The sequence below is a fragment of the Clostridium luticellarii genome, assembly GCF_002995845.1.
GTDB lineage: Bacteria > Bacillota > Clostridia > Clostridiales > Clostridiaceae > Clostridium_B > Clostridium_B luticellarii.
Genome location: NZ_PVXP01000002.1, coordinates 1 through 57124 on the forward strand (window position 1 = coordinate 1; position 57124 = coordinate 57124).

The following is a 57124-nucleotide window of genomic DNA, read 5'->3' on the forward strand; positions in this document are numbered from 1 at the left end:
AGCAGGGCAACCTGTTAAGCTGACTGATACTAATAGGTCGAGGGCTTGACCAAGAATAAAGTCGGGAACGACATATAGAGACATACAGATAAAAATATTTACTGTGCAATTTTGAGAGGACATTGTTCTCTCAACAAGGTAATATGATAAATAAATTGATAGTAACGAGTACAGCAGGGAAAAGGCCGAAGGAGGAGCGGAATTTACTTATGTAATTGAGCACCGCAGTGAGGCATTTGACGCAGCTGGACGAAGTTAATAGCAATTTATGATAATAATAATGAAACTCGCTCAGCTAAAGCTGAGGAGTACTGATTAGTTACCAAAATCAAAGATTTTGACAAATCAGCATCTGGTGGTAATAACGTGAAGGCAACACCCCTTACCATTTCGAACAGGAAGGTTAAGCTTCACAGTGCCCAGGGTACTGCAGGGGAAGCCCTGTGGGAGAGAAGGTCGCTGCCGGGTAAATATATGGATCTTTAGCTCAGTTGGTTAGAGCAACCGGCTCATAACCGGTTGGTCCGGGGTTCGAGTCCCTGAAGGTCCACCATACGGGGGTATAGCTCAGCTGGGAGAGCATCTGCCTTGCACGCAGAGGGTCAAGAGTTCGAATCTCTTTATCTCCACCACATGGGTAACAGTTTGTTACTCGTTTTTTATGAAAATTTATATTTTAATATATATAATTGTTCCGTGGTAGCTCAATGGTTGAGCATTCGGCTGTTAACCGAAGGGTTGGAGGTTCGAGCCCTCTCCACGGAGCCATTTTAATAATATCCTTGTCTTTGTTATGGAAACCAAAAATTATATTTATTTTTGGTTTATTTTTTTATGCATTTAGCATTGTATATTATATCAAGTATAGTCAAATTATTTTGAAAATTTATTTAACTTTAGAAGGGATTTTAAATTACAAGTAGAATATATAAATTAAGTGCAAAGTAAAGGGAGGAATTGCTTATGAAAAAATATTCACCAAAACGTTTGAGGAATGTAGGAATTATTGGTCATAGTGGATCGGGAAAGACTACATTAACAGAAGCAATACTTTACTATACAAAAGCTACGGATAGATTTGGAAAGATTGAAGATGGAAATACTGTAAGCGATTATGATACTGAAGAAAAAAAAAGAAAAATCTCTTTATCCACATCATTAGCTTTCTGTGAATACAATGATGTGAAAATAAATTTAGTTGATATGCCAGGATATTTTGATTTTATAGGAGAAACTATGGAAGGCTTGAGAGCTGTTGATACAGCAATGATTGTTGTATCCGGTGTATCTGGAATTCAAGTGGGAACTGAAAAATCCTGGGATTATGTAAATAGAGGTAAACTTCCGAGAGCTTTTTATGTGAACAAACTGGATAGAGAAAATGCTGATTTTGTAAAAACATTGAATGAATTGAAACAAAAATTTGGGATGACTGTAGTGCCTGTTCAATATCCTATAGGTAATGAAAGTAGTTTTAGAGGCATTGTAAACGTTATTTCGGGAAAGACCAGGATTTTTGATAAAAAAACTAAAAGTATGAAAGAGATAGATATACCTGAAGATATGTTGGAAAAAGTAAATGAATGTAAAAATATGATTATGGAAGCTGTAGCCGAAACCAGTGAAGAACTTTTGGATAAATACTTCGATAAAGGTACTTTAAGTGATGAAGATATATATACAGGATTAATAGATGGATGTGCAAAAGGGGAAGTTGTGCCTGTGATGTGTGGATCTGCTCTAACTGGAATAGGTATACAGACATTAATTGAGGATATAATTGAATGTTTTCCTTCATGTGAAAATTTAAATCCTGTTAATGCCAGTGATATGGAAGGTAATTCTGAGCTTACTGTAAAAATAGATGAGAAAGAATCTTTTTCAGCTTTTGTTTTTAAAACTATAGCGGACCCCTTTGTTGGAAAATTATCTTTATTTAGAGTTATGACAGGGAAATTGACACCTGACATGACAGTGTATAATGTGAAAAAAGCTAAAAATGAAAAGGTAGGAGCCATGTATTTTCTAAGAGGCAAACAGCAAATTCCTGCTTCTGAAATAACAGCTGGAGATTTGGGGGCTGTGTCAAAGTTGCAATTTACAAATACAGGAGATACTTTAAGTTATCCTCAGTCTCCTATAGTATTTGAAGATATTAAATTTCCGCAGCCTGTAATTTCAATGGCAGTTTTACCTAAATCCAAAAATGATGAAGATAAAATATTAAATGGATTGAATAAGATGGCAGAAGAAGATCTTACCTTTAAGGTATCCAGAGACACAGAAAATGCAGAGGCAATAATATCCGGGCTGGGTGAGACCCATATTGATGTAATATCGTGTAGGTTAAAATCTAAATTTGGCTTAGAAGTTATTTTACAACAGCCCAAGGTACCTTATAGGGAAACCATAAAAAAGACTTCGGATGTTCAAGGAAAACATAAAAAACAATCAGGAGGACATGGACAATATGGAGATGTTAAAATTAAGTTTGAACCGAGAATTGATGGAGAAGATGATCTGGAATTTGTAGATAAAGTAGTGGGAGGAGTAGTTCCAAGGCAATATATACCTGCGGTGGAAAAGGGTTTAAGGGAATGTATTAACCACGGAGTTTTAGCTGGTTATCCTGTGATAAGACTAAAAGCTACTCTTCATGATGGTTCTTATCATCCCGTAGATTCTTCAGAGATGGCATTTAAGGTAGCGGCTTCGCTGGCATATAAAAAAGGACTTATGGAAGCTGAGCCAATATTATTGGAACCAATTGAATATGTAGAGATATCAGTACCTGAATATTATATGGGGGATATAATTGGAGATATAAATAAAAAACGCGGAAGAGTACTTGGCACAGAGAATTCTGGAGGAAATCAGATAATAATAGCTGAAATACCTCAGGCTGAGATGTTTAAATATGCTACAGATTTGAGATCTATGACTCAGGCCAGAGGAAGTTTTACAATGAAGTTTGAGAAATATGAAGAGGTGCCAAATTCCGAAGTAAATAAGATAATGGAAAATAAGAATAAGGTAAAAATTAAAAGTTAATAGAATATAAGAAACTGTCTCAGATAAATTTTGGGACAGTTTCTTACATTTATGCATATTTTAGCTGATTAAAATAAATAATAATTTTATTAGCGTAAAGAAGAAAGGAGAGTATTGATGTAGTCATTCTTAAATACATCATACGAGATACTTATGTCTGAATACAAGATGAACATAAAAGGCAGGATCATTCTGGAAGATTATAGCAGCATATATGATTATATGTCAATAATAGGTAAAAATGATAATTTGACTATAGAAATAGATGGAGATGGGGATAATAGAGAAATAATATGCAGTATGTTGAAAAATAAGAAATTTACTATTAGTTCAAATGAAACTTATAGTGGAAATATATACTATATTAAAGCGTTTAAAAATATAAATTAAAAAAATATTATTTATGTGATATAATAAAGAATCATAAGAGGTTATATTGTGAATGGATGTTCAGATGTTAACAAGGAGAGAATTTTATGATTAGATTGTATATAACAAGACATGGAGAAACGTTGTGGAATACTGAAATGAGAATGCAGGGAAGGAAAGATTCACCTCTTACTGAAAGAGGAATCCAGCAGGCTAATCTTTTAAAAAAGAGATTGGAGAACATAGATTTTAGTGTAATGTATTGCAGTCCATTGGGAAGAGCAGTGAAGACAGCCAAAATATTGGGAGATTCTCGAAATATACCTATAATAAAAGATGACAGGCTTATGGAAATAGATTTAGGAAAATGGGAAGGATTTAATCAAAAGGAAATTGCAGAAAAAAATGCAGAGCAGCTCCATAATTTTTGGACTAACCCCAGGGTATATAAACCGGATCATGGTGAGAAGTTTGAGCAAGTTAGAGCAAGGATAATACCTTTAATTAAAGAGATTATAAATAAGTATGAAGATAAAAATGTTTTATTTGTAACACATACTGTAGCTTTAAAAACCATAATGTCATATTTTGAAAAGAGATCTCTGGAGGAATTTTGGAATGCACCTCATATTCATCAGGCAAGCTTAAGTGAAGTGGAAATACAAAATGGACAAGCTAATATATTATTATATGGCGATTCCTCTCATTTGGGTGAGGTAGAAAAAATAAGGACTATATAATGTAATTAAAATTGAAGAATGTTTTAGAAAAATGGATAAAATATTAGATATATTGTATATACTATTACAGAATACACAATATACTCTAATATAGGGGTTGATTAAAATGAAAATTAATAATATCATTAAGAAAAGGTCAAAGAAAGTCAAAGTCAAGAAGGTGATAAAGTGGCAAGACTGTCGGATATAATAGAAGAATTCATAAAAGATATGTTTAATAACAGCGATGAAACCCAGCTTCAAATCGGAAGAAATGATTTGGCTAACCATTTCAGCTGTGCTCCTTCTCAGATAAATTATGTGCTGACTACCAGATTTACTATGGATAAAGGTTATTATATAGAAAGTAAAAGAGGAGGCGGTGGCTGCATAATTATAAGGAAAATAGAATTTAACTGTAATAAAAGTCTGCTTAAAACTATAATTGATAAGATAGGTGATAGCATAACCTATAACTCTGCAGTGCAACTTATAGAGGGGCTTTTTGATGAACAAGTAATAACAGAGAGAGAAAATATGATATTGAAGACTATAGTAAATGATAGGACATTGAATGTTTCACTTGAAAATAAAAATAAGTTGAGAGCTGATATATTAAAAGCTGTTATGGTGCTTATATTTAATACACCTAAATTTGTTATTAATAGATAAATATGTGATATAATAATTACTACAATGAAGCTTATGTCAAACGCGTAACAACATATATATGATATGGGAGTGATACTATGCTGTGTGATATATGTAAAAAAAATGAAGCCACAGTTCATATAACAAAAATAATAAATGGTTCTAAACAGGAAATTAATTTATGCGAAAAATGTGCCATGGAGAGGGGAGAACTCAATTTTGTACCCCAGATAGATTTTGTAGCACCATTTAGTTTTCAGAATATACTGAGCGGGATTATGGATTACATGATAAATGCCAATAACGAACAATATAAAAGTTTTGATGTATCCTGTAAGAATTGTGGAACTTCTTATAATGAATTTAAGAAAACCGGTTTTTTAGGGTGTAGTGAATGCTATAAGAATTTCAATAATATTTTGGGGCCGATAATTAAAAGAGTTCAGGTAAACTTGGATCATACCGGTAAAATACCAAAACGGGCTGGCAAGGACATGATTCAAAAGAAGAAACTTTTAAAATTAAAAGCGGATCTTCAGAAAACAGTGTCTCTGGAACAATATGAGAAAGCAGCAACAATAAGAGATATGATAAAACAGATTGAGGCACAAATGAAACAAAATAAAGATGATAAAAAGGAGGGTTAGTTTTGGACAATTGGATGACTACTTGTAATAATGATGAGGATTTGGTTATAAGTAGTAGGATGAGACTGGCGAGGAATCTGGCTAAAGTTCCTTTCCCTCATAAATTAAATGTAGAAAAGGGTAGAGAGATAATTAAACGCGTAGAAAATGCATTTTATACTTCTGCAGACAATGAAAAAGAATTTAAAACCAATTATTTATGGGAGAAAGATAATAATGAAAGGCAGCTCTATTTGGAAAAACACCTTATAAGCAAGAATTTAATAGACAACAGTGATAAAACCGCCTTTATTTTAAATAATAAAGAGACTGTAAGTATTATGATAAATGAGGAAGACCACATAAGAATTCAGTGTATTACAGCAGGATTGAATTTAGAAGAAGCCTATGATTTGAGTAATAAAATTGATGATTTCCTGGAAGAAAAACTGGAATATGCTTTTGATGAAAAGTGGGGGTATTTAACAGCATGTCCTACCAACATAGGAACAGGATTGAGAGCATCTGTTATGGTACATCTTCCAGCACTTTCCCTGAACAATCAAATAAATGGGTTGTTAAATGCATTAGCTCAAGTTGGGATGACTATTAGAGGATTATATGGTGAGGGCTCTAAACCCGTGGGCAATATATATCAGATTTCCAATCAGGTGACCTTAGGACGCAGTGAAAAGGAAATAGTTAGCAACTTAAAGGCTATAGCTATTCAAGTGATAAATGAAGAAAAAATTTCAAGAGAAAATCTTGTGAAAAAGTATAAAAATGAATTAGAGGATAGAATCTATAGAGCACTTGGTATATTGAGATCGGCTGTACTTTTAAGTTCAAATGAATGTCTAAGACTTTTATCAGATGTAAGATTGGGTGTGGAGATGGGAATAATTAAAGATGTAGATAAAGTTACATTAAACAACCTTTTGGTGAATATACAGCCAGCTGCTATACAGAGGGAAGGTAGTAGAAATTTATCAAGTAGTGAAAGAGATTTTAATAGAGCAAAACTTGTTAGAGAAAAATTAGCTGTAAATAAAGTTTAAATAAAGAGGAAGGTGAATAATTATGATGTTTGGAAGATTTACAGAAAGAGCGCAAAAAGTTTTGATTTATGCACAAGAAGAGGCCCAGGCACTTCAACATGGCTATGTGGGAACGGAACATGTACTTTTAGGTATATTAAAAGAGGATGGAATAGCTAAAAATCTTCTCAATAATATGAATATTACTATTGAAGCAGTGCGAAGTTTTATAGAAGAGTATGAAGGCAGAGGAGAGATAGACTTATACAATAAGGAAATTCCACTCACTCCCAGGACAAAAAGGCTTTTAGAATTGAGTTTATTTGAAGCCAGAAATTTGAATCATAACTATATTAGCCCGGAGCATATTTTACTGGCACTTATTAGGGAATCAGAGGGAGTGGCTTTTACTATTCTAAATAATTTAGGAGCTGATTTTAATAAACTTAGAAAAGAACTTGTAGATGCACTTTCAGGAGAACAGTCTTCAAATTCAAATGGGACTAAAAAAGAAAATGGAGAGCCAACTCCTACATTGGATCAGTTTGGCCGTGATTTAACGGATATGGCAAAGGAAGGAAAATTGGATCCGGTGATAGGAAGAGATAAAGAAACCCAGAGAGTTCTCGAAATATTGAGCAGAAGAACTAAAAATAATCCTTGCCTCATAGGTGATCCTGGAGTTGGAAAAACTGCTATAGCAGAAGGCCTAGCGGAAAAAATAGTTTCTGCTAATATTCCTGAACTTCTAAAGGGAAAAAGAGTAGTTACCCTGGATCTTTCTTCAATGATAGCAGGTTCAAAATACAGAGGAGAATTTGAAGAAAGACTTAAGAAGGTTATGGAGGAAATAAGAAAGTCAGGTAATGTAATATTATTTATAGATGAAGTTCATACTATAATAGGGGCAGGAGCAGCTGAGGGCGCCATAGATGCATCAAATATATTAAAGCCGGCTCTGGCCAGAGGAGAAATACAATGCATTGGAGCTACAACTATAGATGAGTATAGAAAGTATATTGAAAAAGATGCGGCATTGGAAAGAAGATTCCAACCTATAGTAGTAGGTGAGCCTACCAAAGAGGAAGCTGTTTTGATATTAAAGGGCTTAAGAGATAAATACGAAGCTCATCATAGGGTGAAAATAGTTGATGAAGCTATTGAGGCAGCAGTAAACCTGTCAGATAGGTATATTACAGATAGATATTTACCGGATAAGGCCATTGATTTAATTGATGAAGCTGCTGCTAAGGTGAGAATACAGAATTTGGTTGCCCCACCTGATTTGAAAAATTTGGAGGAGGAACTGGAAAAGACGACCAAAGAGAAGGAAGACTCTATCAGAGTTCAAGATTTCGAAAAAGCAGCTAAATTGAGAGATGAGGAAAAGGAATTAAAAGATAGATTAGCAGGACTTAAGACCAATTGGAAAACTAAAAAGGAAGTATCCACGCTCATAGTTGGGGAACCACAAATTGCGTCAGTTGTATCTCAGTGGACTAATATTCCTGTAGAAAAGCTTACTGAAAAAGAATCGGAGAGACTTTTGAACCTGGAGAAAATTCTTCATAAAAGAGTAATAGGTCAGGATGAAGCAGTTAAATCCATAGCAAGAGCGGTGAGAAGGGCTAGAGTTGGACTTAAAGATCCTAAAAGACCTATAGGATCATTTATATTCCTCGGGCCTACGGGCGTTGGAAAAACTGAACTTTCAAAGGCATTGGCGGAGGCTATGTTTGGTGATGAAAATAATATGATAAGAATTGATATGTCTGAATATATGGAAAAACACACTGTATCCAGGCTTATAGGATCTCCTCCGGGATATGTAGGTTATGATGAAGGCGGACAGTTAACTGAAAAAGTAAGACGAAATCCATATTCGGTGGTGTTGTTTGATGAAATAGAAAAAGCACATCCTGAAGTATTCAATATATTGCTGCAGATACTTGAAGACGGAAGATTGACAGACGGCAAAGGAAAAACCATAAACTTTAAAAATACCATAATAATAATGACGTCTAATGTGGGAGCATCTACTATAAGAAGACAGAAATCCTTGGGATTTGCATTTGAAGATAAAAATGCAAAAGAGAGTGGATATGAAAAAATGAAGGATAATATAATGAAAGAACTTAAGGATTCTTTTAGACCTGAATTTTTAAACAGAATTGATGATATAATAGTATTTCATCAATTGGAAGAAAAGGATCTAGTACAAATAGTAAAACTCATGCTGAGGGACGTCTCTACAAGACTTATGGATAAAAATATAAAAATTAGTTTTAATGATGATGCTCAAGAGCTGCTGGCCAAAGAAGGATTTGATATAACTTATGGAGCAAGACCACTTAGGAGAGCTATAACTAAAACTGTAGAGGATAAACTTTCTGAAGAAATGTTAAAAGGGAATGTTAAAGCAGGAGATAAAGTAGAAGTAGCAGCTAATGGTGAAGAATTGTCCTTTAATAAAGTGAATTAAAGTACTTTCTAGGATAAAATTAAACTTTATGCTCTATGAGCATAAAGTTTAATTTTTATTGAAATTCAAATATTTTTCACAAAACTGCATAATAATATTGTATAATTATATCTTATATGGAAGGAGATAATTTCAGTGGCAAAGAAAAAGACTGTTTTTACATGCCAGAAATGTGGATATGAATCTCCAAAATGGATGGGTAAATGTCCCAGCTGTAATAGTTGGAACAGTATGGTAGAGGAAATCAAGAATCCACCGGTGATATCTTCTAGCCGTACATCATTTAGCAGCAGCAGTATGCCCAAAAGCATAAATAATATAAAATCAGGTGAATATGAGAGGTTAGATACTGGTATAATGGAATTGAACAGAGTTGTTGGCGGAGGAATCGTGAGAGGATCCATTACACTTATATCAGGTGCCCCCGGGATAGGGAAATCCACCTTGCTTTTGCAGACTGCCAGTAATATTGCTGAAAAGTATGGGAAGGTACTATATGTTTCTGGAGAAGAATCTGAAGAGCAGATAAAAATGCGGGGAGATAGGCTTGAAACCTCAGCTGATAATCTTTTTATAGTTTCCGAAACTAATTTGGATAGAATAGAGGAACATATAGAAAAAAATAAACCTGTATTTGTGGTAATAGATTCCATACAAACCTTATTTAAAGAATCCATTAGTTCAGCTCCGGGAAGTGTATCTCAAGTAAGAGAAACTTCCAACGATATTATGCGTATAGGAAAGGAAAATAATATATCCTTTTTTATAGTAGCTCATATTACCAAGCAGGGGGAGCTGGCAGGTCCGAGAGTTCTGGAACATATGGTAGATACTGTTCTGTCTTTTGAAGGAGAAAGAACAGAGGAGTTTAGAATACTCAGAACTGTTAAAAATCGTTTTGGAACCACCAGCGAGATTGGTGTTTTTGAAATGATAGAAAATGGATTGAGAGAAATATTGAATCCCTCCCAAGTATTTTTAGAAGAAAGGGAAGCTCAAAAAGAAGGCTCTGTAGTTATAGGAATAATGGAAGGCAAGAGGCCTATTCTGGTTGAAATACAGGCTCTGGTCAGTCAGACTAAAGCAGTTATTCCGAGGAGAACAGTGGTTGGAATGGATGTTCCCAGGCTGAATCTGATTTTGGCGGTATTGGAAAAAAAGCTCAGAATACCATTTTATAATTGTGATGTTTATGTAAATGTAGTGGGAGGATTGAAAATAGATGGCACTTTTGCTGATCTAGGGCTTGCAATTGCTCTTGTATCCAGTGCCAGATCCAAGGAAATATTGTTAGACAATTTCCTGGCCATAGGGGAAGTGGGACTTACAGGAGAGGTTAGACCGGTATCTTATTGTGGTAGAATTGTAAATGAAGCTGAAAAAATGGGATTTAAAAATATAATAGTACCTTACAGGAATAAGGAAAAAATAAATGCTGAAAAAATAAATGTTATAGGAATAACTTCTTTAAAAGAAGTATTAAATAAAGTTTTTTGATTAAGGTGATAATTTTGAGATTGGAAAAGGAAAAAGAGCTTAAAGGTATATTGAAACTTTTAGCACCGGGAACTCAACTTAGAGAAGGACTTAGAAATATATTAAAAGCCAAAACCGGTGGACTTATAGTTTTAGGGGACAGCGAACAGATACTAAAAATTGTAGATGGTGGCTTTACAATTAATTCAGACTACAGTCCATCATATATATATGAACTTGCAAAAATGGATGGAGCCATAATACTTAGCAGTGATTTTAAAAAAATATTATATGCGAATACTCAACTTATTCCAGATTCCAGTATTCCAACTTTTGAAACTGGTACGAGACATAGAACTGCAGACAGGGTTGCAAAACAGACAGGAGCCATAGTCATAGCAATTTCTCAAAGAAGAAATGTTATAACCATATATAAAGGATATATTAAATATGTACTCAGAGACAGCAGTGTTATGCTGGCAAGAGCCAATCAGGCTCTTCAGACTTTGGAGAAGTATGTGTCTGTATTGGATAGAGTTGTAAGCAATCTCAATATACTTGAATTTCAAGATATAGTTACATTATTTGATGTAATGACTGCTATCCAGAGAACTGAAATGGTAATGAGAGTAGTTTCCGAAATTGAGATATACATATGTGAATTAGGAAATGAAGGAAGATTAATTTCCATGCAGTTAAATGAACTTATCAAAGGTGTTGAGCGTGATGGAATATTTATGATAAGGGATTACTGTCAAAGTGATATGGATTATGATGATATATATAAACAAATTCAGGGTATAAGTTCAGATGAACTGTTGAATCTTGATTTTATTTCTAAAGCATTAGGATATGTGGGGGTACCTCTTGTAGATACTTTGATATCGCCAAGAGGATATAGGATGTTAAGCAAGATCCCTAGAATACCATCTAATGTAATAGATAATATAGTTAAAAATTTTAAGGAACTTAAAGGTGTCATGGAGGCATCATATGAAGACCTTGATAAAGTCGAGGGTATAGGTGAAGCTAGAGCTAGAGCTATAAAAAATGGACTTAGAAGACTTAGAGAGCAGATTATGGTAGATAATAAGCTTTAGCACAAAATAAGTATGTTCATATTATTTTGTGCTAAAAGCTATCTAAAGGAATACTTACCAAGCGTATTTATTTTATCGTATTCTTTTAAAAGTATATCGTATAGATTTAAATCCAGTGCATTACACAAAGAGGTAAGATAAAACAAATTATTACCTATCTCGTTTTGTATTACATCCCTGCAATTATCACATAAAGTTCCCTTTACCTGTGTACTTAAACAGGTTTTTAAAGATTCAATATCCATGTTAGTGTTTTCAAGTGTATTCTGTTTTTTGGCATTGACTTCTATACAACCGCAATTTGTAACGGATTTTACAATTGCTCTATTTATTCTAGCATTTGACTCTTGAAGTTTAGTTATTATATCTAAAATGCTTTTGTGTCTTATCAACGATTCACTTACAGTATTTTGAAAATCATCAAAGATTACATCTTTCATCAAGTTCAACTCCTTATATAAAATTAGCATGTTTATCTACAAATTTTAATTGTAGCTTTAGATGATCTTATAAATGGAAACCTATCTTACATATATAATAAACCAAGAATAATTTTATGAATAGGGGGATTAACATGTAAAAAATGGACAAAAGCTGTTTATGAACTTTATTTTTTGGTATAATTATGTAAAGAGTACTAAATTAACCTATTTGTATTAAGTGAATAATTTATTAAATAAGGTTAACTTTATTGAAAAAGTTACTTTCTTAATATATATTAGATGTTAAAAGGTGACAAAATTTAATTAAATATAGAGGAGGTGAGTCTATTGCTAAAAAAAATACTTAGAGGACTTTTTACGATAATAGGCTTAATATTGGGATATTTAGTGGGAAGAAGTGCTGCAGACTCTGATTATTTTTCTAAAATAATTTATTTGGGTGACAGCCCCATAAAAAAAATCTTATTTTTGATTGTAATTACCATACTTTTTGGAATCATAATGTTTTTAATATCTCCCTGGATTAATTCTGTTATTATGAAGGTAATGGACTACATTGAGAAAAGTCTTCAAAAACTTTCTGCAACTGAGATATTATTTGGAGTTGTAGGTGCATTAATAGGACTTCTTGTGTCGGTGGTGTTTCTTGATCTGTTGTCTAAAATTCCAATTGTAGGTGCTATATTGGCCGTATTGGTTGCTATACTTATGGCTGCATTAGGTGCTAATATTGCCATACGAAAAAGGGAAGAAGTTATGTCCCTAATTTCCAATATAAATATAAGCTCTCGAAAACTTCAAGGTAACAAAGAGAAGAAAAATAAAAATGAGCACAAAGGATATCCTAAGGTCTTAGATACATCGGTTATAATAGATGGAAGGATATTTGATATATGTCAGACTGGATTTGTAGAAGGACCTCTTGTCATACCTAATTTTGTATTGGCAGAACTCAGACATATAGCAGATTCTTCAGATGGATTAAAAAGAACCAGGGGCAGGAGAGGATTGGACATATTAAATAAAATACAAAAAGAATTGAATATTGATGTAATAACATATGAAAAAGATTTTCCTGATATAGAAGAAGTGGACAGTAAACTTTTAAAGCTTTCCCAGGTATTAGATGGAAAAGTTGTAACTAATGACTATAATTTGAATAAGGTGGCAGAATTTCAGGGTGTTCCAGTTCTCAACATAAATGAATTGGCAAATGCAGTGAAGCCGGTTGTGCTTCCAGGAGAAGAAATGAAAGTTCAGATAATCAAAGATGGTAAAGAATCAGGACAGGGTATAGCTTATCTGGATGATGGAACGATGATAGTTATAGAAGGGGGAAAAAAATCCATAGGAGAGACAAAAGATGTAGTGGTCACATCTGTTTTACAAACAGCAGCGGGAAGGATGATATTTGCCAGGCAAAAAGGAGACATATGATCAATGAGCAATAACTGTGCTATTATCGTGGCAGCGGGTAAAGGGAAGAGAATGAAAAGTAATATCAATAAACAATTTATTGATATTAAAGGCAAACCCATGTTATATTATTCCATTGATGCCTTCAATAAAAATTCTTCAATAGATAATATTGTAGTGGTCTGTGGAAAAGATGAAATTGAGTACTGCAGGGAGAATGTGATTAAAAAATATAACTTAAGCAAGGTTTCAAGAGTAGTTGAAGGAGGACAAGAACGTCAGGATTCTGTATTTAATGGATTAAAAGCTTTAAGAAATTGCGATATTGTTTTGATTCATGATGGTGCAAGACCACTAGTTACAAGCAAGATTATTGAAAATGGAATAAAATATTCTAATATCTATGGAGCGTGTGCTTGTGGAATTAGACCAAAAGATACGGTAAAGGTTAAAGATGAAAATGGATTTTCTCATGATACCTTAAATAGAGAACAGCTTTTTTTAGTTCAAACTCCTCAATGTTTTAAGTATAATTTGATTTATAAATCTCATAATAAGGCCTCTGAAGAACGAATTCAGGCTACTGACGATACAAAGCTCGTGGAATATTATGGGAGTAAGGTTTATTTGTATGAGGGAAGCTATGATAATATAAAGATAACTACACCTGAAGATTTGAGTATAGCCAAAGCCATATTTGAAGATAGGTATATCAAGTGATTTTATAGGAGATTGAAAATGGAAAATGATTTATTCAATATGAAATGGGACGATATTAGTGTAAAACAAATGAATCCTCTTACACTTGCTTTTGTGGGAGATGCAGTATATGAAGTGTTCGTACGAACATATTTGGTGAATAGGAATAGAGATATGAAGGTGCATAATCTTCATGTGGAGGCTATAAAATTTGTAAAAGCTCACTCTCAAAGTGAAATTATAAAGAAATTGGAGACACAGTTATCTGAGGAGGAATTATACTTCTTTAAAAGAGGAAGAAATGCCAAATCAGCAACAGTTCCCAAAAATGCAGATGTACAGGAATATAGATTTGCTACGGGGTTGGAAACTCTAGTGGGTTTTCTATACTTAACGAGAAAATTGGATAGATTAAATTCACTGTTCAAATCCATAATTACATTAAAAAATCAAGGGGAATTTTAATCAACTTTGTTTAATAAAAAATATTAACAGCAAACAAGGATTTAAAATAAAGATGGAAAAGGTAAAATTATGAAAAATAAACTTAATGTTGGAAGACGAAAAAATAATAATGGGCAAATAAATTTAAAAAGTAAAGGCGAATTTAGAGAAGATTTGATAGAAGGAAGAAATGCAGTTATTGAAGCTTTAAAATCTGATAATAGCAAAACAATAGAACAGATCTTTATTGCAGAGGGCAGCATATCAGGATCTTCAAAAGTTATAATTGCCAAGGCTAAAGAAAAAAATATAGTAATAAAAAAAGTGGATAGGAAAAAATTAGATAAAATTTCTGAGACGGGAGCTCATCAAGGAGTAATTGCTCAGGTAACTCCTTATAAGTATTATGAAATTGATGATATATTAGAATATGCTAAAAAAAAGGGAGAACCTCCGTTTATAATTATATTAGATGAAATAGAAGATCCTCATAATTTTGGTTCTATAATAAGAACAGCTGAAATATGTGGCGTACATGGGATTATAATTTCAAAAAGAAGAAATGTGGGCGTTACACCTGTCGTATATAAGTCTTCTGCAGGAGCAGTAGAGTATATGAGGATATGCAAGGTTACAAATTTAAACAATACAATAGAGAAACTTAAAGAAAGAAACATATGGATATATGGGGCGGATATGAGTGGGCAAAGCTATTGTTTTAATATTGATTTTAGTGGAGCTGTTGCTTTAGTTATAGGAAGTGAGGGAAGAGGTATATCAAAATTGATCAAGGAAAAATGCGATATGCTTGTAAAAATACCTATGATGGGTAATATAGCTTCTTTGAATGCTTCAGTAGCAGGCGGTATACTTATGTATGAAATATTAAAGCAAAAAATAAAAAGTGATGGAAATTGAGAAATATTTTTGTAGATGGATATAATGTTATAAATAGCTGGCCCGAATTAAATAGTATAAAAGAATACAGTTTTGAGTCTGCAAGATGTGAACTCATAGAAATGTTAAGCAATTATGCAGTTTACAAAGGTTATAAAGTATTTGTAGTTTTTGATGCTCACATGGTGATAGGGAGTCTGGGTAAAAAAGAAAAAATCAATAAAAATGTTATAGTGGTATTTACTAAAGAAAATGAAACTGCGGATTCTTTTATAGAAAAAACAGTAAATGATATAGGACGCAAGAATGAAGTTTTTGTAGTTACTTCTGATTCTCTAGAACAGCAGGTTACCTTTCAAAGAGGGGCAGTTAGAATGTCTTCCATTGAATTTTATCATGAAGTTAAGAATATAGAATCAAAAATAAAAAATAAGATTCAAAAAAAATATTCAGAAAAAAAACATACTTTGGAAGATAGGATAGGAAAGGATATGCTGGAAAAACTTGAAAAAATTCGCAAAAGCCGTTAAAAATCTATTGACTAAAAATTTAATTGTAATGTATAATTATGGTGTGTGGTTTATATTTGTTTTGGAGGGGATATCTTGGAGAGTTCAAGTCTTAATAATAAACAAATTTCCCCCTTTGTAGAAAAATTAGATGAGGAGGTAATTATTGAAGCCAAAAAAGGGGATGTAAGAGCTCAGGAGTATTTAATAAATAAATATGAGAATTTTGTCAAGGCTAAGGCAAAATCATATTTTTTGATTGGAGCAGATAAAGAAGATATTTATCAAGAAGGTATGATAGGTCTATATAAGGCTATAAGAGATTTTAAAGCGGATAAATTATCATCTTTTAAAGCTTTTGCTGAACTTTGTGTGACTCGTCAGATAATAACAGCTATAAAGACTGCTACTCGTCAGAAACATATTCCATTGAATACGTATGTTTCTTTGAATAAGCCCATATATGACGAAGAATCTGATAGAACACTTCTTGATGTACTATCGGAAGCTAAAGTGGCAGATCCGGAAGAACTTATAATCAGCAGGGAAGAATTAAATCACATACAAAATGAAATAGGTGAGGTATTGTCAAATTTAGAAATGGAAGTACTTATGTCCTACCTGGATGGTAAGTCTTATCAAGAAATTGCCTGTGATTTAGATAGGCACGCTAAATCTATAGACAATGCACTGCAAAGAGTTAAAAGAAAATTGGAAAAGTGTCTAATTAACAAATAAAAATTACATATTGACAAAAAAACATACTTGTATTAAAATTGATAATCGGTGTATGACTTTTGATAGATAATATAAATTTATGGGCGGAAGTAGTTCAGTGGTAGAACACCAGCTTCCCAAGCTGGATGTCGCGGGTTCAAGTCCCGTTTTCCGCTCCACGTTAAATTGCCCATGTAGCTCAGTAGGCAGAGCGTCACCTTGGTAAGGTGGAGGTCACCAGTTCAATCCTGGTCATGGGCTCCAATAATGCATGAGTTTTTTCACAACACACCAGGGTAGGTTTACTTAAATAAAATGTGTTATAAACAAGGAGGAAGAATAATGTCAAAAGAGAAGTTTGAAAGGACAAAACCGCATGTAAATATAGGGACAATAGGACACGTAGACCACGGTAAGACAACATTGACAGCAGCAATAACAATGGTGTTGGCAAAAGAGGGAAAGGCAGCGGCAACAAAATATGATGAGATAGATAAAGCACCGGAAGAAAAAGAGAGAGGAATAACCATAAATACTGCACATGTTGAGTACGAGACAGAAAAGAGACATTATGCACATGTGGATTGTCCTGGGCATGCAGATTATGTAAAGAACATGATAACAGGTGCGGCACAGATGGATGGAGCAATACTGGTTGTAAGCGCAGCAGATGGACCAATGCCGCAGACAAGGGAACATATACTTCTGGCAAGCAGAGTAGGAGTACAATATATAGTAGTATTTTTAAATAAGTCAGATCAGGTTGATGACCCAGAGTTATTGGAACTGGTAGAGATGGAAGTAAGGGAATTGTTAAATGAGTATGGATTTCCAGGAGATGAAGTACCAATAATAGTAGGAAGTGCATTAAAGGTACTTGAGAATCCGGATGATCCAGAAGCTACAAAATGCATACATGAATTGATGGATGCAGTAGACAATTATATACCGACACCGGACAGACCGACAGACAAACCATTTTTGATGCCTATAGAAGATGTATTCACGATTACAGGAAGAGGAACTGTAGCTACAGGAAGAGTGGAAAGTGGAGTATTGAAAATAGGAGACGAACTGGAGATAGTAGGATTAAAAGAAGAGAGCAAGAAGACAGTATGTACAGGAGTGGAGATGTTCAGGAAGCTTCTTGACCAGGCAATGGCAGGAGACAACATAGGGGCACTTTTAAGAGGAATACAGAGAGAGGAAGTAGAGAGAGGCCAGGTACTTGCAAAGCCAGGGACAGTACATCCTCATAAGAAATTTGTAGGGCAGGTATATGTGCTTAAAAAAGAAGAAGGCGGAAGACACACACCATTCTTCAATGGATACAGACCGCAGTTTTATTTTAGGACTACAGACGTAACAGGAAGTATTGCACTGCCAGAAGGAGTAGAGATGGTAATGCCTGGAGACCATATAGACATGAATGTAGAACTTATAACACCGGTAGCAATGCATGAAGGGTTGAGATTTGCAATAAGAGAAGGCGGAAGAACAGTTGGTTCAGGTGTTGTTACTAAAATAGTTGAGTGATTTTTAAGGACTGGGTTTCTCGACCTGGTCCTTTTGGGAGTAAGAGGTTTTAGCTATTTATTGATTTAGTGTAAATACATGAGCAGATAAACTGTAGAAAAATCTAAAGGCATAGTTTTTAGTGCCATTTCAATATTATTGACATAAAAACTAAGTTATGATAAATTAAATAGGTAATGCATAAATTTAAAAATTTAGATTTTTAATTGAGTATATACTTGACTATACCAGGAGGTGTGAAAGCAGTGAGAGTAAAAGTAACACTTGCATGTACGGATTGTAAACAGAGAAATTATAATACAACTAAAAATAAAAAAAATGATCCGGATAGGCTAGAGATGAAAAAATATTGTCCATTTTGTCATAAACATACACTTCACAAGGAGACTAGGTAGAGGGGCCTATATTAAAATATTTGAGGATGTGAATTAAGATGGCTGAGCATGATAATGCAAAAAAGGTTAAAAAACAAGTCACACCTGAAGGTGGATTCTTTAATTTTTTTAAAGGATTAGTAGCTGAATTTAAACGAATAACATGGCCTTCTAAAGAAAATTTAAAAAAAGTAACAATATCAGTTATTGCATTTTGTAGTATTTATGTGGTGATTGTTGGGATAATAGATTTTGGATTTAATTCTTTGGCTAAGAGCATTTTGAAATAAGAATAAAAAGGAGGTAGGGACTAAGTGCTGTCCCTAGGATTATGGCAGATAAAGCTAAGTGGTATGTAGTTCATACATATTCTGGTTATGAAAATAAGGTTAAAGCTAACCTTGAAAAAACAATAGAGAATAGGGAACTATATGATTGGATAGATGATGTTCAAGTACCTATGGAAGAACAGGTTGAAATTAAAGATGGTAAAAAGAGAATAACATTGAAAAAAGTATTTCCAGGATATGTTTTAATACATATGATAATGACTGATGATTCTTGGTATATAGTTAGAAATACTAGAGGAGTCACAGGTTTTGTTGGACCTGGTTCTAAGCCTGTTCCACTTACTGATGAAGAAGTAAAAGACATGGGAATTAGTGAAAAACCTGTAAATGTGGATATATCGGTAGGTGAAAATATAAAGGTAAAATCTGGCCCACTTGAGAATTTTTTAGCTGTTATCCAAGAAATAAATACTGAAAAGAAGAAAATTAAGGCTTTGGTCAACATGTTTGGCAGGGAAACCCCTGTTGAGCTTGATTTCAATCAAATAGAAAAGATAGAGTAATTATTGGAATGAAAGTTCCAATAGGTGAAAAGTATTTTTGCCGAATTACTAAATAATAGGAGGTGTATATTTATGGCTAAGAAAGTAGTGGGAATGATAAAACTTCAACTTCCTGCAGGGAAAGCAACACCAGCTCCACCGGTTGGTCCAGCACTTGGACAGCATGGTGTGAATATTATGGGTTTTTGTAAGGAGTTCAATGCTAAGACTGCTAGCCAGGCAGGCCTGATAATTCCAGTAGTGATTACTGTGTATCAGGATAGATCTTTTAGTTTTATACTGAAGACTCCACCAGCAGCAGTATTGCTTAAAAAGGCTGTAGGAATAGAAAGTGGTTCTGGAGTGCCTAATAAGACTAAGGTTGCCAAGGTGACCAAAGAACAGCTTAAGCAGATTGCTGAAACAAAAATGCCAGATTTAAATGCTGGATCCATTGAGGCTGCTATGAAAATGGTAGCAGGCACTGCACGAAGCATGGGAATAACTGTAGAAGAATAACTGATTTAAATATGTGGGAGGTATAATGCCGTTAATACCACCAAGGAGGATTTGAAATGGGAAAGAAATATGTAGAAAGCGTTAAGCTTATTGATAGGAGTACATTGTATACCCCTTCAGAAGCTATAGATCTTGCACTTAAGACATCTAAAGCAAAATTTGATGAAACTATAGAATTAGCACTGAAGCTTGGAGTTGATCCAAGGCATGCAGATCAGCAGGTTAGAGGAGCCGTGGTTCTTCCTCATGGAACTGGTAAAAAAGTTAGAGTTTTAGTATTTGCAAAGGGTGCTAAAGTTGAAGAGGCTCAAAATGCAGGAGCTGATTATGTAGGATCAGATGAGTATGTTCAGAAGATCCAGAATGAAAATTGGTTTGATTTTGATGTAGTTGTAGCTACACCTGATATGATGGGAATTGTAGGTAGATTAGGTAGAATACTTGGACCTAAAGGACTAATGCCAAATCCAAAATCTGGTACAGTTACATTTGATGTTGCGAAAGCAATAGAAGAAATTAAAGCAGGTAAAGTTGAGTATAGAGTTGACAAGACTTCGATAATTCATGTTCCGATAGGAAAAAAATCTTTTGAAGCACAGAAATTATTGGAAAATTTTCATGTGCTAATGGAGGCTGTAGTAAAGGCAAAGCCTGCAGCAGCTAAAGGTCAATATTTAAAATCTGTAGTAATATCAAGCACTATGGGACCAGGAATAAAAATAAACTCAGCAAAGGTTCTTGACTAATATTGACTTAAATAATTAATTCGTATATAATAACTAACAGTTTAATAAGTAAATACTCCGTAGACGATAGGTGCAAAAGCACAACGGGAAGCCCAACCTATTCAGGATTCCAATATAAAAATTATGTGGTCTCTCTGCGTCTAAGGGGAGGCTTTTATTTATATATTGTTTTAAGTTAAACTGTGAGGAGGTGGATACACAGTGGGAAAAAATAGAGAAGTAAAAGAAGCAAAGGTTAAAGAGATCAAGGAGAAAATGGAGAAGGCTCAAAGTATAATATTTGCCAAGTATCAGGGATTAACTGTAGAGGAAGATACGAAACTCAGGAAAAATTTGAGAGAAGCAGGTGTAGAATATAAAGTTTATAAAAATACACTGGCTAAGTTAGCTGCAAAAGAATTGGGATTCGATGAAGTGGAAAATGTTTTTGCAGGACCGATATCAACTGCATTTGGATATGATGATCCAGCTGCACCAGCTAGGGTTCTCAATGATTTTTCAAAAGATCATAAAATGTTGGAATTGAAAGGCGGAGTTGTTCAAGGAGAGATATTTGATATAGATAAAGTTAAACAACTTGCAACAATACCACCTAAGGATGTTCTTATTGCAAAATTGCTTGGAAGCTTCAAAGCTCCATTATCAAATTTTGTATATTTGATAAATGCAATTTCAGAAAAACAAAAATCACAGGAAGATTAATTTAAAGAAATTTTGGAGGTGTTCATTAATGAGTAAAGAAGAAATCATTCAAGCTATAAAAGAAATGAGTGTTTTAGAATTAAATGAATTAGTAAAAGCATGCGAGGAAGAATTTGGAGTAAGTGCAGCAGCTCCAGTAGCAGTAGCAGGTGCTGGTGCAGCAGGTGCTGCAAATCCAGCAGAAGAGAAAACAGAATTTGATGTAATACTTAAAGCAGCAGGTGGAGAGAAGATAAAAGTTATAAAGGCAGTTAGAGAAGTGACAGGATTGGGATTAAAAGATGCAAAAGGTTTGGTTGATGGTGCTCCTAAACCAATAAAAGAAGGAGTAAGTAAAGAAGATGCTGATGCTTTAAAAGCTAAGTTTGAAGAAATTGGTGCTGAAGTAGAAGTAAAGTAAAGCATAAAAATATTTACATAAAGAGGTACTTTAAATTAAAGTACCTCTTTATTGTTTTAAGAATATTTTTAGTGATCACAAAAATTTATTATTGACAAATGATATATATTATGGTAACATGGTAAATTGCATTGATTAGTATAAAATTAATATACAATATACTATATTTAGAAAAAATTGAATTAATTGCAAAAAAAAGGTTATAATAATTTGATGGCAATAATAAGCCCATAAACATACATAGTTAGGTAAGATGGATGTTTTTGGTTATTTTTAGTTTATACAAGGGGTGAAAAATCAATGGTACATCCTGTCCAGGTTGGTAAAAGAACAAGAATGAGCTTTTCCAGACTTAAAGAAATAGGCCACATGCCTAATTTAATTGAGGTACAGTTAGATTCTTACAATTGGTTTTTGAAAGAAGGCTTACAAGAGGTATTTGATGATATTAATCCTATTCAAGATTATACTGCAAATCTTAATTTAGAGTTTGTAGGGTACAAATTGGATATGGACAATATCAAATATTCTGTAGAAGAATGCAAAGAGAGAGATGCAACTTATGCGGCGCCTCTGAAAGTAAAAGTAAGATTACTTAATAAGGAAACCGGTGAAGTTAAAGAGCAGGAAGTTTTTATGGGAGACTTTCCGCTAATGACAGAGCAAGGAACTTTTATAATTAATGGAGCAGAGAGAGTTATAGTCAGTCAACTTGTAAGATCTCCAGGTGTATATTATGATGTGTCTGTTGATAAAACGGGTAAGGATCTTTTCTCTTCAACAGTAATACCCAATAGGGGAGCTTGGTTGGAATATGAAACTGATTCTAATAACATAATATATGTTAGAATAGATAAAACTAGAAAATTACCTATAACTATTCTTGTGAGAGCTATGGGTTACAGCACTGATGCGGAAATTACTAATTTCTTTGGAGAGGATGAGAGGTTAAAGGCCACAATTGAAAAGGACAATACTAAGACACATGAAGAGGCCTTGCTTGAAATATATAAAAGATTGAGACCGGGAGAACCACCTACAGTAGACAGTGCTCAATCACTTATAGACTCTTTGTTTTTTGATCCTAAAAGATATGATCTTTCCAGAGTGGGAAGATATAAGTTTAATAAGAAATTGGCACTTTATCTTAGAATAACTAATCAAATATCGGCACAAGATATAGTGAATCCACAGACAGGTGAAATACTTGTACAAAAAGGTGAAAGAATAAATAGAGAAAAAGCCATGGAAATTCAACAGTGTGGAGTAAATATAGTAGATATTCAGGTGGAGGATACCACACTCAGAGTAATAAGTAATCATTTTGTTGACATACGTAATTTTGTTGATTTTAATATAGATGATTTGAATATAAAGGAAAATGTACATTATCCTACATTGAAGGGAATTTTGGATAATTACAGCGATGAAGAAAATATAAAGGAACAGATATCAAAGCACATTCATGATTTAATTCCCAAACATATAATTAAAGACGACATTTTTGCCACAGTCAGTTATGAACTGGGATTAGCTTATGGAATTGGAAATACTGATGATATAGACCATCTTGGCAATAGAAGACTCAGATCTGTAGGGGAATTGCTCCAAAATCAATTCAGAATAGGTCTTTCCAGGATGGAAAGAGTAGTTAAAGAAAGAATGACCATACAGGATCAGGAAGTCATAACACCTCAGGCTTTAATAAATATAAGACCTGTGGCAGCATCCATAAAAGAATTTTTCGGAAGTTCTCAGCTTTCGCAGTTTATGGATCAGACTAATCCACTTTCAGAGCTTACGCATAAAAGGAGATTGTCAGCGTTGGGACCGGGTGGGCTTTCGAGAGAGAGAGCCGGATTTGAAGTAAGGGATGTTCACCATTCGCATTATGGAAGAATGTGTCCAATAGAAACGCCGGAAGGTCCAAATATAGGGCTTATCAATTCTCTTGCATCCTATGCGAAAGTTAATGAATATGGTTTTATAGAAACTCCTTATAGGAAAGTAGATAAGAAGAATAAAAGAGTTACCAATGAAATTGTATATATGACAGCAGACGAAGAGGATCAATATTTAATAGGGCGTGCCAATGAACCTATTGAAGAAGATGGCAGTTTTATAGATGATAAAATTACAGTTAGAGATCAAGAAGATGTCATTGTAGTACCGGCGGAAGATGTTGATTATATGGATGTATCTCCAAGACAATTGGTTTCAGTTGCAACTGCTATGATACCATTTCTTGAAAATGATGATGCAAGCCGTGCACTTATGGGATCCAATATGCAAAGACAGGCAGTACCTCTTTTAAAACCTGAAGCACCTATTGTGGGAACAGGTATTGAATATAAAGCGGCTGTGGATTCAGGGGTACTTCCTAAAGCTAAAAATGCTGGTGTGGTTTCATATGTATGTGCCAATGAAATAAGGGTAAAAAGAGATTCCGACGGAGGAACAGATATTTATAGATTGCTTAAATTTCAGAGATCCAATCAGGGTACATGTATAAATCAAAGACCCATAGTTGAAAAGGGAGAAATAGTTCAAAAAGGAACAGTTTTGGCAGATGGTCCATCTACGGATCTCGGAGAAATAGCTCTTGGCAAGAATATCAGGATGGGTTTTACTACCTGGGAAGGATATAATTATGAAGATGCAATGCTTATATCTGAAGAACTGGTAAAAAAGGATGTATTTACTTCAATTCATATTGAAGAATATGAATCTGAAGCTAGAGACACGAAACTTGGACCTGAGGAAATTACCAGGGATATACCAAATGTAGGAGAAGATGCATTAAAAGACATAGATGAAAGAGGAATTATAAGAATAGGTGCTGAAGTTAGAGCTGGAGACATATTGGTGGGGAAGGTAACCCCTAAAGGTGAGACTGAGCTAACAGCAGAGGAAAGACTTTTAAGAGCTATATTTGGTGAGAAAGCCAGAGAAGTAAGGGATACTTCTCTTAGAGTACCTCATGGTGAATCAGGTATAATTGTGGATGTGAAAGTGTTTACTAGAGAAAATGGAGATGAACTTTCACCGGGGGTCAATAAACTTGTCAGATGTTATATAGCTCAAAAACGTAAGATATCTGTTGGAGATAAAATGGCAGGTAGACATGGTAATAAAGGTGTTATATCCAGAGTGCTGCCAGAAGAAGATATGCCTTTTCTTCCAGATGGAAGACCTCTGCAGATATGCTTGAATCCGCTTGGTGTACCTTCACGTATGAATATAGGTCAGGTGCTTGAGGTTCATTTAGGTCTAGCTGCCAGTGAAATGGGATGGCATATAGCAACTCCAGTTTTTGATGGAGCAACGGAAGAGGATATAGTATCCTGTCTTAAAAAAGCGGGATACAGGGAAGACGGGAAAACCATATTATATGATGGTAGAACTGGAGAGGAATTTAATCGGCCTATAACAATAGGATATATGTATATCTTAAAATTAGCACATTTAGTTGATGATAAAATTCATGCCAGATCTACTGGACCGTATTCACTGGTAACTCAGCAGCCTCTGGGTGGTAAAGCTCAGTTTGGAGGACAAAGATTTGGTGAAATGGAAGTATGGGCTTTGGAAGCATATGGTGCAGCACATACCCTTCAAGAAATATTGACAGTTAAATCTGATGATGTAGTTGGAAGAGTTAAAACCTATGAGGCTATTGTGAAGGGCGAAAATATACCTGAACCTGGTGTACCAGAATCTTTTAAGGTACTTATAAAGGAATTGCAGGCACTATGCTTGGATGTAAAAGTATTGAATGATGAAAATGAAGAAATTAAACTTAAAGAATCTGTAGACGATGAAATGGAAAATCTGGATGTTAACATAGAGGGAAATGAAGATTTTGCGGCACCATCTCAGAATGGCAGTTACAGCAAGAAAGAAAAAGGTCATGAAGAAAATAGCGGTGATTCAGATAACAGCGATAATAGCGACGAAGAGTTGGATTTGAATTATGAGGACTTGAATTTAGACGATCTGGGAATAGATGATTTTAATGATGAACATTAGGAAGGGAGGATGTACCCTTGTTTGAATTAAATAATTTTGATGCACTACAAATAGGTTTAGCTTCACCGGAAAAAATAAGAGAATGGTCAAGAGGTGAGGTAAAAAAGCCCGAGACAATAAATTATAGAACGTTAAAGCCTGAAAGAGATGGCCTGTTTTGTGAAAGAATTTTTGGACCAACTAAAGACTGGGAATGTCACTGTGGTAAATACAAAAGAATTAGATATAAAGGTATAGTTTGTGACAGGTGTGGTGTGGAGGTAACAAAGGCAAAGGTTAGACGTGAAAGAATGGGCCATATAGAACTTGCAGCTCCAGTATCGCATATATGGTACTTTAAAGGGATACCATCCCGTATGGGACTCATTTTAGATATGTCACCAAGGGCATTGGAAAAGGTGTTATATTTTGCATCATATGTGGTTTTGGAACCTAAGGCAACTCAGCTTTTGAAAAAGCAGCTTCTTACGGAAAAAGAATACAGGGAAGCTGTGGATAAGTACGGAGAACAAAATTTTGTTGCAGGTATGGGAGCAGAATCCATCAAGAAACTTCTGGAAGAAATAAATTTGGATGAACTGTCTGAGGGATTAAAAGAAGATTTAAAAAACAGCACAGGGCAAAAAAAGGTAAGGATAATAAGAAGGCTTGAGGTAGTTGAATCTTTTAGAAAATCAGGCAATAAGCCCGATTGGATGATCATTGATGTTATACCTGTAATACCACCGGATTTAAGGCCTATGGTTCAATTGGATGGAGGAAGATTTGCTACATCGGATTTAAATGATCTCTACAGGAGAGTTATAAATAGAAATAATAGACTCAAAAAATTGCTGGATTTAGGAGCACCGGATATAATAGTTAGAAATGAGAAGAGAATGCTTCAGGAAGCGGTAGATGCTCTTATAGACAATGGAAGAAGAGGGAGACCGGTAACAGGACCTGGAAATAGGCCTTTAAAATCATTATCTGACATGCTTAAGGGTAAGCAGGGAAGATTCAGACAGAATTTACTTGGGAAACGTGTAGATTATTCAGGACGTTCTGTTATAGTAGTTGGACCTGAACTTAAAATGTATCAGTGTGGATTGCCTAAGGAAATGGCTCTTGAATTATTCAAACCATTTGTAATGAAGAAATTGGTTGCCAGCGGTTTGGCCCATAATATTAAAAGTGCCAAGAGAATGGTGGAAAGAGTACAGACTCAAGTATGGGATGTATTAGAAGAAGTAATATCAGATCATCCAGTACTTTTAAATCGTGCTCCAACTCTTCATAGATTGGGTATTCAGGCATTTCAACCTGTACTTGTAGAGGGTAGAGCTATAAAACTTCATCCACTTGCTTGCACAGCGTATAATGCGGATTTTGATGGTGACCAAATGGCAGTGCATGTTCCACTTTCAGTTGAAGCTCAAGCTGAAGCTAGATTCTTAATGCTTGCTGCTCATAATATACTGAAACCTTCAGATGGAAAACCAGTAGTTGTTCCTACACAGGATATGGTGCTTGGTTCATATTATTTAACAGTAGAGAAAGATGGAGCTAAAGGAGAGGGAAGGATGTTTTCCTCACCTGAAGAAGTTATAATGGCATATCAGTTGAAGCAGGTTGACATCAATGCCAAAATAAAAGTAAGAATGAGAAAAATTAAAGATGGAAAGTCTATCAGTGGTATAATTGATACTACTCCAGGTAAAGTAATATTTAATGAATCAATACCACAGGATTTGGGATTTGTAGATAGAAGTGTACCTGGAAATGAATTTAAATTAGAGATTGATTTCCTTGTGGCCAAGAAAAACCTAGGTAAAATAATAAATAAATGTTATATGAAGCATGGAGCTACTCAAACGTCTATAATGCTGGATAAGATAAAAGCCAGAGGATATCATTATTCAACTATAAGTGGTATTACTGTTTCTACTTCAGATATGGTAGTTCCTGAGGCTAAGAAGAGGCTTTTGAATGAATCAGATCAGGCTGTAGATAAGATAGAAAAGATGTATAGAAGGGGATTTATATCTGAAGAAGAGAGGTACCAAAGGGTAATAGAAAAATGGACTAAAACCACAGAAGACGTGGCCGATGCACTTATGGATAATCTGGATAAATTCAATCCAATATTTATGATGGCCGATTCAGGGGCAAGAGGTTCTAAAAGTCAGATCAAACAACTTGCTGGTATGAGAGGACTTATGGCTAACCCTTCGGGAAAGATAATAGAACTTCCAATAAGATCCTCTTTCAGAGAAGGACTGGATGTACTTGAATACTTTATATCGACTCATGGTGCCAGAAAAGGTAATGCGGATACTGCTTTAAAGACAGCGGATTCAGGATATCTTACAAGAAGACTTGTAGATGTAAGTCAGGATGTTATAGTAAGAGAGGAAGACTGTGGTACTCATGAAGGATATGATATAACGGAAATAAAAGAGGGAAATGAAGTAATAGAAAGTTTATCAGAGAGGCTTACAGGAAGATATTCGGCAGAGGATATTAAAAATCCCCAAACAGGTGAGATAATAGTAAAAAAAGATTCCTATATGGATTCTAATACAGCACATAAAATAGAGGATTCTGGAATAAAGAAAGTAAAAATAAGATCTGTATTTACTTGTAGATCCCGCCACGGAGTGTGTGCAAAATGTTATGGTATGAATATGGCCACTGCCAAGAAAATTGACATAGGAGAATCAGTGGGTATAATAGCTGCACAAAGTATAGGCGAACCTGGTACGCAGTTAACAATGAGAACTTTCCACACTGGCGGAGTTGCAGGTTCTGATATAACTCAAGGTCTTCCGAGAGTTGAAGAATTATTTGAAGCAAGAAAACCAAAAGGATTGGCTATAGTAAGTGAGGTTTCAGGAACTGTAAAAATGGAGGAAACTAAAAAGAAGAGAAGTGTATCTGTAATTACTGATACCGGTGAAGAAGTAGTTTATGATATACCATTTGGTTCAAGACTTAAAGTATCAAATGGAGATGTAATAAGTGCTGGAGATGAAATAACAGAAGGATCTGTAAATCCTCATGACATACTGAGAATAAAAGGAGTTCAGGGGGTTAAAAATTATCTTCTTTCTGAAGTTCAAAAAGTTTACAGACTACAGGGTGTTGATATAAATGATAAACATCTTGAAGTGGTAATAAGACAGATGACAAGAAAGATTAAAATAGAAGATTCAGGGGATACGGAATTATTGCCGGGAACTATGATTGATGTGTTTGACTTTGAAGATGAGAATGCCAAGGTTGAGGCAAATGGCGGAAAGCCTGCTCAAGGCAGGGTAGCACTTTTAGGTATAACCAAGGCAGCCCTGGCGACAGAATCTTTTCTTTCAGCGGCTTCATTCCAGGAAACTACGAGAGTGCTTACCGATGCAGCTATAAAGGGCAAGACGGATCCACTTTTAGGATTAAAAGAAAATGTAATTATAGGTAAACTTATACCGGCAGGAACTGGAATGACCAGGTATAGATCGATAAAAATCAATACTGACAATGAAACTGGAGAAAAAGAATTAGAAAATGAGGAAGCATGATTTAATTTATTGACATAGTAATATTAAAATGATAAAATACATCTGTATGTTTTTCAAGAGACAAGGTTTTGGCTAGATACCTTGTCCTTGAAATTGTTTGTGGGAGGGAATGGAAATAATGATTTACAGACTTACGGGGAACAAAGTTGTTGGTGTAAAGCAGACAGTTAAAGCTATAAAGAATAATAGGGCAAAAACTGTATATATAGCTAGAAACGCTGATGATAAGTTAATACAGTCAGTAAAAGCAGTGATTGATGATAATTCCCAGGAAGTAATTTATGTAGATACCATGAAAGAATTAGGAAAATTATGCGGCATAGATGTGGGTGCTGCCACAGCGGCCATATTAAAAGATTAATTTATGCGGTTAAGAAAAGCTTTCAAGAAAAATTAATATAAATTTAGCTTTATTATAGAAGGAGGTGTAAGCATGCCAACAATAAGTCAATTAATAAGAAAAGGCAGGAAGACAATAAGCACAAAATCAACGGCGCCAGCATTAAAAGAATGTCCCCAGAAAAGAGGAGTTTGCACAGTAGTAAAAACTACTACTCCTAAAAAGCCAAATTCTGCACTTAGAAAAGTGGCAAGGGTTAGACTGGTAAATGGTTATGAAGTAAGTGCATATATACCAGGCATAGGACATAATTTACAAGAACACAGTGTTGTACTTATAAGAGGAGGAAGAGTTAAAGATCTTCCAGGTGTTAGATATCATATAGTAAGAGGAACATTGGATTCAGCAGGAGTTGCAGACAGATTACAGGCTAGATCAAAATATGGTGCCAAAAAACCAAAACAAAAATAGTTTTGTTTAATTAAGTTGATGGAATTAGTGCTATGTCTTCAGCGTTTATATATATATATTATTTGTAAATTTTTATGAAGTACAAAGCACTTTGCGGCTGCTTGCAGTCGAGTACCGATGAACTTAAAGTCAAATGTTAAGGAGGGAAGAAAAGTGGCAAGAAAAGGACATGTGGGAAAAAGAGATGTATTACCAGATCCAGTATATAACAGCAAGGTTATTACAAAATTGATAAACAACATAATGGAAGATGGTAAAAAAGGAGTAGCTCAAAAGATATGTTATAGTGCTTTTGACATAATTGCCCAAAAGACCAATAAAGAACCTATGGAAGTTTTTGAGGCAGCTATGAATAATATAATGCCTCTTCTAGAGGTGAAAGCAAGAAGAATTGGTGGTGCAACATATCAGGTTCCAATAGAAGTTAGACCAGAGAGAAGACAGACCTTGGGAATAAGATGGCTGCTTATAGCATCAAGGAAACGAGGAGAAAAATATATGAGGGAGAGACTTGCTTCAGAATTAATGGATGCGGCAAATAACACGGGAGCAGCTGTTAAGAAGAGAGAGGATACTCATAAAATGGCTGAAGCCAACAAAGCTTTTGCACATTATAGATATTAATAGGAAAAACTGTTTTGGTATTTTTACTAAAGCAGTTTTATCGAATTTTAAATTTACACTTGCGAGGAGGAAAATTAAGTGGGAAGAGAATATCCGCTAGAGAAATTCCGTAACATAGGAATAATGGCGCACATAGATGCTGGAAAAACTACTACTACGGAACGTATACTTTTCTACACAGGAAGAACTCATAAAATAGGGGAAGTACATGACGGTGAAGCTACTATGGATTGGATGACACAAGAACAAGAGAGAGGAATAACTATCACCTCAGCGGCTACGTTCTGTAAATGGAAAGGGTATGCGATAAATATAATAGATACACCAGGACACGTGGATTTTACGGTGGAAGTTGAGAGATCACTTAGAGTTCTTGATGGTGCAGTTACTGTTTTGGATGCTAAAAGCGGAGTTGAGCCACAAACAGAAACTGTATGGAGACAGGCAGACAACTACGGAGTACCAAGGTTAGTCTATGTAAATAAAATGGATTCAATTGGCGCGGATTTTTATATGTGCATAAATACTTTAAGGGATAGACTTCACTGTAATGCGGTGCCTATACAGATTCCAATAGGTGCAGAAGATAATTTCAAAGGTATAGTAGATATTATAAAAAATGAAGCTGTAATCTATGAGGATGATTTGGGTACGGTAATGGATGAAGTTGCAATACCTGATGATTTAAAAGATAAGGCAGCAGAATACAGAACTCAGCTAATTGAATCAGTAGCTGAGCTTGATGAAGATTTGATGATGAAGTATTTAGACGGAGAAGAACTTACCAATGAGGAATTAATAGCTGGAATTAGAAAAGGTGTTATTGCAAATGAACTGGTACCAGTTTTGTGTGGTTCATCTTATAAGAATAAAGGCGTCCAGCCAATGATAGATGCAGTGGTTGATTTCATGCCATCACCTCTTGATATACCACCTGTAAAAGGAAATGATCCTGAAAATGGTGAAGAAATTGAAAGAAAAGCTGATGACAATGAACCGTTATCTGCATTGGCATTTAAAATTGCTACAGATCCGTTTGTAGGAAGACTGGCATTTACAAGAGTTTATTCTGGAGTTATGAAAAGTGGTACTTATGTATATAATTCAACAAAGGGTAAAAAGGAAAGAATAGCAAGGCTTGTAAAAATGCATTCAAATCACAGGCAGGAAGTTGAAGAGCTGCGTGCGGGAGACTTGGGAGCTATAGTAGGACTAAAAGATACTACTACAGGTAATACTCTCTGTGATGAAGAAAATCCAATAGTACTTGAAAGTATGGAATTCCCGGATCCAGTTATAGATGTGGCAATAGAGCCTAAGACCAAGGCTGGTCAGGAAAAAATGGGTATAGCTCTTGCAAAGCTTGCAGAGGAAGATCCAACATTTAAAACTTATACGGATCAAGAAACAGGACAGACAATTATAGCTGGAATGGGAGAACTTCATTTGGAGATAATTGTGGATAGGCTGCAGAGAGAATTTAAAGTGGACTGTAATGTAGGTAAACCTCAAGTAGCTTATAAGGAAACCATTAGAAAGACAGTTAAGGCAGAAGGTAAATTTATAAGACAATCAGGAGGACATGGTCAATATGGTCACTGCTGGATAGAGATGTCGCCTTCAGAGGAAGGGTATACATTTGAAAATGCCATTGTAGGAGGAGCTATTCCCAAAGAGTATATATCTCCAATTGACAATGGAATTCAGGAAGCTGCAGAAAGTGGTGTAATTGCAGGATACCCTGTTATAAATTTTAAGGTTAAATTGTATGATGGATCTTATCATGACGTGGATTCTTCGGAAATGGCATTTAAGATTGCTGCATCCATGGCATTTAAGAATGCTATGAATAAAGCAGACCCGGTTTTACTTGAACCTATGATGAGAGTCGAAGTTACAGTACCAGAGGAATACATGGGAGATGTAATGGGGGATATAAATTCCAGAAGAGGAAGAATTGAGGGAATGACTCCGAGATCAGGAGCTGAAATCATAAAATCTTTTGTTCCACTTTCTGAGATGTTTGGATATGCTACTGTACTTAGATCCAGAACTCAGGGCAGGGGAGTTTATACCATGACCTTTGATCATTATGAAGAAGTACCAAAGAGTATTCAAGAAAAAATTACAGGAGATAGAAATAACTAATTAAATAATATATTAGTTTGTTAAGGAGGAAGAACAATGTCAAAAGAGAAGTTTGAAAGGACAAAACCGCATGTAAATATAGGGACAATAGGACACGTAGACCACGGTAAGACAACATTGACAGCAGCAATAACAATGGTGTTGGCAAAAGAGGGAAAGGCAGCGGCAACAAAATATGATGAGATAGATAAAGCACCGGAAGAAAAAGAGAGAGGAATAACCATAAATACTGCACATGTTGAGTACGAGACAGAAAAGAGACATTATGCACATGTGGATTGTCCTGGGCATGCAGATTATGTAAAGAACATGATAACAGGTGCGGCACAGATGGATGGAGCAATACTGGTTGTAAGCGCAGCAGATGGACCAATGCCGCAGACAAGGGAACATATACTTCTGGCAAGCAGAGTAGGAGTACAATATATAGTAGTATTTTTAAATAAGTCAGATCAGGTTGATGACCCAGAGTTATTGGAACTGGTAGAGATGGAAGTAAGGGAATTGTTAAATGAGTATGGATTTCCAGGAGATGAAGTACCAATAATAGTAGGAAGTGCATTAAAGGTACTTGAGAATCCGGATGATCCAGAAGCTACAAAATGCATACATGAATTGATGGATGCAGTAGACAATTATATACCGACACCGGACAGACCGACAGACAAACCATTTTTGATGCCTATAGAAGATGTATTCACGATTACAGGAAGAGGAACTGTAGCTACAGGAAGAGTGGAAAGTGGAGTATTGAAAATAGGAGACGAACTGGAGATAGTAGGATTAAAAGAAGAGAGCAAGAAGACAGTATGTACAGGAGTGGAGATGTTCAGGAAGCTTCTTGACCAGGCAATGGCAGGAGACAACATAGGGGCACTTTTAAGAGGAATACAGAGAGAGGAAGTAGAGAGAGGCCAGGTACTTGCAAAGCCAGGGACAGTACATCCTCATAAGAAATTTGTAGGGCAGGTATATGTGCTTAAAAAAGAAGAAGGCGGAAGACACACACCATTCTTCAATGGATACAGACCGCAGTTTTATTTTAGGACTACAGACGTAACAGGAAGTATTGCACTGCCAGAAGGAGTAGAGATGGTAATGCCTGGAGACCATATAGACATGAATGTAGAACTTATAACACCGGTAGCAATGCATGAAGGGTTGAGATTTGCAATAAGAGAAGGCGGAAGAACAGTTGGTTCAGGTGTTGTTACTAAAATAGTTGAGTGATTGATGTAAAATGTCATAGTCTTTAGCAGAGAGGGAAAGGGAGCACAATCTTCCTTTCTTTCTTACATATAAAACATATAAAATTTTTACTTGTCAGAAATAAAAATTTATTGTATAATTAAGAGGTTGTGATGTTATAACAGTGATGAGGCAAGAGGTTGCCGGGCTTCCGGGTAATTCTTGGCTGAGTATGCCGTGGTCGTGAACCGGGTGACGGTGCTTTTGTAGAGGGTACTGTGCATGTTTTTTATGAAACGCCAGGAACAGTTTACAGAATGTATCCGCTGTTGTACGTAAGAAGCTTAGCGTGCATGAAAAGGAGGGAAATAATAATGGCAAAACAAAAAATAAGAATAAGATTAAAGGCTTTTGATCATACCATATTGGATCAATCATCTGAGAGAATAGTGGAAACTGCTAAATCCACAGGAGCAAAGGTAGCTGGACCAGTACCACTGCCCACTGAGAAAGATGTAGTTACAATTTTAAGAGCTCCCCATAAATACAAGGATTCAAGAGAGCAATTTGAAATAAGGACTCATAAAAGACTTATAGATATAATAAGTCCATCACCTAAAACTGTGGATGCATTGATGAGATTGGATTTACCAGCAGGTGTTGATATCGAAATAAAATTATAAACAGAAGTTATTACTGACTATTATGACCGTTTATACGATCCGCTAATATGTTTAGGAGGTGCATGTAAATGAAAAAAGCTATATTGGGTAGAAAACTTGGTATGACCCAAATATTTAATGAAAGTGGAAAAGTTATTCCTGTTACAGTTATTGAAGCAGGTCCTTGTGTAGTTGTACAGAAGAAAACTGTAGAGAAAGATGGATATAGTGCTATACAAGTTGGATTTGATGATATAAGAGAGAAGCTCGTGAATAAGCCATTAAAAGGTCATTTCACAAAAGCAGGTGTTCCTTTAAAAAGGGTTGTGAAAGAATTTAAATTGGAAAATGCAGGTGAATATGAACTGGGCCAGGAAATAAAGGCAGATGTGTTTGCTGAAGGTGATAAAGTTGATGTATCGGGAGTTTCTAAAGGTAAGGGATTCCAGGGTACCATAAGAAGATGGAATGCTCAAAGAGGACCTATGTCCCATGGTTCGAAATTTCATAGAGCTGTTGGTTCAATGGGAGCTTCTTCAGATCCATCCAGAACTTTTAAAAATAAAAGAATGCCGGGACATATGGGGAATAAAAATATCACAGTATTGAATTTACAAGTTGCAAAGGTTATTCCTGAGAAAAACATCATTTTAATAAAAGGTGGAGTACCGGGACCAAACAAAAGCTTTGTGGCAATAAGAAATACTGTTAAGGCTTAATTTTAGTAGAAAGGAGGATGCAGAATGCCTAAAGTAGGATTATTTAATAAAGAAGGACAAAAAATCGGTGAATTTGAATTATCGGAGAATGTATTTGGAACCAAAGTTAATCAATATGCTCTCCATCAGGTAGTGGTGGCACTGCTTGCAAATAAAAGACAGGGAACGCAATCAGCAAAAACCAGATCTGAAGTTTCTGGAGGTGGAATTAAACCTTGGAGACAAAAAGGAACTGGTAGAGCAAGACAGGGATCTATTAGAGCACCACAGTGGATTCATGGTGGTATGGTTTTTGCAGTAAAACCAAGAAATTATAGAATTTCAGTTCCAAAATCAACTCGAAGAGTAGCTATGAAATCTGCTCTGTCCAGCAAGGTGGAAGATAATCAAATAGTAGTTTTAGATAATTTAGAAGTAGCTGCCCCAAAGACAAAGGAAATTGTAAAATTGTTGAATGCTTTTGATGCAAATAAAACGTTGATTGTTACAGCTGAATCAAATCAAAGCGTATATAAATCAGCAAGAAACATACAAGGGGTATCAGTTGTCCCTGCCAATAATTTGAATGTGTACGATCTGCTGAAGTTTGAAAAACTTATAATTACCAAGGATGCTGTATCAAAGATTGAGGAGGTGTATGCATAATGAAATATACTAATTATGACATTATAAAAAGACCTGTTATAACAGAAAAAAGTATGGGTTATATGAATGATAAAAAATACACCTTTATAGTTGATATACATGCTAATAAATCGATGATAAAAAAAGCTGTAGAAGATGTATTTGGAGTTACTGTGGAAACTGTAAATACAGCAAGATATATTGGAAAGAAAAAAAGAGTTGGCGTCCATATGGGAAAGAGACCTGATTATAAAAAAGCCATTGTCAAACTTACAGAGGACAGTAAGACTATAGAATTCTTTGAAGGAATGCAACAATAAATAAAGCAGTTATTGGAGAAATCCAGATAAGCGAAAAAAGGAGGGAATACCGTTATGGCAATTAAAGGATTTAAACCTATTACACCTTCTAGAAGACATATGACAGTAAATGCATTTGAAGAAATAACTACAGATGTACCAGAAAAATCACTTTTGGTGTCTTTAAAGAGAAGCGGTGGTAGAAATGCTCACGGTAGAATAACAGTTCGTCACATAGGTGGCGGTGCGAAACAAAAATATAGATTGATAGATTTTAAGAGAGATAAAGATGGAATACCAGCAAAAGTGGCTACAGTAGAATATGATCCTAACAGATCGGCATTTATAGCTCTTGTAGTTTATGCAGATGGAGAGAAGAGATACATAATAGCTCCAGTTGGGTTAAAAGTTGGAGATTTAATAGTATCAGGACCAGATGCAGATATAAAGACGGGAAATTGTCTTCCACTTTCAAATATACCTGTAGGTACAATAATTCACAATATAGAATTACAAGTAGGAAAAGGAGCTCAGCTTGTGAGATCTGCTGGGGCATCTGCTCAACTTATGGCTAAAGAGGGTAAATATGCTACATTGAGACTTCCAAGTGGCGAGATGCGACATATAAGAATAGAATGTAGGGCAACTATTGGTACAGTTTCCAATTTAACTCATGAAATAGTCAATATAGGTAAAGCAGGAAGAAAGAGACATCTTGGAATAAGACCAACGGTTAGAGGTTCTGTAATGAATCCTAATGACCATCCACATGGTGGTGGTGAAGGAAAATCACCAGTAGGACACCCAGGACCACTTACTCCATGGGGTAAACCAGCCCTTGGATTTAAGACTAGGAAACATAGTAAATATTCAGATAAGCTTATAGTAAAAGGAAGAAAAAGTAAATAGTCTGGAGAGAGTTCATATTCTCTTCACTGATCTAATTATTAGGTTTAATTTATTATCTGTTTCAATGTAAAAAGGGTTTTATTCAGATGATTTTATGAAGGGAGGCTAAAAAGTGAGTAGATCGGTAAAAAAAGGACCTTATGTCCAGGAATCACTTTTAAAGAAAATAAATGAATTAAATAAAAATGGTGAAAAGAAAGTTATAAAGACATGGTCAAGAAGTTCAACCATATTTCCTCAGATGATAGGTCATACTATAGCAGTGCATGATGGGAGAAAACATGTTCCAGTATATATATCGGAAGATATGGTAGGACACAAATTAGGGGAATTTGCATTAACTAGAACGTACAGAGGACACTCTGCTGACAAGGCTGATAAGACTGAAAAGACAACTAGTGTTGCTCAACAATAGGGGACTAGAAAGGAGGTAGTGTACAAATGGAAGCTAAGGCTATAGCTAGATACGTAAGAATGTCCTCAATGAAAGTAGGAATTGTACTTGATTTAATTAGAGGAAAAAATGTAAATGAGGCTTTTGCCATATTGAAATATACTCCGAAAGACGGAGCAGTAGTGGTTAATAAACTTTTAAAATCAGCAGTTGCGAATGCAGAAAATAATTTGGATCTGGATAAAGATAATTTATATGTTTCAGAAGCATATGCTTGTGAAGGTCCAACATTAAAGAGATTTCAACCACATGCTCAGGGAAGAGCATTTAGAATAAATAAGAGAAGCAGTCACATAACTTTAATAGTTAAGGAAAGAGAGTAAAAAGGAGGGAAATAGATGGGACAGAAAGTACATCCACATGGCTTAAGAGTTGGTGTAATTAAAGACTGGGATGCTAAATGGTATGCAGATAAGAAAAATTTTGCAGATAATCTAGTTGAAGATAATAAAATTAGAACATTTGTGAAGGAAAAAACTTCTGCGGCTGGAGTTTCGAAAATTCAAATTGAAAGAGCAGCCAAAAGAGTTAAATTAAATATATTTACAGCTAAACCTGGAATGATAATAGGAAAAGGCGGTCAGGGAATTGAAGCTTTAAAATCCCAGCTTCAAAAAATAATTGAAGGTAAAACTATATTGATAAATATAGTTGAAGTAAAAGTGGCAGAAGCTGATGCTCAGCTTATGTCGGAAAATGTAGCGCTTCAGCTTGTAAAGAGAATATCTTTTAGAAGAGCTATGAAACAGACAATACAGAGAGCAATGAAATCTGGTGTCAAGGGAGTTAAAATTACATGTTCTGGTAGACTTGGCGGAGCTGAAATTGCAAGAGCCGAATCCTATCACGAAGGAACAATTCCACTTCAGACATTGAGAGCTGATATAGATTACGGATTTTCAGAAGCAGATACAACATATGGGAAAATTGGTGTAAAAGTATGGGTATATAAAGGAGAAATACTTCCAACCAAAAAATCTGTTGAGGATAAAGAAAAAGCTAAAGCATAGGGAAGGAGGAATAGGATATGTTAATGCCTAAAAGAGTTAAGCGTCGTAAAGTACAGCGTGGCAGAATGAAGGGCAAAGCTACAAGAGGTAATTTTATAGCATATGGTGATTACGCTATACAGGCTACAGAATGTGCGTGGATAACAGCTAGCCAGATAGAAGCAGCCAGAATAGCTATAAATAGATATATAAAAAGAGGAGGAAAACTCTGGATAAAGATTTTCCCGGATAAACCGGTTACCGAAAAACCTGCTGAAACACGTATGGGATCTGGTAAAGGAGCACCAGAATACTGGGTAGCAGTTGTTAAACCAGGCAGAGTATTATTTGAATTGGCAGGTGTACCTGAATCAATAGCAAGAGAAGCAATGAGACTTGCATCACATAAATTGCCTATAAAGACTAAGTTCGTCACAAGAAAAGATTTTGAAGAAGTGGGTGGTGAAAGCAATGAAGGCTAGAGAATTGCAGGAATTGAGAAAAAGCGGCCCTCAAGATTTACAGGAAAAGGTACAGGAGCTTAAATCTGAATTATTCAATTTAAGATTTCAATTGGCTACAGGCCAGTTAGAGAATCCAATGAGAATAAAGGAAGTTAAAAAATCTATAGCCCAAATTAAAACCATCCTTAGGGAAGAAGAACTAAGGTCGTTTGAACAATAGGCTGAAAGGAGGTTTATTCTGTGGAAAGAGGATATAGAAAAACAAGAATTGGAAAAGTTATTTCAGACAAAATGGATAAAACTATTGTAGTTGCGGTTGAGACAAAAGTACGTCATCCACTATATAAAAAGACTATTAATAGAACCACTAAGTTCAAAGCTCATGATGAAAAGAATGAAGCGAGAAATGATGATAGAGTGTTGATAATGGAAACAAGACCTTTATCCAAAGATAAGAGATGGAGATTGGTAGAAATAGTAGAAAAGGCTAAATAGTATAATAGCTGAAAGGAGGTATTTTCAATGATTCAACAACAGACATTGTTGAAAGTCGCAGATAATTCCGGCGCTAAGGAAATTATGTGTATAAGAGTTTTAGGTGGATCCAATAGAAAGTGGGGAAACATTGGTGATACGGTGGTTGCTAGTGTTAAAAGTGCAACACCAGGCGGTGTTGTTAAAAAAGGAGAAGTTGTAAAAGCTGTTATCGTTAGATCCGTAAGAGGACTTAGAAGAACAGACGGTTCATATATAAAATTTGATGAAAATGCTGCTGTTATAATAAAAGATGATAAGCAGCCAAGAGGAACTCGTATCTTTGGACCAGTTGCGAGAGAGCTAAGAGATAAAGATTTTACAAAAATATTATCATTAGCACCTGAAGTTCTATAGATGAGGAGGTGGCTACAATGGCAAAGATACATGTTAGAAAAAAGGACACGGTTATGGTAATATCAGGTAAGGATAAAGGAAAAACGGGTGAAGTATTATCGGTAATGCCTAAAGTGGGAAAGGTTATTGTAAAAGGTGTCAATATAATTTCAAAACACCAAAAACCTAATAAGCAAAATATGGAAGGCGGTATAATTCAGAAGGAAGCTCCCATATACAGTTCTAAAGTTATGTTGTATTGTGATAAGTGCAAGAATGTGACTAGAATAAGTCATAAGATATTGGAAGATGGAACAAAGGTAAGAGTATGTAAAAAATGCGGAGAGACATTTTAATCTTTGAAAGGAGGGCAAAAATATGAGTTCGAGATTACAGGAAAAGTATACAAAGGAAATAATTCCTGCTTTAATGGAGAAGTTTAAATATACTAATGTAATGCAGGCACCGAAACTTGAAAAAATAGTTATAAATATGGGTGTAGGAGAAGCTAAAGATAATCCGAAAGTTTTAGAATCGGCAGTAAATGATCTTACTATAATTACAGGACAGAAACCAGTACTCACCAGAGCAAAGAAGTCCATAGCAAATTTTAAAATAAGACAAAATATGCCTATAGGTTGTAAGGTTACTTTGAGAAAACAGTATATGTATGAGTTCGCAGATAAATTAATAAATGTTGCACTGCCAAGAGTTAGAGATTTCTCAGGGATTTCGGATAAATCCTTTGATGGTAGAGGAAACTATTCATTGGGAATTAAAGAACAGTTAATATTTCCTGAAATAGAATATGATAAAATAGATAAAGTAAGAGGCATGGACGTAATTTTTGTTACTACAGCTAATACTGATGAAGAAGCGAGAGAATTGCTTAAATTTCTTGGAATGCCATTTGCTCAAAAATAAGGAGGGAAGAACATGGCACGTAAAGCTTTAATAGAAAAGTGGAAGAAAGAACCTAAATATGAGACTAGAGCCTATACAAGATGCAGAATATGTGGTAGGCCTCATGCAGTACTTAAGAAATATGGTATATGTCGTATATGTTTTAGAGAATTGGCATATAAGGGTGAAATACCTGGATGCAGAAAAGCAAGCTGGTAAAAATGTTAGTTATTGATGAAAGGAGGCACACAATAAATGGTAATGACTGATCCTATAGCAGATTTACTTACACGTATAAGAAATGCAAATGTTGTTAGGCACGAGATAGTGGAAGTACCTTCTTCGACTATTAAGAAGGAAATATTGAATATAATGCTTCAAGAAGGATATATAAAAAATGTAGAGGAGTATGCTGATGGCTCCGTTAATATGGTGAGATTTTCCATGAAATATGGTAAAAATAAAGAGAGAGTTATAACTGGTCTCAAAAGGATATCCAAACCAGGATTGAGAGTTTATTGTAGAAAGGAAGAAATTCCTAAAGTGTTAAATGGACTTGGAATCGCAGTAATATCCACTTCACAAGGTATTGTTACTGATAAAGAAGCAAGGAAATTAGGTGTGGGTGGAGAAGTACTTTGCTATATATGGTAATTTATTTTAAATGTAAGATAGAATTTACGCAGAATATAGATAGGTAGCAAGATAATTGTTATTAACCTATTAGTAATACAGGAGGTGTAATGATGTCAAGAATAGGAAGGCTTCCAGTAGCTATTCCAAGTGGTGTCACCGTTACAGTAGCGCCAGATAACGTTGTTACTGTAAAAGGACCTAAGGGTCAACTTGTTAAAGCTATGAGAAAAGACATAAATATAGTTGTCGAAGACAATACGGTAGTATGCAAAAGAAATGATGATGAAAAACAGACAAAAGCTCTGCACGGACTTACTAGAGCATTGATAAATAATATGGTTATTGGCGTAACTGAAGGATATTCAAAAACATTGGAATTAGTGGGTGTTGGATATAGAGCCCAGTTGCAGGGTAAAAAATTAGTTTTACATGTAGGTTATTCTCATCCGGTTGAAATAGAGACAGTTGAAGGTATAACTTTTGAAACACCAGCAGCTACTAAGGTTGTAGTTAAAGGCATCGACAAAGAATTAGTAGGATATGTTTCAGCAAACATAAGATCCTGGAGAAAACCAGAACCTTATAAGGGAAAAGGAATCAAATATGAAAATGAAGTTATAAGACGTAAAGAAGGAAAAACTGGTAAGAAGTAGTAGAAAGGAGTGAACCTTATGTTCAAAAAGGACGACAGAAAGAAATTGAGAACAAAACGTCATCTCAAAGTTCGTAAGAAGATTTTTGGAACAACTGAAAAACCTAGACTTTCAGTATATAGAAGTGATAAGAATATATATGCTCAAATAATAGATGATGTAAATGGAGCAACTCTGGTTTCTGCTTCAAGTTTAGACAAAGATTTTGAAGGTATAGGAAGTAACAAGGAAGCAGCAAAAGTTGTTGGAGAAATTATAGCCAAGAAAGCTATTGAAAAAGGAATTAAAAAAGTAGTTTTTGACAGAGGCGGATATGTGTATCACGGAAGAGTACAAAATCTGGCTGAAGGAGCAAGAGAAGCTGGATTGGAATTTTAAAATAGGAGGGAAGTAAATGAGAATCGATCCTAGCACTTTAAATCTTAAAGAAAAAGTTGTATTTATAAATAGAGTTGCTAAGGTTGTTAAAGGTGGTAGAAACTTTAGATTTAGTGCCCTAGTTGTAGTAGGCGATGAAAATGGCCATGTGGGAGTAGGAACAGGAAAATCTATAGAAATACCCGAAGCAATCAGAAAAGGAATAGAAGATGCAAAGAAAAATCTAATTAATGTTCCAATTTTTGGTACAACAGTGCCACATGATATAACAGGTCAATTTGGAACAGGAAAAGTGTTTATAATGACGGCAGCAGAAGGTACTGGAATTATAGCAGGTGGACCTTCAAGGGCAGTGCTTGAGCTTGCAGGGTTAAAGGATGTTAGAGCAAAATCAGTTGGTTCTAATAATCCAAGGAATATGGTGAATGCTACTATTGATGGTTTATCACGACTGAAGACGGCAGAACACATAGCTAGTCTTAGAGGAAAAACTGTCGAAGAGATTTTAGGTTAGGAGGGAATGACCTTGGCTAAACTTAAAATAACTTTAAGGAAAAGTTTAATAGGCAGAAAGAAAGATCAAATTGCTACTGTTAACGCTCTTGGATTAAAGAAAATAGGTAAATCTGTGGAGCAGGAGGATACTCCTCAAATAAGAGGTATGATCAAAAAAGTTAGCTACCTTTTAGATGTAGAGGAAGCATAATACAGAGGAGGTGTAAATATAAATGAAACTTCATGAGTTAAAACCAGCAGAAGGATCGAAAAAATCACGCAAGAGAATTGGAAGAGGTACTGGTTCAGGTTTTGGAAGAAATGCTGGAAAAGGTGAAAAAGGTCAAAAAGCTAGATCTGGCGGTGGAGTAAGAATTGGATTTGAAGGCGGACAGATGCCGCTTTATAGAAGAATTCCTAAAAGAGGCTTCACTAATATATTTGCAAAAGAATATTTTGAATTGAATGTTGACAAGTTGAACATATTTGAAGATGGAACAGAAGTTACACCGGAATTACTTCTTGAAAAGAAAATTATAAAGCGAACAAAAAATGGATTGAAGATACTTGGAAACGGTGAATTGCAGAAGAAACTTACAGTTAAAGCAGCTAAATTTACGAAAACTGCAGCAGAAAAAATAGAAACGGCTGGGGGAAAAGTAGAGGTGATATAAGGTGCTATCAACCTTACGTAATGCTTGGAAAGTTCCTGAACTGAAAAAGAGACTGTTATTTACACTGATTATGGTGGTAATATTTAGATTAGGTAATTTTATTCCAGTTCCAGGAATTGATACCGCTAAACTAACTAACTTGACTCAAAATGGCTCGTTGTTTGGATTTTATGATCTTCTGGCAGGAGGTGCATTTAGCAGATTTAGTATATTTGCTATGGGAGTTATTCCTTTCATCAATTCTTCCATTATATTTCAACTGCTTACAGTTGCAATTCCACGTTTGGAACAGCTGTCTAAAGAAGGAGAAGAAGGAAGAAAAAAGATACAGGAATATACAAGATATGCTTCAGTACCTCTTGGAGTAATTCAGGGTTTTAGCATATATGCTATAATAAGTAGAGCTGGTGCGCTGATAGATCCATCCAACAAAATGAACATAATCATGATAATATTTACTGTAACTGTAGCATCAACTTTTCTAATGTGGCTTGGAGATAAAATTACGCAGCATGGTATTGGAAATGGAATTTCCCTTATAATATTTGTCAATATTATTTCGAGATTTCCTTCTGCTGTATCCAGTATGTTTAAACTTCAGCAGGTTGGAACAACTAATTTTGTTGAGTTAATAGGGCTTTTGGTAATAATAATTCTGCTATTTGTGGCAGTTGTACTTATGAGTTTATCTGAAAGAAGAATTCCTATACAATATGCAGGTAAAACCAATGCAGGTAGAATGTATAAAGGACAATCAACACATATTCCTATTAATGTAAATGGAGCAGCTGTTATTGGAATTATATTTGCTATATCAGTTATGCAGTTTCCAACTACCATAGGTCAATTTTGGCCTGATTCGGCTTTTAATAAATTCATAACAGTAAGCCCATTTAGCCCATTTAGAGAAACTAATTGGCAGTATTCAGTACTGTATTTTCTGCTGACAATTTTCTTTACATGGTTTTATACTGAGGTTACTCTTAAGCCGGAAGAAATGGCTGAGAATATGAATAAGTCATCTGGATTTATACCGGGAATAAGACCGGGAGAAGCTACTACTATATATATAGAAAGAGTTTTAGCTAGAGTGTCAGTTTTGGGGGGGGCTTTTGCAGGTATAGTGGCCATATCCCCTATATTAGCAGAAACTTATACTAATTTTAAAGGCATATATTTTGGTGGAACAGGATTACTTATCATAGTAAATGTTGCTATTGAAACTATAAGGCAGATAGAATCACAGTTGCTGGTGCGTCATTATCGCGGATTTTTGAATTAATAAATTTTTTGGAGATGATGCTGTTTGAAAATAATTTTACTAGGTCCTCCAGGAGCGGGAAAAGGAACTCAGGCTAAATTTATTAGTGAGGAGTATTTCATACCACATATATCTACTGGGGATATATTTAGAAAAAATATTTCAGAAAAAACTCCCCTTGGGATTGAAGCTAAAAAATATTTAGATGAAGGAAAATTAGTACCTGATGAAGTTACTATAAATATAATGAAGAATAGATTAGGTATGGATGATTGTAAAGATGGATTTTTGTTGGACGGTTTTCCAAGAACGGTAAATCAGGCCAAAGCTTTAGATTCGTATCTGGGCAGTGTAGGGCAGAAGATAGACGTAGTTCTTCTTATCGATGTGCCTAAAGAATTGATTTTTGACAGAATGACAGGGAGAAGAGTTTGTCCATCTTGTGGTGCAAGCTATCATATAAAATATAATCCTCCTAAGATTGAAGGAAAATGTGATGTATGTCATAGTGATATTGTTCAGAGAAAGGATGATACCCAGTCTACTGTTAAAAGCAGATTGGATGTATATGATAAACAGACAGAACCTCTCATTGGGTATTATAAAAATCAAGAGGTACTTTCAATAGTAAACGGCACTGGTGGAATTAATCAGGTCTTTGAAAATGTAAAAAGTAATTTAAAAGATATTCATAAATAGTAAGCTGAAGATTATATCATTTAGTTTAAGAAGCAGCATGGGATAACTTGGCAGAATGTAGAATAACTATTTGAGAGTTGGATAGAATTTCAAAAAGGCTATATAGAAGTTATGTTGAAGTGAAGCGATTATTGTTACTGCAGATTTGTAAGAGTTTATTTGATAATGTTGAATGATATTAATAAAAAGAGTATAATACCATATTCATGCTATGTTAAAATTAGCATTAAATAATGGTTTGCAGTCAGCAATAACAAGGAGGTTTGATTACCTTATGTCAAAAGATGACGTTATTGAAATGCAGGGTATTGTTGAGGAAGCTTTACCTAATGCAATGTTTGAAGTAAAATTAGAAAGCGGACATAAAATATTGGCACATATATCGGGAAAATTGAGAATGAATTTTATAAGAATACTTCCAGGCGATAAAGTTACAGTAGAGCTTTCTCCTTATGATTTAACTCGAGGAAGAATAACCTGGAGGGCAAAGTGATTAAGAGGAGGGTTAGCTATGAAAGTAAGACCATCAGTTAAGCGTATGTGTGAAAAATGTAAGGTTATAAAGCGAAAAGGAAGAGTAATGATCATTTGTGAAAATCCTAAGCATAAACAAAAACAAGGATAAAATTGGTTAAAAGTGAGATTAAGTATAAAGTTATATTATAGAGATAAAAATATGTGCTAAGTTAATATTTATAATGTAAATTTTACGCTAATCATGTTTTAAAGTGCGGCTGCAGCAGAATTAGATATATTCTGTTGGCTTTAAAACTTTATATAATAAATTAATCCTTATCCATTAGATACTCAGGAGGTGTAAATTTTAATGGCAAGAATAGCAGGTATTGACCTACCAAAAGAAAAAAGAGTTGAAATAGGTCTCACTTATATATATGGAATAGGCTTATCGACCTCTCAAAAAATCCTAAAAGAAGTCAATGTAGATCCAGATACTCGAGTTAAAGATTTGACAGAAGAAGAAGTTAACTCATTGAGAAATTATATAAAGAATTTAAAAATTGAAGGAGATTTGAAAAGAGAAGTTTCCCTTAATATAAAAAGATTGATAGAGATAGGTTCATATAGAGGGATAAGACATAGGAAAGGTCTGCCAGTCAGAGGACAAAAGACTAAGACAAATGCTAGGACGAGAAAAGGACCTAAAAAAATGGTAGGAGCTAAGAAAAAGATAGTAAAATAATAAGGAGGTAGGAATATGGCAGCTGGGAAAGTTAAAAAGACAACAGCTAGAAGGAAAAAAGAAAGAAAAAATATTGAGCATGGTTGTGCACATATAAGATCAACTTTTAATAATTCAATAGTTACCATTACAGATGCTGCTGGGAATACTTTATCCTGGGCTAGTGCAGGTGGATTAGGGTTTAAAGGCTCAAGAAAAAGTACACCATTTGCTGCGCAGATGGCAGCTGAAACATCAGCCAAAGCAGCTATGGAACATGGATTGAGAAGTATTGAAGTATATGTTAAAGGACCGGGTGCAGGTAGAGAAGCAGCAATAAGATCACTTCAGGCAGCTGGCCTGGAGGTTACTTTAATTAAGGATGTTACTCCAATACCACATAATGGATGCAGACCACCAAAGAGAAGAAGAGTTTAGTAATAGGAGGTGTAAATTTTAATGGCAAGATATACTGGGTCAGTATGTAGACTTTGTAGAAGAGAAGGGTTAAAGCTATTCCTTAAAGGGGATAGATGTTATACAGATAAATGTGCATTTTCAAGAAGAGGATATGCCCCGGGACAACACGGTCAGGGAAGAAAGAAAGTATCCAACTATGGTTTACAGTTAAGAGAGAAACAAAAAGCTAAGAGAATATATGGAATACTGGAAGGACAGTTTAGAAAATATTATGAAAAGGCTGATAGAAAAAAGGGTATAACAGGTGAAAACTTATTGGTTTTACTTGAAACAAGACTTGATAATGTAGTTTACAAATTGGGCTATGGTCAGTCAAGAGCAGAAGCTAGACAGCTGGTAACCCATGGACATTTTCTAGTTAATGGTAAAAAGGTAAATATTCCTTCTTTTAAAGTATCAGCTAATGATGTAGTAACTGTACGGGATAAAAGTAAGGCGTCAGAAAAATTTAAGACTTTTGCAGAAAACCCCAAGACTTTACCAGCTTGGCTAGAGGGAGATATAGAAAACTTTCAGGGAAAAGTTATTAGGGAACCATCAAGGGATGAAATGGATGTTCCTGTTAATGAAACATTAATAGTAGAGTTATACAGCAGGTAATTAATATAGAATCAGTTGCCCTCAAGGATACATTATTAGATAAATAGAAGGAGGGTTATATTCATGTTAGAAATAGAAAAACCCAAAATTGAATGTGTTGAAACTAGCGAGGATGGCAGCTACGGAAAATTTGTAGTGGAACCACTTGAGAGAGGTTATGGTACTACTCTTGGAAATGCACTTAGGAGAATTCTTCTTTCTTCACTTCCAGGGGTGGCTGCCAACTATATAAAAATAGATGGTGTACTACATGAGTTCTCAACTGTGCGTGGAGTAAAAGAAGATGTAGCTGAGTTAATTTTAAATATAAAGGAATTGGCTTTAAAAATGAATGGAGAGGGCCCTAAGACCATATATATAGATGCTCAAGGCCCAGGAGAAGTTGTAGCAGGAGACATAAAGACAGATGGCGATGTTGAAATAGTAAATGGAGATTTACATATAGCTACTTTAGATGAAGATGCTAAACTCTATATGGAAATTACTGTCAACAGCGGTAGAGGATATGTTTCTCAGGCGAGAAATAAATCTGAAAATATGCCAATAGGTACAATCCCTGTAGATTCAATATATACACCTATTAAGAGAGTTAATTTTGCTGTGGAAAATACAAGGGTTGGTCAAATAACTGATTATGATAAATTGTCATTAGAAGTATGGACAAATGGAACTATATTGCCGGATGAAGCTGTAAGCTTGTCGGCTAAAATTCTCATAGAACATTTCAAGCTATTTATGACTTTGACCGATCACGCTAATAATGTGGAAATAATGGTTGAAAAAGAAGAGGATAAGAAAGAGAAGGTTCTTGAAATGACAATAGAAGAACTTGAGCTTTCTGTGAGAAGTTATAATTGTTTAAAAAGAGCTGGTATAAATACAGTACAGGAATTAACCGAGAGGACTATGGATGATATGATGAAAGTTAGAAATTTGGGCAAAAAATCCCTGGAAGAGGTTGAGCAGAAACTAGATGCTTTGGGATTATCATTAAAACAGAATGAAGATTAGAAAGTACTAAATAGAGTTCTGATAGGTTTATTTAATAACAACAGTGAGGAGGGATATAAATGGCACAATACCGTAAATTAGGGAGACCATCTGATCAAAGAAGAGCTATGCTTAGAAATCTTGTCACTAGTTTTTTGAAACACGGAAAGATACAGACAACAGATACAAGAGCAAAGGAAACAAGAAATATAGCTGAGAAAATGATAACTCTTGCCAAAAGAGGGGATCTTCATGCCAGAAGACAAGTGCTTTCTTTTGTAACTGAAGAAGAAGTTGTAAAAAATTTATTTTCTGATATAGCTCCTAAATATGCTGAAAGAAATGGTGGTTACACTAGAATGTATAAGATAGGTCCAAGAAGAGGCGATGGAGCCGAATTAGTTATACTGGAGTTAGTATAAAAAGTATGGTGGGATTAAGTAAGCTAGCTTAATCCCTGTTTTTCTATCAAGTGATTCTAAGGCTCAGATGAAGATTTATACAAAACCTTTTTTCTCATCTAAGCCTTAAAATCCATATAATTAGTGAGGTGCTTCTATGGAAAAAAAGATGATAGTATGTGAGAATGTAAAATATCAATATGAAGAGAATGACAAAGAGAATTCCAAATTTGCCATAGATGATGTCAGTCTTCAAGTTGAGAAAGGGGAGTTTCTTGTCATTTTAGGTAGAAATGGTTCGGGAAAATCCACTATTGCAAAACATATGAATGCTCTGTTAAATCCTACTAGTGGAAAGGTATATGTAGAAGGCCTTGATACATCAGATGAAAAAAATATTTGGAATGTCAGAAATAAGGCCGGAATGGTTTTTCAAAATCCAGATAATCAAATTGTTGCCACTATTGTAGAAGAAGATGTTGCTTTTGGACCAGAAAATTTAGGGGTACCTCCTGATGAAATAAGATCAAGAGTTGATGAATGCTTAAAAAGAGTACATATGTATGATTATAGAAGACATGCACCTCATTTACTTTCAGGGGGCCAGAAACAGAGAGTGGCTATAGCTGGGGTACTTGCCATGATGCCGGATTGTATAATATTTGATGAATCCACTGCCATGTTGGATCCTTCAGGCAGGCAGGAGGTACTGAAGACTATAAAAGATATAAATGACAAATACGGTATGACTGTAATTTTAATTACTCATTATATGGAAGAAGCAGTTAATGCTGATAGAATAATTGTTATGGATAAAGGAAAAATTATAATGGAAGGTTCTCCTAGAAATATATTCAGCCAGGTAACCAAAATGAAAAATATCGGCCTTGATGTACCACAAATGACTGAATTGGCTTATGAACTTAAAAATAGTGGAGTGAATATTAAATCTGATATATTAACTATAGATGAGATGGTGAGTGAACTATGTCAATTAAAATCGAAAATTTAACTCATGTGTATATGAAAGGTTCGCCTTTTGAAAAAAAAGCCCTGGATAATGTAAATATTGAGATCGAAGAAGGGGAATTTGTTGCCATTATAGGACATACCGGCTCAGGAAAATCTACTCTTATTCAGCATATAAACGGGCTTTTGAAACCGAGCTCCGGGAAAATCATAATAGATGACGTGGATATTACTGAAAAAAAGATCAACTTGAATTTTATAAGAAAAAAAGTTGGACTTGTATTTCAATATCCGGAATATCAGTTGTTTGAGGAGACTATAGGAAAAGATATCGCCTTTGGACCGAAAAATTTGGGCTTAAATAGTGCAGATGTAGACAAAAGGGTAAAGCGGGCCATGAATATGGTTGGTTTAGGATATGAAGAGTATAGAGACAAATCTCCCTTTGAATTAAGTGGTGGTCAAAAAAGAAGAGTTGCCATAGCAGGGGTAGTTGCTATGGAGCCTAAGGTACTTATATTGGATGAACCCACTGCAGGGCTTGATCCTAAAGGAAGAGATGACATTTTGGGAGAAATAAGAGCTCTGCATGATGAATACAATATGACTATAATACTTGTATCTCATAGTATGGAAGATGTAGCTAAACTTGCAGATAGGATAATAGTAATGAGTGAGGGTAAATGTATATTGGATGGATCTCCAGCAGAGGTTTTTAACAAGGTTGATATTTTGGAAAGTGTGGGGCTTGCGGTACCCCAGGTAACTTATATGGTAAAAAAGCTCAGGGAAAAGGGAATAAATATATCGAAAGATGTGTTCACAGTGGAGCAGGCAAAAAAGGAATTGCTTAAAATACTGAATAAAGGCAGGAGAGCTAGCAAATGATTAAAGATATTACAATAGGACAATATGTACCCGGAAATTCTTTTATTCATAAGTTGGATCCAAGAGTTAAGATATTGATATCTTTAATATATATTGTAGATTTGTTTATAGTAAATAGTTTTAAAGGGTATATATTTATAGTGGTATTTACTGTGTTTTCAATACTCATATCTAAAGTACAGTTTGTGTATATATACAAAGGGCTTAAACCGGTATTTATTCTGGTGCTCATAACTGCAGTGCTGAATATGTTTATGACAGGCGGTGTCAACCCACCATTATTCAAGTGGAAGTTTCTGGTTGTATACAGGGAAGGATTGATTATGGCTGCATTTATGGCTATCAGACTTATATTTTTAATTATAGGAACATCGCTTTTAACATTGACTACATCTCCTATTGAGTTGACTGATGGTATAGAAAAACTTTTGAATCCATTGAAAAAGGTAGGTGTACCTGCCCATGAACTGGCTATGATGATGACTATTGCTCTCAGATTCATACCTACGCTAATGGATGAAACAGATAAAATAATGAAAGCACAAATGGCAAGGGGAGCAGATTTTCAATCAGGAAGTATTATTCAGAGAGCTAAAAGTCTTGTACCAATTTTAGTTCCACTTTTTATAAGCTCTTTTAGACGAGCAGATGAATTGGCCATGGCTATGGAAGCCAGATGCTATAGAGGAGGAGAAGGCAGAACCAGAATGAAACAGCTTAAATTGACCAATAGAGATTTTGTAGCATCAGCATGTACTGCAGCATTGGTATTTATTTCTGTGCTAGGTAGAATGTGGTGGCATTAATGAAAAATATTAAATTGACAATACAATACGATGGTACCAATTATTCTGGCTGGCAGAGGCAAAAAAATGCCGTTACTGTTCAGGAAAAGCTGGAAAATGCAATTAGAGAAACTACAGGCAGTTTCTCAGCAACTATAGGTTCCAGTAGAACTGATGCAGGAGTTCATGCTAAAGAATTTGTGTGTAATTTTTTTACGGACAGCAAAATACCTGCACCCAATTTTAAAATGGTATTAAATGGAGTGCTGCCAGAAGATATAGTTGTACTAAAATCCGAAAGAGTGGATGATAGTTTCCACGCTAGATTTCAAAGCATAGGCAAAAAATATATCTATACCATAATAACGGGCAATAACAGACCGGTTATAGGAAGACAGTATGTTTATTATTTTAGGAGAAAGCTGGATGTGGAAAAGATTAAGATGGCGTGTAAGTACTTTTTGGGGATCCATGATTTTTCCGCTTTCAAGAAAAAGGGAGGCTCAGTGAGATCCTCTGTCAGAACCATAAGTGAAATGGAAGTTACAGTGGAAGGAAAATTGATTAAATTCAGTGTCATTGGAGACGGTTTTTTGTACAATATGGTAAGAATAATGGTTGGAACTCTCCTTGAGGTGGGAGTGGGAAGATTTCAGCCGGAAGATATAAAATATATTTTAGAATCAAAAGATAGAACAAAAGCAGGTAAGCCTGTTCCCGCATTAGGTCTTTGTCTTGAAAAGGTGTTTTATTGATTGACACGCCAGGATCATTGTATTATAATATAAATGTTTGTATTTGATTATAAAGGATCCACTAGCCCCGGATCTTTCTATAGAGAACGTATGTTGAGAATTTTATTTGTAAAATTAAAGAATAGGTAATTTGGAAAGGAGTTGAAAACCGTTAATTTTTAACGGGAAAGCATGAAATCATATATAGCAAAGCCTCAAGAAATTGAGAGAAAATGGTATGTTGTTGATGCTGCTGGAAAACCTCTTGGAAGAGTGGCAAGCCAGGTTGCATCTATATTGAGAGGTAAAAATAAGCCTATATTCACACCACATGTGGATACAGGAGATTTTGTAATAATAATAAATTCCGAAAAAGTAGTTTTGACCGGCAGAAAATTAGATCAGAAAATGTTGAGACATCATACATTGTATCCGGGTGGATTAAAAGAGACACCTTACAGAATTGCTTTAGAGAAGAAACCTGAATTTGTATTTCAGGAAGCTGTAAGGAGAATGCTTCCCAAAGGACCGTTGGGAAAACAGATGTTGAAAAAATTGAAGGTATATAGAGGTTCCGAGCACAAACATGAGGCTCAAAAACCAGAATTGTTGGAATTGAGATATTAGGTAAAGGCTGAAGGGAGGATAAAAAATGGCTAAGGTTCAATATTATGGAACTGGAAGAAGAAAAAAATCAGTAGCAAGAGTAAGACTTGTACCTGGAGAAGGTAAAGTGATTGTAAATAAAAGAAACATAGAAGATTATTTTGGATTGGAAACTTTGAGAACTATAGTTAATCAACCACTTGTATTGACTTCGACGGCAGGAAAGTTTGATGTATTGGTAAATGTTCATGGAGGAGGATTTACCGGTCAGGCTGGAGCTATACGACATGGTATATCGAGAGCACTCTTAAAGGCAGATGAAAATCTTAGATTAGAGCTTAAAAAAGCTGGATTTTTGACAAGAGATTCGAGAATGACGGAGAGAAAGAAATATGGTCTTAAAAAGGCCAGAAGGGCTCCACAATTTTCGAAAAGATAATAAAGTTATGTTTGAAGCTTCTGAGGTGAAGATATCTTTACTTCAGAAGCTGTTTTAATTTGTGTAAATTTTATTAATATTTTTCTAAGATGTAGGCAAAATATATATAGTAAAACTCTAGAATATTATAAGGAGTGGATAAGCGGTATGAAAAGTAGAAGAGGGAAAATTACTATATTATTGATATTACTGCTTGCATTTAGCATTAATATTTTTTATTCTGACAGGGTGTCGGGCAGTGAAGGTACTTCCAAAACAGAAAATGGGAAAATAATTCTCATAGATCCGGGACATGGAGGAATTGACAGTGGGGCTGTATCAAAGGATGGAGTAATGGAAAAAGAAATAAATTTGAAAATAGGCAAAAAACTCAAAGATAAATTGTTAAAGAAAGGCTATAAGGTATTTATGACCAGAGAGGAAGATAAAGGACTCTACACTCCGGGAGGCAGAATAAGGAAGAAAAAGGTTGAAGATCTGGGTAATAGGTGCAAATTGAAGGAGAGTACGAAGTGCGATATGTTCATAAGTATACATTTGAATATGTTTCCCCAATCCAAATATCATGGAGCACAGGTGTGGTATTCAAAAAATGAAAACAGCAAAAAACTAGCTGGCATTCTTCAAAATAATTTAATAAGTGATTTGGATAAAGATAACAACAGAAAAGAAAAAGCTGCATTGAATTCATACAAGGTTCTCAGGGGAAATAATAGTATTCCTTCCGTACTGGTAGAGTGTGGCTTTCTATCCAATACAGAAGAAAAAAATAAATTGCTAAAGGATGAATACCAGGATAAGATAGCGGAATCCATAGCCAAATCTGTTGACAATTATTACCTTTCAAATTGAACTTAGAGAAAAAGAAAGCGGGTTAAAATCTGCTTTCTTAATGTATTTGATTTATCTTCTAAAATTAATGGATGTCAAAGTAAAACTGACATAAAAAGTTTTCTGAAAATTGTAAATTGATGTAAAACCATTAATTGATTTTTATTTTGCATTATGGTATTCTTTAGGTAAAGTAATGGACTGAGCCATTAATCCAGGAATTTTGAGGTGATTACTATAGACATTAAAATAGATAAAGACAGTGGAGTGCCGTTATATTTGCAGGTTAAAAAGAAAATAATGAGCTTGATAAATGGAAATAAATTAAAAGTGGGAGAAAAGATGCCTACTGAAAGAGAATTGTCGGAAAATCTTAAGGTAAGTAGGAATACTATAAGTACAGCCTATAATGAATTGGAACAAGAAGGAGTTCTCAAATCCTACCAGGGAAGAGGAACTTTTGTGGCGGAGGAAGCTAATCCATGGAAGGTTCAAAATATAAAACAAAAGGTAATGAAATTTATAGATCTTGGATTTGAGGAAGCAATAGAAACTGGAATGGATGCTGATGAGTTTTTGGAAATTGTAACTCAAAGAGTACGGGAAAAGAAAGAACTTATGAGTAAGATAACCGCCGTGTATGTGGAATGTAATATTGAACAGGCTAGAATGTTCAGTAAGCAGATCATGGAAAGTACTAATATGAATGTAATTCCATTTACTCTTGATGATATAAGAAATATAAGTGAATCCACCAAGGAAATTGTAGAAAAAAGTCAGGTGATTATAGCAACTTTCAACCATGTGAATGAGGTAGTTAAGCTGACCAAAAAATTTCAAAAAGAAATAATAGGTGTTGCTATAAATGTGGATTTGGAGACCATAGTTAAAATTGCAAGGTATCCCAAGGGTACTAAATTTGCATTCGTATGCATTTCAAATGAGTTTATGTTCAAGGCTAGAGGAGCACTGGAAAAGGCCGGCCTTGGGGATATAGACATTCAATTCACCAATTCTACAGATAAACAGCAGATTATAAAGATCATAAATAGTGTAGATGTAATTATAGTATCCCCGGGAAGGTATGAAGATGTGCAATTACATAATGTAGATAATAAGTGTATAATGAAATTTTTATATAACCTTGATGACAGTTCAGTTAAGGCACTGAAGTCAAAGATAATTGAGATTAAAGATCATAAATGAAAGTCAATAGAATTTGGACAATATATTTGAGGAGAATGATGTTAAATAATGAAAGAAGTAAATGTATCCGATATAACAAAAGTGATAAAAGAACTCTGTATATGTTCTAATTATTATCTTCCCAAAGATGTTAAGAAAAAAATTGAGAAGTATGCCAGGGAAGAAAGCTGGCCTATGGCCAAAGATATTATGAATAAGATACTTGCAAATATTGATATATCTGAAAAACAGAATGTTCCAATATGCCAGGATACTGGTATGACATGTGTATTTGTAAAAATTGGACAGGATGTTCACATAATAGGAGGGAATCTGGAAGATGCTATAAATGAAGGGGTAAGTCAGGGATACATAGAGGGCTATCTAAGAAAATCGGTGGTGAGAGATCCTCTAAATAGGGTAAATACAAAGGATAATACTCCGGCAGTGATAAACTATGAGATAATTCCAGGTGATAAATTGGAAATAATAGTGGTCCCGAAAGGTTTTGGTTCAGAGAATATGAGTCAGATTAAAATGCTTAAACCTGCGGATGGACTGGAAGGTGTTAAGAATTTTATAATAGAGACAGTAAGAGATGCAGGACCCAATCCCTGTCCTCCTATAGTTGTAGGAGTAGGTATTGGTGGAACTTTTGATAGAGCTGCAGTTCTTGCTAAAAAAGCACTTATAAGACCATTGAATGAGAGAAATAAAGATAAATTTTATGCCGATTTGGAGGAGGAACTTTTAAATAAAATAAATTCACTGGGTATAGGGCCTCAGGGGTTTGGGGGAAAGACAACTGCTATTGCGGTAAATATAGAGACATATCCTACTCATATAGCCGGATTGCCTGTAGCAGTAAATATAAGCTGTCATGTAACAAGACACAGGAAAATAGAAATATAAATAGTCATAGATATTTTACAACAAAATAATTAATGATAGGAGTTGAAAAAAACCGTTTGATTTCGGTATGAAAATATGGATAAAAAGATAACTACGCCCTTGACGGAAGAAAAAATTAAAGATTTAAAAGTGGGAGACAGTGTTTTAATATCTGGAACTATATATACGGCTAGAGATGCCGCCCATGCGAGGTTAGTGGAATTATTGGATAGAGGGGAGCCTCTTCCTATAGATATAAAAAATGCTATAATATATTATGCAGGACCGACACCTGCAAAACCGGGAGATATAATAGGATCGGCAGGACCAACCAGTAGTTATAGAATGGACCCTTTTGCG

The 57124-nt window shown here is 34.9% G+C and carries 71 protein-coding genes, 5 tRNA genes and 1 rRNA gene (1 of these 77 cut by a window edge); 76 read left to right on the top strand and 1 reads right to left on the bottom strand.

All coding sequences use genetic code 11. The features are described from left to right. The first annotated feature begins 351 nt into the window (after positions 1–351). The 13 genes from rrf (at position 352) to disA (ending at position 11511) form a co-directional block, all read left to right on the top strand. Positions 352–468: ribosomal RNA gene (gene rrf / locus CLLU_RS00795) — 5S ribosomal RNA — on the top strand. Positions 469–476: 8 nt separating this feature from the next. Next, positions 477–553 (top strand) — tRNA-Ile (locus CLLU_RS00800). Positions 554–556: 3 nt separating this feature from the next. Beyond that, positions 557–632: transfer RNA gene (locus tag CLLU_RS00805), tRNA-Ala, on the top strand. A 61-nt stretch (positions 633–693) separates the two neighbouring features. Continuing rightward, positions 694–768: transfer RNA gene (locus CLLU_RS00810), tRNA-Asn, on the top strand. Positions 769–963: 195 nt separating this feature from the next. Beyond that, complete coding sequence (gene fusA / locus CLLU_RS00815) at positions 964–3051, top strand: elongation factor G (protein ID WP_106007675.1); 2088 nt, start codon at positions 964–966, stop codon at positions 3049–3051. Between the two features lie 153 nt (positions 3052–3204). Next, a complete protein-coding gene (locus tag CLLU_RS00820; RefSeq protein WP_106007676.1) occupies positions 3205–3441 on the top strand; it encodes a hypothetical protein in 237 nt (78 codons plus the stop codon). Between the two features lie 86 nt (positions 3442–3527). Continuing rightward, entirely contained in the window at positions 3528–4160 is a 633-nt protein-coding gene (locus CLLU_RS00825) for a histidine phosphatase family protein (protein ID WP_106007677.1), read from the top strand. 168 nt (positions 4161–4328) lie between these two features. Next, entirely contained in the window at positions 4329–4811 is a 483-nt protein-coding gene (locus CLLU_RS00830; RefSeq protein WP_106007678.1) for a CtsR family transcriptional regulator, read from the top strand. 77 nt (positions 4812–4888) lie between these two features. Then, positions 4889–5437, top strand: coding sequence for a UvrB/UvrC motif-containing protein (locus tag CLLU_RS00835; RefSeq protein WP_106007679.1), 549 nt, complete (start codon positions 4889–4891; stop codon positions 5435–5437). Between the two features lie 2 nt (positions 5438–5439). Further along, the gene (locus tag CLLU_RS00840; protein ID WP_106007680.1) at positions 5440–6474 is read left to right on the top strand and encodes a protein arginine kinase; all 1035 of its coding nucleotides are present in this window, start codon (positions 5440–5442) and stop codon (positions 6472–6474) included. A 22-nt stretch (positions 6475–6496) separates the two neighbouring features. Next, the gene (locus CLLU_RS00845) at positions 6497–8935 is read left to right on the top strand and encodes an ATP-dependent Clp protease ATP-binding subunit (protein WP_106007681.1); all 2439 of its coding nucleotides are present in this window, start codon (positions 6497–6499) and stop codon (positions 8933–8935) included. Positions 8936–9070: 135 nt separating this feature from the next. Beyond that, positions 9071–10432 (top strand): DNA repair protein RadA, encoded by a 1362-nt coding sequence (radA, locus tag CLLU_RS00850; protein WP_106007682.1) that lies wholly within the window; start codon positions 9071–9073, stop codon positions 10430–10432. A 14-nt stretch (positions 10433–10446) separates the two neighbouring features. Then, a complete protein-coding gene (gene disA, locus CLLU_RS00855; RefSeq protein ID WP_106007683.1) occupies positions 10447–11511 on the top strand; it encodes a DNA integrity scanning diadenylate cyclase DisA in 1065 nt (354 codons plus the stop codon). Positions 11512–11549: 38 nt separating this feature from the next. Here disA and CLLU_RS00860 read toward each other — a convergent pair whose 3' ends face one another. Beyond that, positions 11550–11951 carry a nucleoside triphosphate pyrophosphohydrolase family protein gene (locus CLLU_RS00860; RefSeq protein WP_106007684.1) on the bottom strand — a complete coding sequence of 134 codons (402 nt, stop codon included), beginning with the start codon at positions 11949–11951 and terminating at the stop codon, positions 11550–11552. Positions 11952–12281: 330 nt separating this feature from the next. Between CLLU_RS00860 and CLLU_RS00865 the strand changes: the two genes are divergently transcribed. The 63 genes from CLLU_RS00865 to CLLU_RS01175 form a co-directional block, all read left to right on the top strand. Then, complete coding sequence (locus CLLU_RS00865) at positions 12282–13391, top strand: PIN/TRAM domain-containing protein (protein ID WP_106007685.1); 1110 nt, start codon at positions 12282–12284, stop codon at positions 13389–13391. A 3-nt stretch (positions 13392–13394) separates the two neighbouring features. After that, positions 13395–14090 (top strand): 2-C-methyl-D-erythritol 4-phosphate cytidylyltransferase, encoded by a 696-nt coding sequence (gene ispD, locus CLLU_RS00870; RefSeq protein WP_106007686.1) that lies wholly within the window; start codon positions 13395–13397, stop codon positions 14088–14090. An 18-nt stretch (positions 14091–14108) separates the two neighbouring features. Then, on the top strand, positions 14109–14534 hold the full coding sequence (locus CLLU_RS00875; protein ID WP_106007687.1) for a Mini-ribonuclease 3: 426 nt from the start codon (positions 14109–14111) through the stop codon (positions 14532–14534). 69 nt (positions 14535–14603) lie between these two features. After that, on the top strand, positions 14604–15431 hold the full coding sequence (gene rlmB / locus CLLU_RS00880) for a 23S rRNA (guanosine(2251)-2'-O)-methyltransferase RlmB (protein ID WP_106007688.1): 828 nt from the start codon (positions 14604–14606) through the stop codon (positions 15429–15431). Further along, the gene (locus CLLU_RS00885) at positions 15428–15940 is read left to right on the top strand and encodes an NYN domain-containing protein (RefSeq protein ID WP_106007689.1); all 513 of its coding nucleotides are present in this window, start codon (positions 15428–15430) and stop codon (positions 15938–15940) included. Before rlmB ends, CLLU_RS00885 begins: the two co-directional genes overlap by 4 nt. A 75-nt stretch (positions 15941–16015) precedes the next feature. Further along, positions 16016–16657, top strand: coding sequence for an RNA polymerase sporulation sigma factor SigH (gene sigH / locus CLLU_RS00890; RefSeq protein WP_106007690.1), 642 nt, complete (start codon positions 16016–16018; stop codon positions 16655–16657). Positions 16658–16740: 83 nt separating this feature from the next. Continuing rightward, a tRNA-Gly gene (locus CLLU_RS00895) sits at positions 16741–16815 on the top strand. Between the two features lie 9 nt (positions 16816–16824). Further along, a tRNA-Thr gene (locus CLLU_RS00900) sits at positions 16825–16900 on the top strand. A gap of 78 nt (positions 16901–16978) precedes the next feature. Then, positions 16979–18172 carry an elongation factor Tu gene (gene tuf / locus CLLU_RS00905; protein WP_106007691.1) on the top strand — a complete coding sequence of 398 codons (1194 nt, stop codon included), beginning with the start codon at positions 16979–16981 and terminating at the stop codon, positions 18170–18172. Positions 18173–18417: 245 nt separating this feature from the next. After that, entirely contained in the window at positions 18418–18567 is a 150-nt protein-coding gene (gene rpmG, locus CLLU_RS00910) for a 50S ribosomal protein L33 (protein ID WP_106007692.1), read from the top strand. A 38-nt stretch (positions 18568–18605) separates the two neighbouring features. Beyond that, positions 18606–18836, top strand: coding sequence for a preprotein translocase subunit SecE (secE, locus tag CLLU_RS00915; RefSeq protein WP_106007693.1), 231 nt, complete (start codon positions 18606–18608; stop codon positions 18834–18836). A gap of 41 nt (positions 18837–18877) precedes the next feature. Beyond that, entirely contained in the window at positions 18878–19399 is a 522-nt protein-coding gene (nusG, locus tag CLLU_RS00920; protein WP_170065715.1) for a transcription termination/antitermination protein NusG, read from the top strand. Positions 19400–19471: 72 nt separating this feature from the next. Next, positions 19472–19897: a 50S ribosomal protein L11 gene (gene rplK, locus CLLU_RS00925; RefSeq protein WP_106007695.1), complete on the top strand. Its 426-nt coding sequence runs from the start codon at positions 19472–19474 to the stop codon at positions 19895–19897. Between the two features lie 56 nt (positions 19898–19953). Then, positions 19954–20643 (top strand): 50S ribosomal protein L1, encoded by a 690-nt coding sequence (rplA, locus tag CLLU_RS00930; RefSeq protein ID WP_106007696.1) that lies wholly within the window; start codon positions 19954–19956, stop codon positions 20641–20643. Positions 20644–20844: 201 nt separating this feature from the next. Further along, positions 20845–21345, top strand: coding sequence for a 50S ribosomal protein L10 (gene rplJ / locus CLLU_RS00935; RefSeq protein ID WP_106007697.1), 501 nt, complete (start codon positions 20845–20847; stop codon positions 21343–21345). Positions 21346–21373: 28 nt separating this feature from the next. Further along, the gene (gene rplL, locus CLLU_RS00940) at positions 21374–21745 is read left to right on the top strand and encodes a 50S ribosomal protein L7/L12 (RefSeq protein WP_106007698.1); all 372 of its coding nucleotides are present in this window, start codon (positions 21374–21376) and stop codon (positions 21743–21745) included. A 300-nt stretch (positions 21746–22045) separates the two neighbouring features. After that, positions 22046–25774 (top strand): DNA-directed RNA polymerase subunit beta, encoded by a 3729-nt coding sequence (gene rpoB / locus CLLU_RS00945; protein ID WP_106007699.1) that lies wholly within the window; start codon positions 22046–22048, stop codon positions 25772–25774. 17 nt (positions 25775–25791) lie between these two features. Further along, the gene (gene rpoC, locus CLLU_RS00950; RefSeq protein WP_106007700.1) at positions 25792–29325 is read left to right on the top strand and encodes a DNA-directed RNA polymerase subunit beta'; all 3534 of its coding nucleotides are present in this window, start codon (positions 25792–25794) and stop codon (positions 29323–29325) included. A gap of 118 nt (positions 29326–29443) precedes the next feature. After that, complete coding sequence (locus CLLU_RS00955; RefSeq protein WP_106007701.1) at positions 29444–29686, top strand: ribosomal L7Ae/L30e/S12e/Gadd45 family protein; 243 nt, start codon at positions 29444–29446, stop codon at positions 29684–29686. Between the two features lie 72 nt (positions 29687–29758). Next, positions 29759–30136, top strand: a complete 378-nt coding sequence (gene rpsL / locus CLLU_RS00960) for a 30S ribosomal protein S12 (RefSeq protein WP_106007702.1) — start codon at positions 29759–29761, stop codon at positions 30134–30136. 153 nt (positions 30137–30289) lie between these two features. Then, the gene (gene rpsG / locus CLLU_RS00965) at positions 30290–30760 is read left to right on the top strand and encodes a 30S ribosomal protein S7 (RefSeq protein WP_106007703.1); all 471 of its coding nucleotides are present in this window, start codon (positions 30290–30292) and stop codon (positions 30758–30760) included. A gap of 78 nt (positions 30761–30838) precedes the next feature. Beyond that, complete coding sequence (gene fusA, locus CLLU_RS00970) at positions 30839–32908, top strand: elongation factor G (RefSeq protein WP_106007704.1); 2070 nt, start codon at positions 30839–30841, stop codon at positions 32906–32908. Positions 32909–32944: 36 nt separating this feature from the next. Beyond that, complete coding sequence (tuf, locus tag CLLU_RS00975; protein WP_106007691.1) at positions 32945–34138, top strand: elongation factor Tu; 1194 nt, start codon at positions 32945–32947, stop codon at positions 34136–34138. 332 nt (positions 34139–34470) lie between these two features. Beyond that, a complete protein-coding gene (rpsJ, locus tag CLLU_RS00980) occupies positions 34471–34779 on the top strand; it encodes a 30S ribosomal protein S10 (protein ID WP_106007705.1) in 309 nt (102 codons plus the stop codon). Between the two features lie 68 nt (positions 34780–34847). Next, positions 34848–35477: a 50S ribosomal protein L3 gene (gene rplC, locus CLLU_RS00985; protein ID WP_106007706.1), complete on the top strand. Its 630-nt coding sequence runs from the start codon at positions 34848–34850 to the stop codon at positions 35475–35477. A 24-nt stretch (positions 35478–35501) separates the two neighbouring features. Further along, positions 35502–36122: a 50S ribosomal protein L4 gene (rplD, locus tag CLLU_RS00990; RefSeq protein WP_106007707.1), complete on the top strand. Its 621-nt coding sequence runs from the start codon at positions 35502–35504 to the stop codon at positions 36120–36122. Continuing rightward, the gene (rplW, locus tag CLLU_RS00995) at positions 36122–36421 is read left to right on the top strand and encodes a 50S ribosomal protein L23 (RefSeq protein WP_106007708.1); all 300 of its coding nucleotides are present in this window, start codon (positions 36122–36124) and stop codon (positions 36419–36421) included. Before rplD ends, rplW begins: the two co-directional genes overlap by 1 nt. Positions 36422–36475: 54 nt before the next feature. After that, positions 36476–37309, top strand: a complete 834-nt coding sequence (rplB, locus tag CLLU_RS01000) for a 50S ribosomal protein L2 (RefSeq protein ID WP_106007709.1) — start codon at positions 36476–36478, stop codon at positions 37307–37309. Positions 37310–37421: 112 nt separating this feature from the next. Further along, a complete protein-coding gene (gene rpsS / locus CLLU_RS01005) occupies positions 37422–37724 on the top strand; it encodes a 30S ribosomal protein S19 (RefSeq protein ID WP_106007710.1) in 303 nt (100 codons plus the stop codon). Between the two features lie 26 nt (positions 37725–37750). Beyond that, positions 37751–38086 (top strand): 50S ribosomal protein L22, encoded by a 336-nt coding sequence (rplV, locus tag CLLU_RS01010; protein WP_106007711.1) that lies wholly within the window; start codon positions 37751–37753, stop codon positions 38084–38086. A 15-nt stretch (positions 38087–38101) separates the two neighbouring features. Next, the gene (gene rpsC, locus CLLU_RS01015) at positions 38102–38773 is read left to right on the top strand and encodes a 30S ribosomal protein S3 (RefSeq protein WP_106007712.1); all 672 of its coding nucleotides are present in this window, start codon (positions 38102–38104) and stop codon (positions 38771–38773) included. Between the two features lie 17 nt (positions 38774–38790). Then, entirely contained in the window at positions 38791–39234 is a 444-nt protein-coding gene (gene rplP, locus CLLU_RS01020) for a 50S ribosomal protein L16 (RefSeq protein ID WP_106007713.1), read from the top strand. Beyond that, positions 39224–39436, top strand: a complete 213-nt coding sequence (rpmC, locus tag CLLU_RS01025) for a 50S ribosomal protein L29 (protein ID WP_106007714.1) — start codon at positions 39224–39226, stop codon at positions 39434–39436. Before rplP ends, rpmC begins: the two co-directional genes overlap by 11 nt. 20 nt (positions 39437–39456) lie before the next feature. Beyond that, positions 39457–39711: a 30S ribosomal protein S17 gene (rpsQ, locus tag CLLU_RS01030; RefSeq protein WP_106007715.1), complete on the top strand. Its 255-nt coding sequence runs from the start codon at positions 39457–39459 to the stop codon at positions 39709–39711. A 27-nt stretch (positions 39712–39738) separates the two neighbouring features. Beyond that, complete coding sequence (gene rplN, locus CLLU_RS01035; protein WP_106007716.1) at positions 39739–40107, top strand: 50S ribosomal protein L14; 369 nt, start codon at positions 39739–39741, stop codon at positions 40105–40107. A 17-nt stretch (positions 40108–40124) separates the two neighbouring features. Then, entirely contained in the window at positions 40125–40442 is a 318-nt protein-coding gene (rplX, locus tag CLLU_RS01040; RefSeq protein WP_106007717.1) for a 50S ribosomal protein L24, read from the top strand. 22 nt (positions 40443–40464) lie between these two features. Next, positions 40465–41010 carry a 50S ribosomal protein L5 gene (rplE, locus tag CLLU_RS01045; protein ID WP_106007718.1) on the top strand — a complete coding sequence of 182 codons (546 nt, stop codon included), beginning with the start codon at positions 40465–40467 and terminating at the stop codon, positions 41008–41010. A gap of 12 nt (positions 41011–41022) precedes the next feature. Next, positions 41023–41208 carry a type Z 30S ribosomal protein S14 gene (locus CLLU_RS01050; protein ID WP_106007719.1) on the top strand — a complete coding sequence of 62 codons (186 nt, stop codon included), beginning with the start codon at positions 41023–41025 and terminating at the stop codon, positions 41206–41208. 36 nt (positions 41209–41244) lie between these two features. Beyond that, positions 41245–41643: a 30S ribosomal protein S8 gene (rpsH, locus tag CLLU_RS01055; protein WP_106007720.1), complete on the top strand. Its 399-nt coding sequence runs from the start codon at positions 41245–41247 to the stop codon at positions 41641–41643. 92 nt (positions 41644–41735) lie between these two features. After that, on the top strand, positions 41736–42278 hold the full coding sequence (gene rplF / locus CLLU_RS01060; protein ID WP_106007721.1) for a 50S ribosomal protein L6: 543 nt from the start codon (positions 41736–41738) through the stop codon (positions 42276–42278). An 18-nt stretch (positions 42279–42296) separates the two neighbouring features. Further along, on the top strand, positions 42297–42656 hold the full coding sequence (gene rplR / locus CLLU_RS01065; protein ID WP_106007722.1) for a 50S ribosomal protein L18: 360 nt from the start codon (positions 42297–42299) through the stop codon (positions 42654–42656). A gap of 16 nt (positions 42657–42672) precedes the next feature. Next, positions 42673–43170 carry a 30S ribosomal protein S5 gene (rpsE, locus tag CLLU_RS01070; protein WP_106007723.1) on the top strand — a complete coding sequence of 166 codons (498 nt, stop codon included), beginning with the start codon at positions 42673–42675 and terminating at the stop codon, positions 43168–43170. A gap of 12 nt (positions 43171–43182) precedes the next feature. After that, positions 43183–43362 carry a 50S ribosomal protein L30 gene (rpmD, locus tag CLLU_RS01075; protein ID WP_106007724.1) on the top strand — a complete coding sequence of 60 codons (180 nt, stop codon included), beginning with the start codon at positions 43183–43185 and terminating at the stop codon, positions 43360–43362. 22 nt (positions 43363–43384) lie between these two features. Continuing rightward, positions 43385–43825 (top strand): 50S ribosomal protein L15, encoded by a 441-nt coding sequence (gene rplO / locus CLLU_RS01080; RefSeq protein ID WP_106007725.1) that lies wholly within the window; start codon positions 43385–43387, stop codon positions 43823–43825. A gap of 1 nt (position 43826) precedes the next feature. Beyond that, complete coding sequence (gene secY, locus CLLU_RS01085) at positions 43827–45107, top strand: preprotein translocase subunit SecY (protein WP_106007726.1); 1281 nt, start codon at positions 43827–43829, stop codon at positions 45105–45107. A 24-nt stretch (positions 45108–45131) separates the two neighbouring features. After that, on the top strand, positions 45132–45785 hold the full coding sequence (locus tag CLLU_RS01090) for an adenylate kinase (protein ID WP_106007727.1): 654 nt from the start codon (positions 45132–45134) through the stop codon (positions 45783–45785). Positions 45786–46059: 274 nt separating this feature from the next. Next, positions 46060–46278, top strand: coding sequence for a translation initiation factor IF-1 (infA, locus tag CLLU_RS01095; protein WP_106007728.1), 219 nt, complete (start codon positions 46060–46062; stop codon positions 46276–46278). An 18-nt stretch (positions 46279–46296) separates the two neighbouring features. Then, the gene (gene rpmJ / locus CLLU_RS01100) at positions 46297–46410 is read left to right on the top strand and encodes a 50S ribosomal protein L36 (RefSeq protein ID WP_106007729.1); all 114 of its coding nucleotides are present in this window, start codon (positions 46297–46299) and stop codon (positions 46408–46410) included. 201 nt (positions 46411–46611) lie between these two features. Then, entirely contained in the window at positions 46612–46986 is a 375-nt protein-coding gene (gene rpsM / locus CLLU_RS01105; RefSeq protein ID WP_106007730.1) for a 30S ribosomal protein S13, read from the top strand. 15 nt (positions 46987–47001) lie between these two features. Then, the gene (gene rpsK, locus CLLU_RS01110; RefSeq protein ID WP_106007731.1) at positions 47002–47403 is read left to right on the top strand and encodes a 30S ribosomal protein S11; all 402 of its coding nucleotides are present in this window, start codon (positions 47002–47004) and stop codon (positions 47401–47403) included. A gap of 21 nt (positions 47404–47424) precedes the next feature. Further along, positions 47425–48045, top strand: a complete 621-nt coding sequence (gene rpsD / locus CLLU_RS01115; protein ID WP_106007732.1) for a 30S ribosomal protein S4 — start codon at positions 47425–47427, stop codon at positions 48043–48045. 63 nt (positions 48046–48108) lie between these two features. Beyond that, the gene (locus tag CLLU_RS01120) at positions 48109–49056 is read left to right on the top strand and encodes a DNA-directed RNA polymerase subunit alpha (protein ID WP_106007733.1); all 948 of its coding nucleotides are present in this window, start codon (positions 48109–48111) and stop codon (positions 49054–49056) included. Positions 49057–49115: 59 nt separating this feature from the next. Next, positions 49116–49457 (top strand): 50S ribosomal protein L17, encoded by a 342-nt coding sequence (gene rplQ / locus CLLU_RS01125; protein ID WP_106007734.1) that lies wholly within the window; start codon positions 49116–49118, stop codon positions 49455–49457. Between the two features lie 136 nt (positions 49458–49593). Beyond that, a complete protein-coding gene (locus CLLU_RS01130) occupies positions 49594–50448 on the top strand; it encodes an energy-coupling factor transporter ATPase (protein WP_106007735.1) in 855 nt (284 codons plus the stop codon). Continuing rightward, positions 50424–51293, top strand: a complete 870-nt coding sequence (locus CLLU_RS01135; protein ID WP_106007736.1) for an energy-coupling factor transporter ATPase — start codon at positions 50424–50426, stop codon at positions 51291–51293. Before CLLU_RS01130 ends, CLLU_RS01135 begins: the two co-directional genes overlap by 25 nt. Beyond that, complete coding sequence (locus tag CLLU_RS01140) at positions 51290–52099, top strand: energy-coupling factor transporter transmembrane component T family protein (protein WP_106007737.1); 810 nt, start codon at positions 51290–51292, stop codon at positions 52097–52099. Before CLLU_RS01135 ends, CLLU_RS01140 begins: the two co-directional genes overlap by 4 nt. Then, positions 52099–52833 carry a tRNA pseudouridine(38-40) synthase TruA gene (truA, locus tag CLLU_RS01145; RefSeq protein WP_106007738.1) on the top strand — a complete coding sequence of 245 codons (735 nt, stop codon included), beginning with the start codon at positions 52099–52101 and terminating at the stop codon, positions 52831–52833. The genes CLLU_RS01140 and truA overlap by 1 nt, the downstream gene beginning before the upstream one ends. Positions 52834–53004: 171 nt before the next feature. Beyond that, complete coding sequence (gene rplM / locus CLLU_RS01150) at positions 53005–53439, top strand: 50S ribosomal protein L13 (protein WP_106007739.1); 435 nt, start codon at positions 53005–53007, stop codon at positions 53437–53439. Between the two features lie 25 nt (positions 53440–53464). After that, positions 53465–53857, top strand: a complete 393-nt coding sequence (gene rpsI / locus CLLU_RS01155; protein WP_106007740.1) for a 30S ribosomal protein S9 — start codon at positions 53465–53467, stop codon at positions 53855–53857. 147 nt (positions 53858–54004) lie between these two features. After that, positions 54005–54709 carry an N-acetylmuramoyl-L-alanine amidase CwlD gene (gene cwlD, locus CLLU_RS01160; RefSeq protein ID WP_106007741.1) on the top strand — a complete coding sequence of 235 codons (705 nt, stop codon included), beginning with the start codon at positions 54005–54007 and terminating at the stop codon, positions 54707–54709. Positions 54710–54916: 207 nt separating this feature from the next. Next, the gene (locus CLLU_RS01165; protein WP_106007742.1) at positions 54917–55894 is read left to right on the top strand and encodes a GntR family transcriptional regulator; all 978 of its coding nucleotides are present in this window, start codon (positions 54917–54919) and stop codon (positions 55892–55894) included. 48 nt (positions 55895–55942) lie between these two features. Continuing rightward, on the top strand, positions 55943–56785 hold the full coding sequence (locus CLLU_RS01170) for a fumarate hydratase (RefSeq protein WP_106007743.1): 843 nt from the start codon (positions 55943–55945) through the stop codon (positions 56783–56785). Positions 56786–56860: 75 nt separating this feature from the next. Continuing rightward, positions 56861–57124, top strand: partial view of a Fe-S-containing hydro-lyase gene (locus tag CLLU_RS01175; RefSeq protein ID WP_106007744.1) — the start only. It continues 294 nt past the right edge of the window; 264 of the gene's 558 nt are visible here — the first part of the coding sequence; its start codon is at positions 56861–56863; the stop codon falls past the right edge of the window.

What these genes read in the sequence shown, in the direction of transcription:
- rlmB (WP_106007688.1), top strand. Translation starts at nt 14,604, where the DNA reads ATGAAAAATAAACTTAATGTTGGAAGACGAAAAAATAATAATGGGCAA.
- CLLU_RS00875 (WP_106007687.1), top strand. Translation starts at nt 14,109, where the DNA reads ATGGAAAATGATTTATTCAATATGAAATGGGACGATATTAGTGTAAAA.
- rplD (WP_106007707.1), top strand. Translation starts at nt 35,502, where the DNA reads ATGCCTAAAGTAGGATTATTTAATAAAGAAGGACAAAAAATCGGTGAA.
- rplE (WP_106007718.1), top strand. Translation starts at nt 40,465, where the DNA reads ATGAGTTCGAGATTACAGGAAAAGTATACAAAGGAAATAATTCCTGCT.
- CLLU_RS00825 (WP_106007677.1), top strand. Translation starts at nt 3,528, where the DNA reads ATGATTAGATTGTATATAACAAGACATGGAGAAACGTTGTGGAATACT.
- CLLU_RS00845 (WP_106007681.1), top strand. Translation starts at nt 6,497, where the DNA reads ATGATGTTTGGAAGATTTACAGAAAGAGCGCAAAAAGTTTTGATTTAT.
- rplX (WP_106007717.1), top strand. Translation starts at nt 40,125, where the DNA reads ATGGCAAAGATACATGTTAGAAAAAAGGACACGGTTATGGTAATATCA.
- CLLU_RS00860 (WP_106007684.1), bottom strand. Translation starts at nt 11,951, where the DNA reads ATGAAAGATGTAATCTTTGATGATTTTCAAAATACTGTAAGTGAATCG.
- rplC (WP_106007706.1), top strand. Translation starts at nt 34,848, where the DNA reads ATGAAAAAAGCTATATTGGGTAGAAAACTTGGTATGACCCAAATATTT.
- rpsJ (WP_106007705.1), top strand. Translation starts at nt 34,471, where the DNA reads ATGGCAAAACAAAAAATAAGAATAAGATTAAAGGCTTTTGATCATACC.
- infA (WP_106007728.1), top strand. Translation starts at nt 46,060, where the DNA reads ATGTCAAAAGATGACGTTATTGAAATGCAGGGTATTGTTGAGGAAGCT.
- CLLU_RS01120 (WP_106007733.1), top strand. Translation starts at nt 48,109, where the DNA reads ATGTTAGAAATAGAAAAACCCAAAATTGAATGTGTTGAAACTAGCGAG.
- CLLU_RS00955 (WP_106007701.1), top strand. Translation starts at nt 29,444, where the DNA reads ATGATTTACAGACTTACGGGGAACAAAGTTGTTGGTGTAAAGCAGACA.
- rpsK (WP_106007731.1), top strand. Translation starts at nt 47,002, where the DNA reads ATGGCAGCTGGGAAAGTTAAAAAGACAACAGCTAGAAGGAAAAAAGAA.
- rpoB (WP_106007699.1), top strand. Translation starts at nt 22,046, where the DNA reads ATGGTACATCCTGTCCAGGTTGGTAAAAGAACAAGAATGAGCTTTTCC.
- tuf (WP_106007691.1), top strand. Translation starts at nt 32,945, where the DNA reads ATGTCAAAAGAGAAGTTTGAAAGGACAAAACCGCATGTAAATATAGGG.
- rpmC (WP_106007714.1), top strand. Translation starts at nt 39,224, where the DNA reads ATGAAGGCTAGAGAATTGCAGGAATTGAGAAAAAGCGGCCCTCAAGAT.
- rplV (WP_106007711.1), top strand. Translation starts at nt 37,751, where the DNA reads ATGGAAGCTAAGGCTATAGCTAGATACGTAAGAATGTCCTCAATGAAA.
- ispD (WP_106007686.1), top strand. Translation starts at nt 13,395, where the DNA reads ATGAGCAATAACTGTGCTATTATCGTGGCAGCGGGTAAAGGGAAGAGA.
- rplP (WP_106007713.1), top strand. Translation starts at nt 38,791, where the DNA reads ATGTTAATGCCTAAAAGAGTTAAGCGTCGTAAAGTACAGCGTGGCAGA.
- CLLU_RS00835 (WP_106007679.1), top strand. Translation starts at nt 4,889, where the DNA reads ATGCTGTGTGATATATGTAAAAAAAATGAAGCCACAGTTCATATAACA.
- rpsI (WP_106007740.1), top strand. Translation starts at nt 53,465, where the DNA reads ATGGCTAAGGTTCAATATTATGGAACTGGAAGAAGAAAAAAATCAGTA.
- CLLU_RS01050 (WP_106007719.1), top strand. Translation starts at nt 41,023, where the DNA reads ATGGCACGTAAAGCTTTAATAGAAAAGTGGAAGAAAGAACCTAAATAT.
- nusG (WP_170065715.1), top strand. Translation starts at nt 18,878, where the DNA reads ATGGCAGATAAAGCTAAGTGGTATGTAGTTCATACATATTCTGGTTAT.
- CLLU_RS01130 (WP_106007735.1), top strand. Translation starts at nt 49,594, where the DNA reads ATGGAAAAAAAGATGATAGTATGTGAGAATGTAAAATATCAATATGAA.
- rplA (WP_106007696.1), top strand. Translation starts at nt 19,954, where the DNA reads ATGGGAAAGAAATATGTAGAAAGCGTTAAGCTTATTGATAGGAGTACA.
- rplL (WP_106007698.1), top strand. Translation starts at nt 21,374, where the DNA reads ATGAGTAAAGAAGAAATCATTCAAGCTATAAAAGAAATGAGTGTTTTA.
- rpsM (WP_106007730.1), top strand. Translation starts at nt 46,612, where the DNA reads ATGGCAAGAATAGCAGGTATTGACCTACCAAAAGAAAAAAGAGTTGAA.
- tuf (WP_106007691.1), top strand. Translation starts at nt 16,979, where the DNA reads ATGTCAAAAGAGAAGTTTGAAAGGACAAAACCGCATGTAAATATAGGG.
- rpsD (WP_106007732.1), top strand. Translation starts at nt 47,425, where the DNA reads ATGGCAAGATATACTGGGTCAGTATGTAGACTTTGTAGAAGAGAAGGG.
- rplQ (WP_106007734.1), top strand. Translation starts at nt 49,116, where the DNA reads ATGGCACAATACCGTAAATTAGGGAGACCATCTGATCAAAGAAGAGCT.
- CLLU_RS01170 (WP_106007743.1), top strand. Translation starts at nt 55,943, where the DNA reads ATGAAAGAAGTAAATGTATCCGATATAACAAAAGTGATAAAAGAACTC.
- rpsH (WP_106007720.1), top strand. Translation starts at nt 41,245, where the DNA reads ATGGTAATGACTGATCCTATAGCAGATTTACTTACACGTATAAGAAAT.
- rpsL (WP_106007702.1), top strand. Translation starts at nt 29,759, where the DNA reads ATGCCAACAATAAGTCAATTAATAAGAAAAGGCAGGAAGACAATAAGC.
- cwlD (WP_106007741.1), top strand. Translation starts at nt 54,005, where the DNA reads ATGAAAAGTAGAAGAGGGAAAATTACTATATTATTGATATTACTGCTT.
- truA (WP_106007738.1), top strand. Translation starts at nt 52,099, where the DNA reads ATGAAAAATATTAAATTGACAATACAATACGATGGTACCAATTATTCT.
- rplO (WP_106007725.1), top strand. Translation starts at nt 43,385, where the DNA reads ATGAAACTTCATGAGTTAAAACCAGCAGAAGGATCGAAAAAATCACGC.
- CLLU_RS01140 (WP_106007737.1), top strand. Translation starts at nt 51,290, where the DNA reads ATGATTAAAGATATTACAATAGGACAATATGTACCCGGAAATTCTTTT.
- rplF (WP_106007721.1), top strand. Translation starts at nt 41,736, where the DNA reads ATGTCAAGAATAGGAAGGCTTCCAGTAGCTATTCCAAGTGGTGTCACC.
- rpmJ (WP_106007729.1), top strand. Translation starts at nt 46,297, where the DNA reads ATGAAAGTAAGACCATCAGTTAAGCGTATGTGTGAAAAATGTAAGGTT.
- CLLU_RS01135 (WP_106007736.1), top strand. Translation starts at nt 50,424, where the DNA reads ATGTCAATTAAAATCGAAAATTTAACTCATGTGTATATGAAAGGTTCG.
- fusA (WP_106007675.1), top strand. Translation starts at nt 964, where the DNA reads ATGAAAAAATATTCACCAAAACGTTTGAGGAATGTAGGAATTATTGGT.
- secE (WP_106007693.1), top strand. Translation starts at nt 18,606, where the DNA reads ATGGCTGAGCATGATAATGCAAAAAAGGTTAAAAAACAAGTCACACCT.
- CLLU_RS00820 (WP_106007676.1), top strand. Translation starts at nt 3,205, where the DNA reads ATGTCTGAATACAAGATGAACATAAAAGGCAGGATCATTCTGGAAGAT.
- rplK (WP_106007695.1), top strand. Translation starts at nt 19,472, where the DNA reads ATGGCTAAGAAAGTAGTGGGAATGATAAAACTTCAACTTCCTGCAGGG.
- rplB (WP_106007709.1), top strand. Translation starts at nt 36,476, where the DNA reads ATGGCAATTAAAGGATTTAAACCTATTACACCTTCTAGAAGACATATG.
- rplM (WP_106007739.1), top strand. Translation starts at nt 53,005, where the DNA reads ATGAAATCATATATAGCAAAGCCTCAAGAAATTGAGAGAAAATGGTAT.
- rpsC (WP_106007712.1), top strand. Translation starts at nt 38,102, where the DNA reads ATGGGACAGAAAGTACATCCACATGGCTTAAGAGTTGGTGTAATTAAA.
- rpsE (WP_106007723.1), top strand. Translation starts at nt 42,673, where the DNA reads ATGAGAATCGATCCTAGCACTTTAAATCTTAAAGAAAAAGTTGTATTT.
- rplR (WP_106007722.1), top strand. Translation starts at nt 42,297, where the DNA reads ATGTTCAAAAAGGACGACAGAAAGAAATTGAGAACAAAACGTCATCTC.
- rplW (WP_106007708.1), top strand. Translation starts at nt 36,122, where the DNA reads ATGAAATATACTAATTATGACATTATAAAAAGACCTGTTATAACAGAA.
- rplN (WP_106007716.1), top strand. Translation starts at nt 39,739, where the DNA reads ATGATTCAACAACAGACATTGTTGAAAGTCGCAGATAATTCCGGCGCT.